This is a genomic window from Chitinimonas lacunae (genome assembly GCF_042650885.1).
Classification (GTDB): domain Bacteria; phylum Pseudomonadota; class Gammaproteobacteria; order Burkholderiales; family Chitinimonadaceae; genus Chitinimonas_A; species Chitinimonas_A lacunae.
In genome coordinates this window covers 57,672-115,342 of record NZ_JBHSBU010000002.1, presented here as the reverse complement: position 1 = coordinate 115,342, position 57,671 = coordinate 57,672, and the positions used below count along the sequence as shown (strand labels likewise).

The 57,671-nt window shown below is 63.4% G+C and carries 42 protein-coding genes (2 of these 42 cut by a window edge); 25 read left to right on the top strand and 17 right to left on the bottom strand.

Features of this window, described 5'->3' with window-relative positions:
* A protein-coding gene (locus ACFOW7_RS20905) for a GNAT family N-acetyltransferase (protein WP_378168332.1) crosses the window boundary here: on the top strand, window positions 1-14 show its final stretch. It extends 958 nt beyond the left edge of the window; only the last 14 of its 972 coding nucleotides appear in the window; its start codon lies beyond the left edge, outside the window; its stop codon occupies window positions 12-14.
* A gap of 309 nt (window positions 15-323) precedes the next feature.
* Here ACFOW7_RS20905 and ACFOW7_RS20900 read toward each other — a convergent pair whose 3' ends face one another.
* The 13 genes from ACFOW7_RS20900 to ACFOW7_RS20840 form a co-directional block, all read right to left on the bottom strand.
* The gene (locus ACFOW7_RS20900) at window positions 324-911 is read right to left on the bottom strand and encodes an HAD family hydrolase (RefSeq protein WP_378168330.1); all 588 of its coding nucleotides are present in this window, start codon (window positions 909-911) and stop codon (window positions 324-326) included.
* 8 nt (window positions 912-919) lie between these two features.
* Window positions 920-1,666 carry an SDR family oxidoreductase gene (locus tag ACFOW7_RS20895; protein ID WP_378168326.1) on the bottom strand — a complete coding sequence of 249 codons (747 nt, stop codon included), beginning with the start codon at window positions 1,664-1,666 and terminating at the stop codon, window positions 920-922.
* 256 nt (window positions 1,667-1,922) lie between these two features.
* Window positions 1,923-3,218 (bottom strand): FAD-binding oxidoreductase, encoded by a 1,296-nt coding sequence (locus tag ACFOW7_RS20890; RefSeq protein ID WP_378168324.1) that lies wholly within the window; start codon window positions 3,216-3,218, stop codon window positions 1,923-1,925.
* Window positions 3,215-4,168 (bottom strand): lysylphosphatidylglycerol synthase transmembrane domain-containing protein, encoded by a 954-nt coding sequence (locus tag ACFOW7_RS20885; protein ID WP_378168322.1) that lies wholly within the window; start codon window positions 4,166-4,168, stop codon window positions 3,215-3,217. Before ACFOW7_RS20885 ends, ACFOW7_RS20890 begins: the two co-directional genes overlap by 4 nt.
* Before the next feature lie 34 nt (window positions 4,169-4,202).
* Window positions 4,203-5,072: a decaprenyl-phosphate phosphoribosyltransferase gene (locus ACFOW7_RS20880; protein WP_378168320.1), complete on the bottom strand. Its 870-nt coding sequence runs from the start codon at window positions 5,070-5,072 to the stop codon at window positions 4,203-4,205.
* Complete coding sequence (locus ACFOW7_RS20875; protein ID WP_378168318.1) at window positions 5,069-5,515, bottom strand: GtrA family protein; 447 nt, start codon at window positions 5,513-5,515, stop codon at window positions 5,069-5,071. Before ACFOW7_RS20875 ends, ACFOW7_RS20880 begins: the two co-directional genes overlap by 4 nt.
* Window positions 5,502-6,800, bottom strand: a complete 1,299-nt coding sequence (locus ACFOW7_RS20870; protein WP_378168316.1) for an NAD(P)/FAD-dependent oxidoreductase — start codon at window positions 6,798-6,800, stop codon at window positions 5,502-5,504. The genes ACFOW7_RS20875 and ACFOW7_RS20870 overlap by 14 nt, the downstream gene beginning before the upstream one ends.
* Before the next feature lie 415 nt (window positions 6,801-7,215).
* Window positions 7,216-8,169: an NAD-dependent epimerase/dehydratase family protein gene (locus ACFOW7_RS20865; protein ID WP_378168314.1), complete on the bottom strand. Its 954-nt coding sequence runs from the start codon at window positions 8,167-8,169 to the stop codon at window positions 7,216-7,218.
* 54 nt (window positions 8,170-8,223) lie between these two features.
* On the bottom strand, window positions 8,224-10,494 hold the full coding sequence (locus ACFOW7_RS20860; RefSeq protein ID WP_378168312.1) for an O-linked N-acetylglucosamine transferase family protein: 2,271 nt from the start codon (window positions 10,492-10,494) through the stop codon (window positions 8,224-8,226).
* Window positions 10,491-13,826 carry a glycosyltransferase gene (locus ACFOW7_RS20855; protein ID WP_378168309.1) on the bottom strand — a complete coding sequence of 1,112 codons (3,336 nt, stop codon included), beginning with the start codon at window positions 13,824-13,826 and terminating at the stop codon, window positions 10,491-10,493. The genes ACFOW7_RS20860 and ACFOW7_RS20855 overlap by 4 nt, the downstream gene beginning before the upstream one ends.
* Before the next feature lie 79 nt (window positions 13,827-13,905).
* Complete coding sequence (locus ACFOW7_RS20850; protein ID WP_378168307.1) at window positions 13,906-15,420, bottom strand: methyltransferase domain-containing protein; 1,515 nt, start codon at window positions 15,418-15,420, stop codon at window positions 13,906-13,908.
* 31 nt (window positions 15,421-15,451) lie between these two features.
* On the bottom strand, window positions 15,452-18,016 hold the full coding sequence (locus ACFOW7_RS20845) for a tetratricopeptide repeat protein (protein WP_378168305.1): 2,565 nt from the start codon (window positions 18,014-18,016) through the stop codon (window positions 15,452-15,454).
* Window positions 18,017-18,154: 138 nt separating this feature from the next.
* Window positions 18,155-19,864, bottom strand: a complete 1,710-nt coding sequence (locus ACFOW7_RS20840; RefSeq protein WP_378168303.1) for a tetratricopeptide repeat protein — start codon at window positions 19,862-19,864, stop codon at window positions 18,155-18,157.
* Between the two features lie 552 nt (window positions 19,865-20,416).
* On the opposite strand from ACFOW7_RS20840, the gene ACFOW7_RS20835 reads away from it, so the two are divergent.
* Together ACFOW7_RS20835 and ACFOW7_RS20830 are read left to right on the top strand one after the other, a co-directional pair.
* Complete coding sequence (locus ACFOW7_RS20835) at window positions 20,417-22,930, top strand: hypothetical protein (protein ID WP_378168301.1); 2,514 nt, start codon at window positions 20,417-20,419, stop codon at window positions 22,928-22,930.
* A 199-nt stretch (window positions 22,931-23,129) separates the two neighbouring features.
* A complete protein-coding gene (locus tag ACFOW7_RS20830; protein WP_378168299.1) occupies window positions 23,130-23,807 on the top strand; it encodes a glycosyltransferase in 678 nt (225 codons plus the stop codon).
* Between the two features lie 149 nt (window positions 23,808-23,956).
* Here ACFOW7_RS20830 and ACFOW7_RS20825 read toward each other — a convergent pair whose 3' ends face one another.
* Window positions 23,957-25,435 (bottom strand): reprolysin-like metallopeptidase, encoded by a 1,479-nt coding sequence (locus tag ACFOW7_RS20825; protein WP_378168297.1) that lies wholly within the window; start codon window positions 25,433-25,435, stop codon window positions 23,957-23,959.
* Between the two features lie 158 nt (window positions 25,436-25,593).
* On the opposite strand from ACFOW7_RS20825, the gene ACFOW7_RS20820 reads away from it, so the two are divergent.
* Window positions 25,594-26,304, top strand: coding sequence for a LuxR C-terminal-related transcriptional regulator (locus ACFOW7_RS20820; protein ID WP_378168295.1), 711 nt, complete (start codon window positions 25,594-25,596; stop codon window positions 26,302-26,304).
* A 93-nt stretch (window positions 26,305-26,397) separates the two neighbouring features.
* On the opposite strand, the gene ACFOW7_RS20815 is transcribed toward ACFOW7_RS20820, so the two are convergent.
* Window positions 26,398-26,562 (bottom strand): hypothetical protein, encoded by a 165-nt coding sequence (locus ACFOW7_RS20815; protein WP_378168293.1) that lies wholly within the window; start codon window positions 26,560-26,562, stop codon window positions 26,398-26,400.
* 339 nt (window positions 26,563-26,901) lie between these two features.
* On the opposite strand from ACFOW7_RS20815, the gene ACFOW7_RS20810 reads away from it, so the two are divergent.
* The 21 genes from ACFOW7_RS20810 (at window position 26,902) to ACFOW7_RS20710 (ending at window position 55,581) form a co-directional block, all read left to right on the top strand.
* Complete coding sequence (locus tag ACFOW7_RS20810) at window positions 26,902-28,857, top strand: glycosyltransferase (protein WP_378168291.1); 1,956 nt, start codon at window positions 26,902-26,904, stop codon at window positions 28,855-28,857.
* Between the two features lie 5 nt (window positions 28,858-28,862).
* Complete coding sequence (locus ACFOW7_RS20805) at window positions 28,863-29,237, top strand: DUF2304 domain-containing protein (RefSeq protein ID WP_378168289.1); 375 nt, start codon at window positions 28,863-28,865, stop codon at window positions 29,235-29,237.
* 151 nt (window positions 29,238-29,388) lie between these two features.
* The gene (locus ACFOW7_RS20800) at window positions 29,389-30,399 is read left to right on the top strand and encodes a glycosyltransferase family 2 protein (RefSeq protein WP_378168287.1); all 1,011 of its coding nucleotides are present in this window, start codon (window positions 29,389-29,391) and stop codon (window positions 30,397-30,399) included.
* Between the two features lie 21 nt (window positions 30,400-30,420).
* Window positions 30,421-32,157, top strand: a complete 1,737-nt coding sequence (locus ACFOW7_RS20795) for a hypothetical protein (RefSeq protein ID WP_378168285.1) — start codon at window positions 30,421-30,423, stop codon at window positions 32,155-32,157.
* A 69-nt stretch (window positions 32,158-32,226) separates the two neighbouring features.
* Window positions 32,227-34,011, top strand: coding sequence for a carbamoyltransferase C-terminal domain-containing protein (locus tag ACFOW7_RS20790; RefSeq protein WP_378168283.1), 1,785 nt, complete (start codon window positions 32,227-32,229; stop codon window positions 34,009-34,011).
* Between the two features lie 18 nt (window positions 34,012-34,029).
* Complete coding sequence (locus ACFOW7_RS20785) at window positions 34,030-35,085, top strand: glycosyltransferase family 2 protein (protein ID WP_378168281.1); 1,056 nt, start codon at window positions 34,030-34,032, stop codon at window positions 35,083-35,085.
* On the top strand, window positions 35,082-35,834 hold the full coding sequence (locus ACFOW7_RS20780) for a GNAT family N-acetyltransferase (protein ID WP_378168279.1): 753 nt from the start codon (window positions 35,082-35,084) through the stop codon (window positions 35,832-35,834). Before ACFOW7_RS20785 ends, ACFOW7_RS20780 begins: the two co-directional genes overlap by 4 nt.
* Complete coding sequence (gene rffA / locus ACFOW7_RS20775) at window positions 35,812-36,942, top strand: dTDP-4-amino-4,6-dideoxygalactose transaminase (RefSeq protein ID WP_378168277.1); 1,131 nt, start codon at window positions 35,812-35,814, stop codon at window positions 36,940-36,942. The genes ACFOW7_RS20780 and rffA overlap by 23 nt, the downstream gene beginning before the upstream one ends.
* 5 nt (window positions 36,943-36,947) lie before the next feature.
* A complete protein-coding gene (locus ACFOW7_RS20770) occupies window positions 36,948-38,102 on the top strand; it encodes a UDP-N-acetylglucosamine 2-epimerase (RefSeq protein ID WP_378168275.1) in 1,155 nt (384 codons plus the stop codon).
* Window positions 38,102-39,388 (top strand): oligosaccharide flippase family protein, encoded by a 1,287-nt coding sequence (locus ACFOW7_RS20765; RefSeq protein WP_378168273.1) that lies wholly within the window; start codon window positions 38,102-38,104, stop codon window positions 39,386-39,388. The genes ACFOW7_RS20770 and ACFOW7_RS20765 overlap by 1 nt, the downstream gene beginning before the upstream one ends.
* Window positions 39,389-39,398: 10 nt before the next feature.
* Window positions 39,399-40,175, top strand: a complete 777-nt coding sequence (locus ACFOW7_RS20760) for a hypothetical protein (RefSeq protein WP_378168270.1) — start codon at window positions 39,399-39,401, stop codon at window positions 40,173-40,175.
* Window positions 40,176-40,263: 88 nt separating this feature from the next.
* Entirely contained in the window at window positions 40,264-41,346 is a 1,083-nt protein-coding gene (gene gmd, locus ACFOW7_RS20755) for a GDP-mannose 4,6-dehydratase (RefSeq protein WP_378168268.1), read from the top strand.
* A 10-nt stretch (window positions 41,347-41,356) separates the two neighbouring features.
* Window positions 41,357-42,289 carry a GDP-L-fucose synthase family protein gene (locus ACFOW7_RS20750; protein WP_378168266.1) on the top strand — a complete coding sequence of 311 codons (933 nt, stop codon included), beginning with the start codon at window positions 41,357-41,359 and terminating at the stop codon, window positions 42,287-42,289.
* Between the two features lie 258 nt (window positions 42,290-42,547).
* Entirely contained in the window at window positions 42,548-43,732 is a 1,185-nt protein-coding gene (locus tag ACFOW7_RS20745) for a DegT/DnrJ/EryC1/StrS family aminotransferase (RefSeq protein ID WP_378168264.1), read from the top strand.
* A 2-nt stretch (window positions 43,733-43,734) separates the two neighbouring features.
* On the top strand, window positions 43,735-45,357 hold the full coding sequence (locus tag ACFOW7_RS20740) for a DUF2079 domain-containing protein (RefSeq protein ID WP_378168262.1): 1,623 nt from the start codon (window positions 43,735-43,737) through the stop codon (window positions 45,355-45,357).
* Entirely contained in the window at window positions 45,354-48,644 is a 3,291-nt protein-coding gene (locus ACFOW7_RS20735; RefSeq protein ID WP_378168260.1) for a hypothetical protein, read from the top strand. The genes ACFOW7_RS20740 and ACFOW7_RS20735 overlap by 4 nt, the downstream gene beginning before the upstream one ends.
* On the top strand, window positions 48,645-49,820 hold the full coding sequence (locus tag ACFOW7_RS20730) for an oligosaccharide flippase family protein (RefSeq protein WP_378168258.1): 1,176 nt from the start codon (window positions 48,645-48,647) through the stop codon (window positions 49,818-49,820).
* Entirely contained in the window at window positions 49,811-50,920 is a 1,110-nt protein-coding gene (locus ACFOW7_RS20725) for a glycosyltransferase (RefSeq protein ID WP_378168256.1), read from the top strand. Before ACFOW7_RS20730 ends, ACFOW7_RS20725 begins: the two co-directional genes overlap by 10 nt.
* Window positions 50,921-50,934: 14 nt before the next feature.
* Window positions 50,935-52,374, top strand: a complete 1,440-nt coding sequence (locus ACFOW7_RS20720) for a mannose-1-phosphate guanylyltransferase/mannose-6-phosphate isomerase (protein ID WP_378168254.1) — start codon at window positions 50,935-50,937, stop codon at window positions 52,372-52,374.
* A 6-nt stretch (window positions 52,375-52,380) separates the two neighbouring features.
* Window positions 52,381-53,745, top strand: coding sequence for a phosphomannomutase CpsG (locus tag ACFOW7_RS20715; protein ID WP_378168252.1), 1,365 nt, complete (start codon window positions 52,381-52,383; stop codon window positions 53,743-53,745).
* A 168-nt stretch (window positions 53,746-53,913) separates the two neighbouring features.
* Window positions 53,914-55,581, top strand: a complete 1,668-nt coding sequence (locus tag ACFOW7_RS20710) for a hypothetical protein (RefSeq protein WP_378168250.1) — start codon at window positions 53,914-53,916, stop codon at window positions 55,579-55,581.
* Window positions 55,582-55,799: 218 nt separating this feature from the next.
* Here the strand turns inward: ACFOW7_RS20710 and ACFOW7_RS20705 are convergent, their stop codons facing one another.
* Together ACFOW7_RS20705 and ACFOW7_RS20700 are read right to left on the bottom strand one after the other, a co-directional pair.
* Entirely contained in the window at window positions 55,800-56,816 is a 1,017-nt protein-coding gene (locus tag ACFOW7_RS20705) for a tetratricopeptide repeat protein (RefSeq protein WP_378168248.1), read from the bottom strand.
* Window positions 56,817-56,926: 110 nt separating this feature from the next.
* On the bottom strand, window positions 56,927-57,671 hold the 3' portion of the coding sequence (locus ACFOW7_RS20700; RefSeq protein ID WP_378168246.1) for an ExeA family protein. Its footprint extends 110 nt past the window's final position; 745 of the gene's 855 nt are visible here — the last part of the coding sequence; its start codon lies beyond the right edge, outside the window; the stop codon is at window positions 56,927-56,929.

The window sequence follows — 57,671 nt, the reverse complement described above, 5'->3', positions numbered from 1 at the left end:
CGGATATTTTCTGACTGGCTGAAGCAGAGAAATTCCACCATAAACGTTTACTACAAGGCTATGGAAACAGAAATCTTCCCATAGCCGTCTACTTCAACCGATCTGTAGCAACTTGCTACACCATGCGCGTCTACCTGTAATGGCTCCCATTGACGTCTACTTGAAGCGGGTCGATCGCAGCGGTTTTACCAAAAACGTCTACAAAAGCGACCTGTCAGCGAGCGGGAAAGCGATTTGCGTCTCCATTCAAGACTTTATCTCTTGTTCCCGCTCTCACTCTTGCAGTCATTTTTCCGAAAAATTTCCTCAGAAGTCACCCACTGCTAACGTGGCCGGTAATGCGCATGCTGGGCCATGGCGAGCATTTCACGGTCGCCGCTGCTGTCGCCATAGGCGTGGATAAGCCCAGGCTGCCGGCCAGAAAGCCAGGACTCGATCCGTCGCACCTTCTCCGGGCCATGGCAGTTGGCGCCGAGCAGCCGGCCGCTATAGCGTTCGTCCTGCTTCTCCAGCCGGGTACAGAGCAGCGCCGCAAAGCCGAGGTCACGGGCGACATGGTTGAGATAAAGCTCAGGCGAGGCGCTGACGAGTAGACAGATATGGCCGGCTTTTTGGTGTTCGCGCAGTTTCGCGAGGACGCCAGGCCGCAACCAGCGCGGCACGGCCTCGCTGGCAAAACGGGCGGCCACGGCTTCAATTTCACTGGCCGGTCGCGGAGCGAGGAAATGCTGCAGCAGCCTTTCCTTGGCGATATGGTTGGGAATCAGGCCGCCGGCATAGCCCAGCAGCGCAGGCGACATCCTGGCCATCCCCAGCCAGTAATCGCGCCGTCCGGCCAGTTGCCGCAGAAAGGGCAGCAGGGTGTCGCGGTCGGTCAAGGTGCCGTCGAAGTCGAAAAGCGCCAGTTCCATGGCTGGCCTCACAGCGACAGTCGCTTGAAGATCCGCTCGGGAATCGTGCGGATGATCAACATGATGTAGCGCCAGAACCAAGGCAGATAAACCACTTCACGGCCCGAGTCGATGGCGGCCACGATGCCGGCGGCGACCGTGGCGGGCTGTGCCCATAACAGCCCTTTCTTGTCGAACGCGGCAGTCATCGGGGTATCCACGAAGCCCGGCTTGATCGTCACCACCGCAACACCCTGGCGAGCCAGCCGATTGCGCAGACCCTGCAAGAACAGATCGACCATCCCTTTGGCCGAGCCGTAGACGTAATTGCTCTGCCGCCCGCGGTCACCCGCCACCGAGCCGATCACGGCCAGCGTGCCACTGCCTTGGGCAGCAAAACGGTTGGCGACCAGGCTGGAGAGCGAAATCACCGACAGGGCATTGGTATGGATTTCCGCCAGCGTGCGCTCGACCGAGGCTTCGCAGGCACGCTGGTCGGGCAGAGTGCCGTGGGCGATCAGCACCGTATCGATGGTGCCCAAGGCCGCCACGGCGGCTTCGATCAGGGTCGGGTGGTCAGCCAGCTGGTCGAGATCGGCCGCCTGGGCATGGATATGGGCGGGATCACTCGCCCGGGTACGCAGATCGGCGGCGATGGCCGCGAGCTTGGCGGGGTTGCGGCCAACCAGAAACAGCCGGCAGCCACGTGCGACCAACTGACGGGCCGTTTCTTCGGCGATTCGTGACGTCGCGCCGAAAATCAGGACATTGCGCATCAAGGATTTCCTTCGCAGCTTGGGTCGGTAAGGATCGATATAAACGTTCGCCGGTCGTCACGGACCCTAGGTAGACGAATATGGTGGAAAGCGACGATTACCCCCTCGTTTGCCGTGGTTCAGGTCGCAGGCCGGGATAGGGCAGCTAGCGGGCCTCGGCAGGAGTGATCAAGTCAATTTACGTCTTCAAAAGTTTATTTATGCAAATAGACAAGACTAGGTCTTGCAGACAATTTTCATGAAAATTTATTTTTGCTCAGCGATTGACCCGCCGCCAAAACCCCGACGAAAACGCCGGGTCGATAAACTCGCTGAACCGCTCCCAGGCCGGATAGCCATGGCGGAACAGTTCGCCATCCATACAGGCATCCTTGGCCGGATAGAGCGCACCACCCGCCTCGCGCACCACGGCATCGAGTTCACGAAACAGCGCGCGCGTCGATTCGCCGCGTTGGGGAAAGTCGAGCGCCAGCGTATAGCCCGGCCGTGGAAACGATAGCCAGCCAGGCGAGGGCCGCTCGCCAAAGCTCTTCAGTACGGCGAGAAACGACCCCTGGCCGCTGCGGGCGATCCGTTCGAGCAGCAGATCGAGGGTGAGCCGGGCATCCTGGGGGGGCACGACACACTGATATTGATAGAAGCCGCGGGGGCCGTAGATGCGGTTCCAGTGCAGCAGCCCGTCGAGCGGATAGAAATACGGCTCGTAATGCACCAGCGCCTGACCTTTCGGTAGCGGCTTACGGTAGTAGAGCGTATTGAAGGCGTAGAGGCTGGGGCCGTTGATCAGCGAAATCGGCGGGGTAAACGGCACGCTGCGCTCGCGTGAGCGGTACGGCGGCAGCTGGTCGAGCAGCGGCGCATGGTCGCCGCCATAGTAGACGCCCCGGCCGCGCGCCTTGCCGCTGGCGAGGCAGTCGAGCCAGGCCACGGTATATTCGTGACGACGCTGGGCCTGGGCGTCGAGTGCAAAGAATGCTTCGAGATTGGCAAAGCGGCGCGCTTCGACCCACAGATAGGGGTTGTTGATCGGCCGCAGCTGCAAGGCCACCCAGGTCACCAGTCCGGTCAGGCCGAGCCCGCCGATGGTGGCGCCGAACCAGTCGGGATGCTCGCTGGGACTGCACCATAGCCGTCTACCGTCGGAGCGCAGCAACTCGAAACCGTGCACATGGCAGCCGAAGCTGCCGGCACTGTGATGGTTCTTGCCATGGACATCGTTGGCGATCGCGCCGCCGATGCTGGCAAAACGGGTGCCCGGGGTGACGGGCAGGAACCAGCCGCACGGCACGGCCAGTGCCAGCACCTGTGCCAGTGTCACGCCGCTTTCGCAGCACAGGACACCGCTTGTGCGATCGAAGCTGATCAGGCGGTCTAGCCTGGCGGTATCGATCACGCCACCTTCGGCATTGAGTCCGACATCGCCATAGCTGCGGCCATGGCCGACCGGCAGCCAGTCGCGCCTGGGCGGCGGCAGCTCGCTGGCGCGATGATCAGGAATATGGACCTGATCTGCCGGCGCGCAGAGTCGGCCCCAGGATCGGTAGACTTTCATGGTCGGGTCCGGCCCAGATAAAGCCCCAGCGAGGCGGCGCCGACTGCCACGGCGTACCACAGCGTCAGCAGCCGGATCAGCAGGGTGGCCGCCACCGCAGCCGGTAGCGGTACGCCGGCCAGATGGAGCAACATGGCCATCGCCGCTTCGGTGCCACCGACGCCGCCTGGCAGCATGCTCAGAACCCCCACCAGCTTGGCCACCATATAGATCGACAGCGCCAGCGGCCAGTCGTTGAGCAGGCCCATGGTCTGAAGCAGGCTGTGAAAGGCCCAGCCTTCGAGGGTCCAGGCAAGCGTCCCCAGCAGCAGCCCCACCACAAGCTGAACGGGTTGCTGGCAGCGACGGGTTTCCAGCAGCATCGCCGCCAGCCGGCCCAGCCAGCGGCGCCAGGACTGGGCGGCGCCTGCTCCCATATCCGTCAACCTTTGCAACGGGGCTGGCCGCAGCAAGGTCAGCAGCATCAGGCCGACCAGAAAGAAGCCAAGCCACAGTGCCGGTTGCGCGATGGCAAACCGGCTGCCGCCCAGTGCCACGAGCGCCAGCACGATCGCCAGATCGAGCAGCCGTTCGCTGACAAAGATCGCCAGCGACTGGCCAAGCGGGACGCCGTGGCGCAGCGACAGCAGGCCACGCAAGGTTTCGCCCAGTTTCATCGGCGTGGTGGTCAGGGAAAAACCGGCCAGATAGATCAAGCAGCCTTCGCCCCAGGGCAGCCGATGACCCAGCCCCGCCAGATAGCAGCGCCAGCGCAGATAGCGCAGCGCGAAATTGAGCGTGGTCAGCGCGATGCCAAACAGCAGACCGATACCGGCCAGCTGCACCGCCGCCAGCACCTCGCGCCAGCCTGCCCACAGCGACAGGGCCAGATAGCCCAGCGCAGCCAGGGCCACCGAGGCCAGCACGGTGCGCAAGGTACGCGGAGAAAGCGGAGCGGCAGTGCTTAGCACGGTCGGCTCGGGTAGACGAATATGGTGCGTTTACTCAATAGATCAGCCATACCGACAGTCCGAGCCAGCAGCCCACGGTCATGATCAGATGGCGATCCTGCAACAGGTCGCTTGCCGTATCGTTGCCACGGCCATGGCCATGGAGCAGATAGAGGTAACGGAAGATGCCGTAGATGATGAACGGCACCGTATAGATCAGCTTGTCGGTGCCGTGGATGCGCACCGTATCGGCACTCATGGTGAACAGGCTGTAGCTGACGATGGTGCCGGCGGCGCAGACGCTGATGCAATGGTCGAGCAAGGGCGCGCTGTAGTCTTCGAGCACGCGCCGCACCGCATTGCGGTCGTGGCGCTGGCCATCGAGCAGCAGCAGCTCGGCCCGCCGTTTGGCAAAGCCGAGGAACAGGGTGACCATCATCCCGCACAGCAGCAGCCAGTTCGACACGCCAAGCCCGAGCCCCAGGGTGCCGGCCAGAATGCGCAACATAAAGCCGCTGGCGATCATGAACACGTCGAGGATGGCGACATGCTTATAGCGCAGCGAATAGGCGATATTGATCAGCCAGTAGCACACCACCAGCGCCAGCACCCACGGCCCGGCCACCAGTGCCAACAAGGCTGCGGTGGCGGCAAGCAGCAATGTCAGCGCCCAGGCGCGGGCCGGCTGAATCAGGCCGGCGGCAATCGGTCGTTTGCATTTGGTCGGATGCTGCCGGTCAGCCTCTACATCGAGCAGGTCGTTGAATACATAGACACAGCTCGCGCTGGCGCAGAAGGCCAGAAACGCCAGAAAGGCCGATTGCAAGGTCAGGGCGTCGAGCCGGTGGGCAAACAGCGGACCGATCAGCACGAAACCGTTCTTGATCCACTGGTGTGGTCTTATCAGTTTGAGATAGGGCTTCATGGTTGTCGGCTAGAAAGCGGGCGCCGCTCCGCTTGGCGGAACGACAGATACTTATGGCCAAGAAAGCTAGTAAAGACCGGCACCAGCACCCCGACCAGATGAGCCAGGATCTCGGCATGCCGGATCACCCCGAGCGCCGGCAGCAGCCAGCGCGCCAATAACAGGCTGATCAACAGGGTCTGCGCCACACCGGCCAGATTGACCAGCACAAACCACAGCAACTGGCGCGACAGCGGCTGTTCGCCCGGCGCGAACACAAAGCGCCGGTTGAGCATAAAGGCGGTGGCCATTCCGGTCAGATAGGCCAGCGTGATGGCCACCGGGTAGGGCAGCCACAGACTGTAGCCGACCCGCGAGCCGATATTGACGCCGGCGGCGATACCGCCGGCGAACAGGAAACGGACAAAGGTCGGCGACAGATATTCGCGTTTAAGCCGCCGCATGCACCGCCTCGGCGAGCTGGCGGCCGATCTTGACGCTTTCGCAGATCGAGCGGTCTTCGGGGTAGTAATAGGCGGTATCGGCCATCCACAGCCCGTCGAGCGGGGTGCGCATCGGCGGCAGCATATCGAAGAAGCCGGGCGGGCAGACGGTCTGGGCGAATTCATAGCGCGAACAGTGACGCGCCAATACCCAGTCGGGGCGGAAGTCGGGGTTGAGCTTGCCCAGATAGCCCATCACCTCGTCGATCAGCACGGCATCGTCCTGCCGGTACTTGGGGTGGGTCTGCGGCATATAGAACGGCGCATACAGCACGCTGCAACCGAGCGGGTTGAGGTTGCTGTACTCGATCACGCCGGGGATCTCGATCGAGCGGTCGTTGATATTGACCCAGAAGTTGCCGGTGATCGGCTGCTTCAGTTTCAGGACCACACAGGCCACGGCGATATTCTTGATCGCGTCGATCCGGGCACGGAAGTCGGCCGGCAGATCGGGCACCAGGCGCGGGATATATTGAATCGGCACGGTAGACACCACCTGGTCGTACTCATGCCGCTCACCGTTGACCATCACGCCGCTGGTGCGACCGTTGTCGGCCAGTACCTGCTGCACCGGCGCCCGCAGAAAGATCTGACCGCCGCGCGCGCGGATTTCCTTCTCCATCGCCTCGAGCAACACCGCCGAGCCGCCTTGCAGATAGCCAAGCTGTTCCTGGAACAGGCTGCGGCGCGACAGGCCGATCCGCTTGATCCGGGTGCCGAGCCAGGCGGCCGAGATCTGGTTGGTGTATTCGTGGAATTTAAGCTCGAACAGACTCTTCCACAGCACCTGATAAGCCTTCTCGCCCATGCCCTGCTTGAGCCAGTCGATCACATTGACCTGATCGAGCGCACGCCAGTCGTCGATATTCTTGGTCTTCATCACCAGCGCGGCATAGCGCAGCTTGCTGATCAGGTCGAGCCCGGGAAAGCGCAGCAAGGCTTGCGGCGTGCCCCAGGGATGGAGCTTGCCGTCGAAGTAGTAGCCCATCCGGGTATCGACCCACTTGAGCCGGTCGCCGAGCCCCAGTTCGCGCAGCAGCTCGAACAGCGGGTAGTCGGTCTTGCAGATGAAGTGGTAGTAGCGCTCAAGCGGCAGGCCGTCGAAATCGAACGAGGCCGACATGCCGCCGATCCGGTCGTCGTGCTCGAAGATATCGGCCTGGTGGCCACGGCGGACCAGCTCCAGAGCGACCATCAGGCCCATCGGGCCGGCGCCGATCACGGCGATGCGTTGTGACTGACTCATACGGGACGGATTTCAGCTGGGCGCGAGGCCGGGCGGAGAATTAATTAAACCGCGCATGGTAGCAGTCCCGTGTGCCATCGGCATAGCTTGTTTCCCCCAATCGACGGGTCCGTCCAATTGACGGGATGGTGACAGTGACTTTGATATAAAGATCAGGACAATACGCGGCAAGGTAGATGGCTGGTGTTATTTAATAAATAAATTTTTATGAAATACATTTATTGAATGTCCAAGATAAACCAGCCAAGGAAGCCGGATTAATGCTGGGTAATGAAGGAGTTCTCAGGCAGAAAAAAGACCGGAGGAAGTGTCCGGTCTCGGTTAAATGGGTGGTGGCAGATAAATATTGTTTTTGTTTTCATGTATTAAGTTGTCTTGCAGTCAATTTGCGCAAAATTTTATTTTTGGCTGGAAATCAGCGCTCCAGCGCAATGTGGGCGTAGCGCGAGTCGGTAAAGGTCTCGCGGATGGCCTCGCTGAACGGTGTGGGCCGGATACCGAATTCCCGCTCGATATCGACCCCGCTGAAATCGTCGCCAGCGGTCAGTGCCTTGAGCTGGTCGGCGGTGAAGGGCGGCGTCTTGCTGAACATCGCGTAGAGCTTCAGCAGGTAGTAGAACACCGTGTAGGGCAGGTGGACGATGGGGGTCTTGAGACCCTTGGCGCGCTTGATGCTGTGAATAATATCAACGTAGTCGACCCGCTCGTGGCCGACGATATCGTAGGTGGCGCCCTTGGGCTGATGCTCGACGCAGTGCAGGATCACCCGGCAGAAGTCGCGGTTATACAGCGGCTGGCGCATATAGCGGCCATGGCCTGGAATCGGGAAGGCCGGCACCCGCTCCATGAAGCGCGACAGCCAGCCCAGATGCTTGGGGTCGAACCAGCCGAACATCAGGGTCGGCCGCAGCACGCAGTGGGGGATGCCGCTGTCGCGCACCAGTTGTTCCTGGGCTTTCTTGGTATTGGTGTAGTCGTCGTCAGCGACCGAATTGACCACGGAGGAGCTGATGTGCACCAGAAAAGGCACTTGATGGCGCTTGATGACATCGAGCACCAGGCAGGTGGCATCGATGTTGTTGCGGCGGAATGGTTCGTTGCCAAGACCGGTGATCTGGGCATGCAGTTGCAGAACCATGGCGGCGCCGGCGAATTCCTGCTCCCAGGCGCCGGCCTGGGCCAGATCGGCCTCCACGACCCGCACGCCGGGATTGAGCCGGCGCAGCACTTCGAGATTGGCGCCGTGCTTGTCGAGCGCGACCAGGCCGGTATAGCCGGCTTCTCGCATCAATAGAATCAGATTCTGACCGACCAGGCCGGCTGCGCCGGTAATGACGATCTTGCTGTGCTTGGGAACGGTGGGGTTCATGGCGACTACCGGATCAAAGACGGAAACCAAGGCGCGCCGGGCGCCGGGGCGCGATTATACGTCGGCAAAAGCGCCGGGCGCAGTGAAACCCAGCCGGCGCCAGCCATCGAGCAGGGTGGCTTCGAGTGCGGCGCTGAAGCGGGCCGCCTGACAGAGCGGCGAGGCGGCAAGCCGTGGCCGCAGTGTCTGGCGCCAGTGTCGGCGTCCGGCTGTGTCGGCGGCCAGCGACTCGGCAATGGCCAGATAAGTGTCCGTATCGTCAGCCACCCACTCAGTCAATCCAGCCGTGCCGAGCAGCGCTGCGCCTTGTCGCGACGCGATGCGATCGCCGGCCAGGCTCACCACCGGCACGCCCATCCATAACGCTTCCAGGGTGGTGATGCCGCCCGTAAAAGGAAAAGGGTCGAGCGCAATATCGATGTCGGCGTACTGGGCCAGCGCATCGGCATGGAGGCTGTAGCCGCGCAGCGCCAGACGGTGCGGATCGCCGCCTGCTGCCAGCCAGCGTCGATGGCAGTGTTCGGCTACGGTCGGATCGTCGTATTCGCGGCTTTTGAGCAGCAAGCGCGCGCCGGGCTGACGGCGTAGCAGTTCGGCCCATAGCGTGAACACCGGCGTATCGAGCTTGGCGTAGTTGTTGAAGCAGCCGAACACCACACCGTCGGCGCGCTCGGAGCGGGCGGGCAGCGGAGCATAGTCAGGCGGGCTGTAGCAAAAGCGGCAATCGGGCAGGTAGAGCGGCGTCTCGCTCAGGCCCTGCGCCAGATCGGGCGGCGAGGAGCGGCGGTCGGTCAGCAGATAGTCGACGCTGCGAAGTCCAGTCGTGTTCACATAACCCAGCCAGCTGACCTGCATCGGAGCGGGCCGCAGCGCAAGAACCCCCAGGCGCTGACCGGCGGTGTGGCCCGCCAGATCGATCAGGATATCGACTCCATCGGCACGCAATTGCTCGGCAACCTGGGCGTCCGACCAGCCGGTGATCGTGGTCCAGCCTTCGAACTGGCCGTGCAGCGCAAGACTGAGCGGGTCGGGCCGGGCCAGATCGGCATAGGCGTGCAGCCGAAAACGGCTGCGGTCGTGGCCAGGCAGCACACCGGCGAGCAGAAAACCGACCGGATGGCGCCGTAGATCGGGCGACAGATAGCCGATCCGTAAGCGGCCATCGCTGCGCGGCGCGGGAACGGGGCGCTGGGCCGATTCGCCGTGGCGCTGTGCCCATTGCCGATGGGCATGGCCGAGTTCGGCGGCATCGGGGCCGGCCAGATAATGGCGGCCGAACAGGAGATTGCTATGGGCCTGGTCGTGCCGTGGATCGACGGCCATCGCACGGCTCCAGGCGTCGAGCGCCTCCTCGACCCGGCCCTGGCCGATGCGCAGCCGACCCAGATGATTCCAGGCTTCGGCGTGAGCCGGGGCGCAAGTGAGCAGCCGCGTCAGCAACGCTTCGGCCTCGATGTGGCGCTGCTCGGCAATTGCACGCATGGCAGCATTGGCGAGGGCGCCGGGATGGTTCGGGGAAAGTCTCAGTACCCGTGCCAATGCCTCGTCAGCCGCCTGGTCCTCTCCGCGCTCGATCAGCAGAGCCGCCCAGTTATTCCAGCCATCGGCGTCGTCGGGCCAGTGCTGGAACAGTGTGCGGTAATACGGCTCGGCCTGGTCGGGTCGGCCAAGCTGGGCCTGGGCCAGCGCGGCGCCTTTGAGCAGTGCGGCATTCCAGCCGGCTTTGGCGCCTTCCTGGTAAGCGGCAAGCGCTGCGGCCGGGCGATGCTGGTCGAGCAGCAGATCACCCAGTTGCTGAGCCAGGGTCGGGTTGGCTGGATAAAGCTGCAATCCTTCCTGGCAGACGGTGATGGCTTCTTCGTCGTGGCCGAGCCGGCGCAGGACCGTGAGCAGATTGACCCGGCCATGCAGATGGCGGGGCTCGTCGGCAAGCAAGGTCCGGAGCGCTTGCGCCGCTGCCTGGGCATCGCCTTCATCGAGCCGCGCCAGCCCCAGCGCATTTCGCGCGGCCGCATGACGCGGAGTCAGCCGCAGGGCGTGTTCGGCTGCGCCGACGGCAGCCTGGGCACTGCCTGCCTGGCGATGGGCTTCGGCCAGATTGGCGTAGTAGTCAGCGGTGTCGGGCTGGTGATGCAGTGCCCGCTCGATCAGCGTCACGGCGCCTGCCGCGTCGCCTTGCTGTAGGCGTGTCACCCCAAGCAGATGCCAGGCGTCGGCGTAGCCCGGCACCTGTTCGAGCAACTGGCGGTAGACCGCTTCGGCTTCAGCGAGCCGCCCGCTCTGGTGGTGCCCCAGCCCCAGGCGCAGGGCCTGTTGCGGGGTCATGCAGCCGGGTGGCGCGGCGGCCAGGCCAGGCCGAAATCTTCGCGCACAAAGGTCAGATTGGGGTTGTAGGCCGGGTCGCTGAGCAGCGTTTCGCCCCAGCGAGCCTGCATCTGGGCGATTTCGGCGTCAAAGCGGGCGCGCTTTTCTGGGTTGTCCTCATAGCCACGGCTGAGCGACTCGTGGTGGTACAGCTCGGCGTGGGGGGTCCACAGATTGCGATAGCCGGCGCGGTCGAGCTTGAGACAGAAATCGACATCGTTGAAGGCAACGGCGAGGCCTTCGTCAAGGCCGCCCACCTCTTCATAGCGATCACGCCGCACCACCAGACAGGCCGCCGTCACGGCTGAGAAGCGCTGCAACGCCAATGCCCGGCCGCCATGACCGGCATGGCCGCGCGGCAGATGACGATGGGCATGGCCCGCGACGCCGCCCACCAGGATCACCCCGGCATGTTCGAGGGTGTCGTTATCGAACCATAGGCGGGCACCGACAGCACCCACCCCGGGCCGCAGCGCCTGACTCACCATTTCGGCCAGCCAGTCGGGCGAGATCGCCTCGATATCGTTATTGAGCAGACACAGCACTTCACCGCGCGCCGCCCGGGCTGCCTGGTTGTTGAGGGCCGAGAAATTGAACGGCGACTCGTCACGCAGCACCCGGAAATTGGGTCGCCGCGCCAGTTGTGCCAGATAGTCGAGGCAGGCCGGATCATCGCTGCCGTTATCGATCACCAGCACTTCGTAATACGGATAGCGCGTGATACGCAGACTGTCGATGCAGCTGCGCAGCAGTTCGAGCCGGTTGCGCGTCGGAATCAGAATGCTGACCAAGGGCGGCCGCTGCGGCAGCGGATAGCGTACCCGCACGGCACCGGGTGCCTCGGCGATCGCTTCGGCGACAGCCCCGGCGCCTTCGCGCACCAGATGGTCCGTGACCGCCGCAAGCGGTGCTACCGTTTCATGCGCGCTTGCATGGTAGAGCAGTTGCGGCAGATGGTGGATACGGCCAGTGGGCAGGGTCTCGACATGGCGCAGGCACAGGTCGAACCAGTCGGCCGCGCCACCGAGCGTGCGGGCCGCCGCAAGCGGCAGCGCCGCCAGCCGGGGCGGCAGCCGGTTGCCGACGAACAGGTCGAGATCCCACTCGGGCTTGCAATACGGCTCGCTGCGCTGGCCGTCGCGGTCGAGCCGGTCCTGGTCGGTATAGATAAAGGCCGTCTCGGGCCGGGTCTGTAGCGCCTGGGCCAATTGAAACAGTGCATCGGGCGCCAGCGCATCGCCGTTGTCGAGCTGGCTGAACCAGTCGGCGTCGGTCTGGGCCAGGGCGGCGTCTAGCTGGTCCCATGGCAGCCAGCGCAGCCGGCTGTCACCGGGGGCCGGGCCAGTCTCGAGGGCCGGATCGTGCGCCAGCAGCAAGGTCCAGTCGCGGTAGGACTGGCGTTGCAGGCTATCGATGCTGCGCGCAAGTGCCGTGGCCGACTCGTCGCGGACCAGCAAGGCCAGCAGAAAGCGTGGCCGGCGGCTCCAGCCCGCCGCCGTTACGGTCTGGGCGGCCAGCGTGGTGGCGGAATGGTCCTGGTGACAGGCCAGCCATAAGCCATAGCCGTCACGGCTTGGTTCAGTCAGACCACGGTGATACAGATGGCGCAGCCAGCCCGACAGCCGTGCCAGCGATTCGGCGCTGTCGAGCCGCGGTTTGACCAGAAAGTCGTTGGGCGTCACCCCTTCGCGGCGGGCGCTGAGTTCGGCGGCATATTTGGCGCGGAAACGCTCGGCATAACGCTGCCAGTCTTCGGTGTAACGGCCGGCCGAATGGTGGATCAGCGGCAGATCGGCCGCCACCGCCACCCGGCAACCAGCGAGGCGCGCAGCAAAGCTGAAGTCGACGTCGTAGCCATGAAAACCGTCGAAGGTGACTGGGTCGAAATCGACCCGGTCGAACACATGGCGCCGGGCCGCCAGAAACACCCCGTCGAGCGCTTCGGCGGCGGTGGCGACGTCGCTGACGCCATAGAGGCAGGTCACGATGCCGTCCTCGTCCGGCAGACGATGACCGACCAGACCATGGAGATAGGGAAAGCCGCTGGCCCGCCAGCTGGCATCGATCAGGCGGCTGCTGCCGGCGACCCCGACCAGATCGTGCCGCTCCAGATGGGCCAGCAGACGGTCGGCAAAGCCCGGGCCGATCAGCTCGATATCGTCATGGCTGAAGATCACGATGTCGCCGTGACTGCGCCGCCAGCCTCGCTGGTAGCCTTCGGCCAGCGAAGTGGCATCGTCGATGGCGATCAGTTCGTAATCGAGATGGGAAAAATGCTCGGCAAATTGCTGGCTGACGGCGGCAAGCTTGCTTGGGGTGATGCTACAGATCACGACCGAGATCGACGGCGCCCGGCCACTGGCGCGGCCATGGTCGGCCGGCGGCGGTTCGAGCTCGGCGGCGAGACTTGCGCACCATTGACCGGCGGTCTGGTGGAGCTGCGCCAGCCCTGGTGCCTCGCGCAGCAGTTCGCGCAACTGGCGCAGCGCTTCTTCACGCTCGCCCAGACCAAAGCGCGCCTTGGCCCAGCATAGCCGCATGATGGGGGAAGTCCGCTGCGCGGGCGTAAGACTGGCCTGCCACGATAGCTGCTCGCCATGGCGGCCAAGCCCTGCCAGCGCCTGGGCCCGGCCTTCATCCAGCACCGAGGGCGGCTCGACCTGACCGACGAGTTCGCCGTAGGCCGCGAGCGCTGCTGCATAGTCTTCGGCCGCGAGCAGCGAATGGGCCAGATTGAGCCGCAACATCAAGTGGTCGGGCGCCTGCTGCAAGGCGGCACGGTAGTGGCGCACCGCGTCGCGGTAATGGCCGCTTTGCTGCAAGGCCGCCGCCAGATTGGCGCGGGCGTTCAGATGGTCCGGCCGCAATTCGAGCGCCTGGGCGCTTGCTTCGATCGACTCGCGGTGACGGCCCAGCGCGAGCAGGGCAATGCCCAGATTGCACCAGGCCCCGACATGCTCGGGCTGATGATGGAGCGCCGAGCGGTAGGCATCGAGTGCCGCTTCGGCATCGCCGCTGCTGCGCAGCGCTTCGCCCAGATTGACGTAGTAATCAGGGGTATCGGGTGCAATCGCCAGCGCCTGGCGGATCAGCTCGACCGCCGCACGCGGCTGGCCGGCCTGGTAGGCGATCACGCCCAGCAGATGGCGGGCATCGGCGTGCTGCGGTGCGGCTTGCAGAATCTGGCGGTAGAGATGTTCGGCCTCATTGAGCTGGCCGGCCTGATGGTGCTTCAGGGCGATGGCAAAAGCCTGTTGCAGCGAAACCGTGGCGGGCGTACTCGGGTGGCTCATGGGCGGGGTCTGGTCGATTTTTAAAATAAACAGTAAATAAACTGCAAGGTAATGGGCGGTTTATTTCGGTTTATGAAAATTATTGGTTTGCCGGTTTATAGCCAACCACGCGCATGTCGCGTGGCTCGCGCAATTTGAACTGGGCGGGCTGCTGGCTGATATTGCTCAGCCCCGCTTCCTGCATCAAGGCGGCGAGACTGGCCGGGGTATAGGCCCAGCGGTGCACCATATACGGGTCTTGCCAGTTGGGGTCGCCGTAGAACACCCACATGGTCTCCTGCCCGCGCCGGTCGGTGGCAGAGCGCTCGACCGGATCCTCGAGCAGACGCTGGCAGGCGGCGATCAGATTGGGGCATTCGAGAATCAACGGTGCGCCCGGTTTGAGCACCCGTACCCATTCCTTGAGGATATCGAGCACTTCCCAGCGCCAGAAATGCTCGACCACATGGACCGACAGGATCTCGTCCACACTGTCGTCGTCAAACGGATGCAGGCTGTGCAGATCGCACAGCAGGTCGGGCCGCTGTCCGGCGCGACTGGCCACCACATCGACATTGACATAGCCTGGCAGAATCTTGTCGCCGCAGCCCAGATTGAGCCGCAGCGGCCTCGTTTGGGCCGGCGCCAGCAGCGAGAGCCAGTCGCGGCCGATCCGATAGGGCGAATAATGGCGGGCGATATGACGCTGCCCGGCCAGAATGCGCGACTCGACCTGCTCGCGCGCCGCCAGCGCTTGTTCGATACCGGCTGACAGCGTGGGGGCGATAAAGACGAATTCGGCGAATTCCTGATGGGCGGGCTGCGGCTGGGTGACGACGGCCCGGCCGGCCCAGAGCGCCTCGATCAGCCGGTTCGGGCTCTTGACCGCCTTGGCCGGGTCGTCGAGCGTGGGCAGCACGACCAGATCGGCGGCGGCCAGATGCTCGGCCATCGATTCGGTACTCCAGGGCAGCAGACGGCAGCGGAAATTGCCGGGCTGGCTGTTGAGCTGGCCGATCGCCTTCGACAGCTCGCCGGTGGGGCTGGTGACGATGGTCAGCCGCAGCGGCAGCCGCTGTGCCAGTTGCCGTAGGTCGTTGAGGCTGGCGTCGAGCGAGTCGAGATTGGTCGGGTGACCGAACCACAGCAGCTCCAGTTGTGGAAAGCTCGGGCGAAAGCACGGCTCGGCCCGGTCGCCTTCGACCGGGTCGCTGATCACCACCGCTTCGCGCCGGCAATGCTGGCGTACCGCCTGTGCCATGGCCGTGGTCGGCACCACGATGGCATCGGCCATTTCCGCCAGCGCCTGGTAGTGCGGGCCCAGTTGAGGATGGACGAAATGGTTGTCGCTGACATCGAACACCACTCGCACGCCACGGGCCTTGAGCGCGGCCACCCCCGACTCGTTGCGGCCATCGAAGCTCTTCGAGATCACCGCCACATCGATGCCGTCCTGTTCAGGCTGGACCGGCTGTTTCCTGAGCTTGACCGAATGGCCCTGGCGCATCAGTTGCAGGGCGGGCTGGATAACCCGATAGCGGGCCGAGGCGACGTCGGAAGTCAGTCGGCCGTCGACGGCCTCGATATCGGCAAAGCTGAAAAAGGCGATATTCATGCGCGCAACGCTTTGAAGGTGGAAAGGTGGTTCAGCGCAAAAAGGCCGCGGTCAGGTCGCTACGCAGCCGCTCGAGTGCCGTCTGCCACGGATCGGCATCGGGACGGTCTTCCTCGGGTGGCTGTTCACGGTAGACCGAGAAGCCCGGGAACCAGGGCGAACTGTCGCCCTCGGCCATCCAGCGGTAATCGGCTGGATTGGGGACCAGCACCCGAGCGGTCTTACCGATGCCCAGGGCCAGATGCATATTGGTATTGGAGACGCCGACATAGTCATCAAGCCGGGCCAGCAGCGCCAGCATCTGTTCCAGATCGGCATTGAGCGCGCTCAGATCGAATACCGGCCGGCCCAGCTCGGCCTCGAAGCTGGCCAATTCCGCGGCGCTCGGATTGCGCTGCAAGATGGCGATATCGACCGGCAGATCGCGCAGCAGCGCGGCAATCCGGCCGGCATCGATCTGTTTGCTCAGGGCACCATTGCGCTTGACTTCGCTGCCGCCGCGCCAGGTGACGCCCAGCAGCGGCCTCTGGCCAAGGCCCAGTTCGCTGAATCGGGCAGCCACGGCTTCGGCCGCGGCGGGCTTGATCTGTAAGGGCAGCGAGGGCGGGATGTCCTCGACCTGATCGGCTTCGAGCAGCATCGGCAGGTCGGCGATGGCAAACACGTAGTCGACCCGGTCCACATCTTCCCCGTCACGACAGAAGCGCTCGATCAGGGGCAGATGCTCGATCAGCGGCTGTACCCGCTCGTCCGGCACATACATAAGATAAGCGCCGCGCGCCCGGGCTACCTGGGCAAAGCGCAGGAAGAACAGCTCGTCGCCCAGACCCTGGTCCTTGAGCAGGACCACCCGGCGGTCGCGCCAGTCGATCGGCATCAGTTCGGACGGCAGACGGACCTCAGGCCGGGCCGGGCAGGGCGGCATCGGATAGTCGCGCCGCTCGCGGCCACGGAAACGCCACTCGAAATTGCGCCAGCCAGCTTCGAAATGGCCCAGCGACAGTTGCACCAGGGCGGCGTTGACATGGGTCTCGGCCAGCAGGGGGCTGGCTGCTACGCCCGATTCGAAGGCTTCGAGCGCCTCATGGTGGCGGCCGAGCTTGCTGTAGAGATTGCCCAGATTGGACCAGCAGCCGGCAAAGTCGGGCGACAGTTCGAGCGCCTGGCGATAGGTCGCCAGCGCCTCACGATAACGGCCCTGGTCCTTCAGCGAGTTGGCCAGGTTGTTGAGTCCTTCGGGCCAGGCGGGATTGAGTTCGAGCCCGCGCCGATAGGAGGCCTCGGCTTCGCTCTGGCGGTCGATGCGCCGGTAGAGATTGCCCAGATTGGAATAGGCGGCACCGTCGCTCGGTTCGATTTCGATGGCGCGCTGACACAGCGTGATCGCTTCGTCGATCTGGTCGGTTTCGCCAAGCGCCACGGCCAGCAGATTGAGGGCTTCGACTTGTTCGGGCAGCTCTGTCAGCAGGGCACGCAGTACCGCGATGCTTTCCTGGTAGCGGTGAGCTTCGTTGAGCAGCTTGGCCAGCGAAATCCGGATATTGACGCCGCTTGGCTCAAGCTCGTGCAGACGGCGGCAGTAGTCGGCCGCTTCGTTCCAGGCGCGCCGCTCGGTCAGAAGGTCGATGGCGGCACGCAGGGCGCCCGTGTCGTCGGGCTTGGCGCCGAAATAACGTTGCAGTTGCAGCAGCGCCTCTTCCTTGCGGCCCAGATTGAGCAGGGCCTGGGTGCGCGGCAGTGCTGCCTCGATCAGATTGGGGGCAAGCGCCAGGGCACGGTCAAAGGCAGCGACGGCCGCTTCGGCCTGGCCGCTGGCCAGACGGCTGTTGCCAAGCTGGAGCCAGCCGTCGATCAGGCTCGGGTCCTCGGCGACCAGGGTTTCCAGTTCGGCAATTCCCTGGCTGGTTTCGCCGCACAGGGTGCGGACATAGGCGTACTGCAATCTGGCCGGACCAAATTTGGGGAAGCGCTCGATCAGCCGGGCGAAATGATCGCGCGCGGCAGTCGGGCCGTTTTCCACCAACAGGCTGAGTCCCAGCTCGACCTGGGCTTGCGGGTATTCGGCGGCGGTGGGCGGAATGGTCTTGGCATGGGCACGCACATCGCCATGACGGCCAAGCATCCGGTTGGACTGGCACAGCAGCAGGCGCAGTTGCAGGCGGTTCGGTTGCAGCGCCAGCGCCTGGCGCAGCGATTCCACCGCTTCACGGTGCTGGCCGAGCTGCTGTTGGCACAGACCGGTATTGAAGGCAGCTTCGGCGTAGTCGGGCTTGAGCGTGCGGGCCTGCTGGAAGTATTCCAGCGCCTCGACCAGCCGGCCGCTGTCGCGCAGCACGCTGCCCAGATTGTTCAATGCCTCGGGCCAGGTCGGATGGAGCGCCAGCGCTCGCCGGATAAACTGTTCGGCCAGCGGATAGTTGCGCTCGGCCTGATAGATCAATAGCCCGAGCAGATGCAGGGCATTGACGTTATTGGGGTCGGCGTCCAATACGCGCTGGTAGAGATTGGCGGCTTCCTGCCAGCGACCCTGCTGATGCGATTGCAGGGCGATCTGTAGGGCCTGGGCGACGGTCATCTGAGCGGCGGAATGGGACATAGCGATCCATGAAACGGTGAGACGGATCTGGGCGCGGGCCTTGGCCGGCCTTGGCCAGAACGGGTGCGGGGCAATCCGGCAGGGCCGGCAGCGCGAGGCGGCGCCATCATAACACCTTCGCTGCCGGCCAAGTCCGGGCTAGCGCGGCAGATGCGGCGTCAGGGCAGTCAGCCCCTGGCGCGCCGGCTGGTAGTCAGGGTCAAGCGCCAGGGCGCGCCGATAATGTTCGGCCGCTGCCTGATGCTGGCCGCGGGCGGCTTCGAGCGCCGCCAGACTGCTGAGACCCTGTACATGACGCGGATTGAGATAAAGCAGTGCCTGCCAGTCCTGGATGGCGGCATCCAGCTCGCCCAGCCGGGTCTTGATGATGGCGCGGTTACCGAGCATATCGACCCTGAGCGCCAGCGGAAAATCAGGCTGTGACGAGGCCAGCGACTGGTCGAGCACACTCAGCGCCTGACCGAGCTCGCCCAGCATGATAAAGATACGGGCCAGCTGGTTGGCGGTATCGAGCGATAGGGTGACTGCGCCGCCCTGTTCGACCTTGAGGGCGTTGTTCAGTAGCCGCAGTGCTTTTTCGGTGTCGCCGCGCTTGATGTATTCCTCACTGAGCGCCAGCCACACCCGGCCGGCCTGCGGTGCCAGCTCGGCGTTCTTCTGATAGAAGCTGAACGGGTCGCGCCACTGGGCGTTGCGCACGAAAGTCATACCACCTAGCACCAGCGCCGGCACCAGCAGCAGCCAGGTCTGGCCGCGTGGCGACAGGTGGCGGGCAAGGAAGCGCCAGCCCAGCAGTGCCACCGCCAGCGCCAGTCCCCAATTAGGCAAATAGCTGCGATGTTCGAAAACCAGATCGCGGATCGGAAATATGCTCGATTCCACCGCATGGCTCAGGTAGTAGAACAGCAGGGCAAAGCTCAGCAATGGCACGATTTTGCGCAGCACAATCGCCAGAACGATCGCCGCAATATGGGCAAGCAAACAGAAAATTACTATGGCATTGAAGCTCGTGATTGGCTGTATGCCGTATTCCAATCTCAGTCCAGTTGGGAAAAAGAACTTGCCGATATATATGAACAGTGCCAGTGCCTGACTGCGGAAATAGTCAAGCCGGGAGATATCGCGGGTTTCGCGCAGCCGCTCGGCAATTTCGGGGCTGTAGAGTGCAAAGACGGTGGCCAGCGCTGCCAGCAGCAGCAGGCCGGCCGCGACCTTGCGGTTGTAGCGGCCGGCCGGCAGCACGGTCAGCTCGAGCAGCAGCAGGGCAAGCGGCAAGGTGGCGGCGTTCTGCTTCGACAGCAGCGCCGCTGCCGTCGCGGTGGCGCAGACCAGCAGCCACCAGGGCTGCCGGCGCTGCCGCGCCTGTAGGTAGGCCAGCATCGCCAGCAGATAGAACAGACCGGCAAGCAGGGCTGCCCGTTGCACGATATAGGTGACGGCCTGGGTCTGTAGCGGATGCAGGGCAAACAGCAGTGCCGTGGTGAGGGCGATCCAGTGCGCGGCCTGTTCGTCGTCCTGGCCGGCCGTAAGCCGCAGCGTCAGGAAATAGACCAGGACCGAGCTAATAATATGAATTAAAAGGTTAAATAGATGGTAGCCGCCCGGGTCCAAACCATTGAGCGAATAATTCAATGCCAGCGAGGCGTAGGGGATAATTCGTTCTGGTGAAAATTCCCAAAGGGCTTGCCAATTCAATCCCTGTTGAACGGCCGGATTGCCGATGATGGAGCCATAGTCATCGAAATAAAACGGTACGCCAAATGAATTGGAATAGGCCAGGCCGACCAATAATACCAGCAGGCCGAGAGCGAATAATCGCTGCCGGCTTGAAGAAGGAATGGCTTGCATGATGATCCTCTAGGCTGATCCGGCTGGATGCGAACAGGCAAGCCGGCTGCGGGGCTGAACCATAGCGCAAGCCTGCTGCGCTGGCAAAGCGCGCAGCATGGTTGTTCTTTGCAAAAACACCCCTCTGCTTTCAGTGAAGAATTTGCTAAGTGACGTTTCCGGGTCTATTTAGTACAGGTGTGCGCGAGGGCCTGCCCGGGCTTTATGTCATTTAACTATTTGATAGTTGGCAGGATTGGTTTGCAGTGTGATACCAGATCCTGTGGGCAAATAATCACTTTGCACTAGGCTGGTTTGACGTCATCTGGCGGGGGATGTTAGATTCCGGGATGCGGCGGGAAAGTCATCTCGCGCTGGCGGTGCACTATGATAGTAATTCGTGCATGACGCGGTAGGCATCCGTACCGCGGCAACACTGCCTTATCGGCCCGACGTCACGGCAGACGCGTACGGGACGACGGATGCGTGGTGACCGAGCAATCCGCTTCCAACACTTCAAATCGCAGGGTGTGGGAGCGCAGCTTTAACCAACCCTCAAGTGGAGAAAACCTAATGAGTCAACAATTCAAGCACAAAGCGATCGCTACGAGCGTCGTGTCCGCGCTGTCGCTGATTGGCGGCGCCGTCGCGATGGCGAATGGCTTCGCTGCGTCTACCAATGCTCTCGGAACCGGTCAATCGGCTGCCACTGTTAGTGCTGACAGCTCCGGTTTCGTTCCGGCCTCCTTCTATCTGAAGGAACAGGCTAACACCCTGGGCGGCTCGAACCTGTCGACCGCTGGCTACATCACCATCAAGCTGAACAACGCCCGCATCGAAGGCGGCGCTGCTGGCTACAGTGAAGGTGGTGCTACCTTCTCCGGCGCCAACTCCATCGGCAAGCTGGGCGATGTCGGTGCTACCACCTATGCTCCGCTGCTCCGCAGCGGTTCGGACGTGTTCGTGTCCGACACCACCAACGGCGCCAAGGTGTTCAGCCTGGGTGCTACCACCCTGAACACCGCCTTCGTTGACACGCTGGTTCAGTCGTCCGCCGGTACCATCGGCCGTCTGTACTACGACGCCACCAACAAGACCCGTTCGATCCTGCTGGCCGTTGCTCCGTCTTCCAACCTGGAAGAAACCCTGAGCATCCACTTCGCCAGCCTGGCTCCGCTGAGCAGCACCTCGGCCGGCGACGTGTCCGTGACGCTGGTTGACGGCTTCAGCGGCAGCAACACCACCGGTATCACCGGCGGCTCGCTGACCCTGGCCAAGCTGACCACCGACAAGACCGCCGTCAAGGGCGCCACCACCGTTCCGTCCGTGACCGCCAAGTCCAGCAGCGCCCAAGCGCAAGCTGGCGTGGAAGTGACTGGCGTGACCGGTGCTGCTTACACGGGTCTGTCCACCGGTACCCTCGAGCTCGAACTCGACAGCGGTGCTAAGTGGTTCCCGGGCCTGAGCACCACGCTGAGCGGCACTACCCAAGGTAGCGCTGGCTGGCTGTCCGTATCCGGCGTCTCGATCACCAAGATCGAAGGCGTTGGCACCGGCAAGATCGTGCTGACCCTGGGCGACACCTCGACCAGCGCAGCCTTCCATTCGGCTTCGCGTATCGAAGTGGTATCGAACTACGCCGCTCTGGATACCTCCGCCGTTGCTGGTTCTAGCACCATCAAGCTGTCGGTCAAGAGTACCGGTTCGCTGGCCTCGATCAACAGCCAAGTTTCGCTGGCCACTACCATCGAAGCTGGTGTGACCGCCAAGCTGGTCGACAAGGACAACAAGGACGTCACCACGCCGCAAGCGATCTTCGCTGGCCGCACCGGTGTCACCCTGGACAACTTCGTTCAGCTGAACGAGAAGTCCCCGCAATCGATCAAGCCCGGCATCCTGTTCACCGTCAGCCTCGACAAGGGTGCCCTGTTCAAGGCCTCCTCGACCCTGGCTTTCGGTAGCGACAGCGAAGGCAACGTCCCGACCCCGGCTTCGATCTCCGTGTCGTCGGCCACCGCTTCGGTGAACGCCAGCACCCAGACCTCCGACACCAAGACCCTGAGCCTCGGCTACTTCACGGTTGGCAACACCTCCAACAAGGTGACGCTGGACCTGAGCAATGCCACCGCCGGTGATCTGATGATGACCGTCAGCGGCAACGAACTGCCGAGCAACACCGTCAAGGTTGCTGAGATCAAGGCTGCTACCACCTCGTCGGTGACTGGCACTGCCGTGAACGTGATCATCAACGGCCCGGCTGTCGCCATGCCGGAAATCGTGATCGCCGAAACCGCCAAGGGTGCTCTGGATACCAGCGGTACCGTTGACAACCTGGCCATCCAACTGCCGACCGGCGTGGTGTTCGACAAGACCACCGCCCCGACCGTCAAGGTGTACAACAGCGCTGGTACCGAAGTCACCACCTCCAGCCTGATCACCGCTCCGGCCACCACCCACTTCGGCAACAGCGATCGCGACTACCGCATCGAACTGGGCGCCGGCTGGTCCACCGCTGCCGCCAACGGCCCGCTGACCATCAAGGTCTCTGGCCTGCGCGTCAAGGCTACCAGCTCCGCCGTCCATGGCGATGCCAACATCATCATCGGTGGCACCGATGAAGCCCTGACCAGCACTGCTGATTCCAAGCCGGCTTCCTCCACGGGCGCCAAGGCTTACAAGCAGACGCTGAAGTTTGGTTCGATCCTCAACGACACCACTCCGATCTTCGAAGTGACGCCGGTTGCTGATCAGACCAAGGCTACGCTGATCGGTAAGGTGGTTGCCTCGGGCATGCATCAAGGCAAGCCGGGCGCCGTGTACGCTGCTGTGATCTTCAACGGTTCGGTGTTCTTCCTGAACAGCTCCGGTTCGCTGGAACTGTACAACCCGTCCGTTGCTGCTCCGGCCTACTACACCGGCAACCTGAGCGAGCACACCGTGAACTTCATCACGACCCCGCTCGACCTGACTCCGTTCAAGGGCGCTCAGCTCCTGTTCGGCTACGGTCTGGGCCTGGCCCCGCTGGGCGATCCGTTCAAGCACATGATCGACAACGCCAACTACAAAGTGGTGTACACGGTCCAGTAAGCGGATTGCATCGCCACCTCGGGCAACCGGGGTGTGCGCTCAGCAATGCCATGAAAAGCCATCGGGCAACCGGTGGCTTTTTTCTATATGGCCTCAGGCCATTGATGTGACTTCGATCAAGCCTTGTTTCGGCCCGCTTTGTTAAGATAAGGGTCGATTCGCAACGATCTCCAGGCAACTTCTCCAAAAGGCTTATTCTATGATCCGAGTCTTTATCGGCTACGATGCGCGCGAGGCGGTCTCGTTCAGCGTGCTGTCGCACAGCATCCACCGTCACGCCTCCCAGCCGGTCAGCATCACGCCCCTGATGCTGTCTCAGTTGCAGGATGTCTTCACTCGTCCGCGCGATCCCCTGCAATCGACCGATTTCTCCTTCAGCCGCTTTCTCACCCCCTATCTATGCGACTATCAGGGCTGGGCGATCTTTACCGACTGCGACATGATCGTACTCGACGATATCGCCAAACTATGGGCACTGCGCGACGATCGCTATGCGGTGATGTGTGTCAAACACGAGCATAACGCGCGCGAAACCACCAAATTCCTCAATCAGCCGCAAAGCAAATATCAGAAGAAGAACTGGTCAAGCGTGATGCTGTTCAACTGCGCCCGTTGCCAGACACTGACGCCCGAATACGTGAACAGCGCCAGCGGACTGGAGCTGCACCAGTTTAAATGGCTCGAAGACGAAGGCTTGATCGGCGAGCTGCCGCAGCGCTGGAATCATCTGGTCGGCTACCACGAGCCGATGCCCGATGCGGCGCTGGTGCATTACACCCTTGGTGGACCTTATTTCAGGGACTACCACGGCTGCGAATACACCAGTGAATGGGAACACGAGCTGGCCCAGACGCTCAGGGTGGACCAGCGCGGTTGAGAACGGGGGGAATTCACTAGCAAAGGCAGAAAATATATAATTTTCTGTTTGAATGCGTCTGCACCTAGCGAAGGTTTTTCTTAAAATTTTATTAGATGACAGAAAACGACGCGATAACCTGACGGTATCGCGTCGTGATCGCACAAAGGTCAATAGCCGGCGTTGATCGCCTGGGTCAGGTAATGGCTAAGGTCGCCCATATCGGATAGCTGACCGGTATTGCCGTCGAGGAAATAGACTCGGTTGTTCTGGGTGCCCAGATAGGTGTTGCTGCCGCTGTAGTGGCGGTAATAGTAGCCGGCGCCCGTGAGGGAGTTGCTGTTGGCTGGGTAGAGCACACTGGAATAGGTCGCCTGGGCCCAATTGAACACCCGGTCGGAGTCGTTTGGTACGGCGACTTCCGCCATATAGGCCGCGACTGCGGCCTTGGTGTTATTGAGCGACAAGGCATTGTTGGCGCTGTTGCTGGCGTTTTCGTCCACGCCGCAAGGCGAGCTGCCGGGGCAGGTGACGTGAGGGTTGGAGAAATAGCCCACGACCGGCGAGATATAGCTCATCACGGTGCCAAACTGACCGGCGATGCCATGACCATAGGAATAGGGATAGGCCCCTTGAGTGCTGCTGTTGGCACGGTCGTGGCTCGATCCCATGTTATGGCCCAGCTCATGGGCATAGGTGTACTGCGAGCAGAAGAAATTACTGCCACCGGTATCGCGGCCATAGCCGACCACCGAATAACCGTAATCTCGCGATTGTGAAATCGGGTGGCCACCGCCACCACCTACCCAGGCAATCCCGCAGTTGCCCATGGCAGTGCGATTGAAGGGCTGGACATAGGTCACCAGATCGGCGCCGTACTGCTGGCGCAAGGACTTCAGATCACTGAAGGCCGGGTCGGTGCCGTAGGTCATTTCTTCAAGCGTGGTGGAGCTCGCCACCTGCTTGGTATACGACACCTGCAAGGTCTTGACCACCCGCAAGGTGATGCCGACCTGACTGTCTATATAAGCCTGGTTGGCTGCCAGGGTAAGCCCGTTGATGACGGTCTCGGGGTTGCCATAACGGCTGGCCAGCTCGGCCGGGTAGAGTACCAGCACATCGATCTGGGCCTGGGCGGTGCTGAAGCTGGAAGCGGGAGGTGTTTCGGGAACCGGGCTGTCGCTGCGCGGGTGGATCAGGCCATCATCGCCGCCGTGTTGCAGCGTCAGGCCACGACTGCGCACATCGATCAAGTTGGCGCTGTCAGCGGCAAATTGGTTGCCCGGAGACGGTTCGATCAGATATTCGCCGCGAGGAGTCAGGATGCGGCCACTCAGGCCATGGCTGCCCTGGGTCAGCAATACGCGGTAATAGGTTGGCTGGTCGACGAGATGACCGACCCAACTGCGGTCTCCGTTGGGATGGTGGACGATGCGGTCCAGTGCGGCGCGATGGCGACTGCCGTCGGGTAACTGGAAATCCAGCCGGTCGCCCGATTTGGCGCTGAACGCTGCTTGGCCATCCAAACGCAACAGGGCTTCCCCACGACTGGCGAAGCCCTGCTGTGACAGGGTAAACAGCTGTGCTGCATGGGCTGGCAGCGCCAAACCCAAGCCTAACAAAAGGGAAGCAAAACGCGGCGTCGACATGGTGACTCCTTGCGTAGTGGGTTGGCGGAAAATCGATACCAGTTATCGATACTATACCGCGCCAGAAGCCGATTCGCCGCCACGGCAAGCGGTCGTGACGATGGGACTGCGATATAATTCGCTGTTGATTATTCAGGAAATAACGATCGGATCGTCGAATGAGCCCGCTGGATCATATCTTCTCGAACGTTCTACAGGTGCAGACCGAGGACGATTTGAGGAAGGAAATGGTGGCCTTCGCCAAACGGATAGGTTTCGATTACGTCACCATTTTATGCGCGGTTGGCCAGGTCAATGGCGAGCACAAGCAATTTGCGCTGAATAACTATCCCGAGACCTGGGACGCTAACAATCCCGAAAATCTGAAACGGGATCCGATTGTCGCCAAACTCAAGTCTCTGAGGGCCAGGCCTACCCCGGTGCTTTGGGGGCCCGAACTCTATCAGGCCACCGATACCATGGATCTGTGGGAATCCGCCAGTGCCCATGGTTTTCATTCGGGCATCGCCACGCCGATTCTGACCACGCCCCATAAGCGAGTATTGGTTGGTCTGTCGCGCGATAAGGCGCTTGATAACGATCTGAGGGTGGTCCAGCATCAGGTGGGCGAGTTGTGCCTGTTTACCTCGTTTGCCCAATTGGTGGTCGATCGGATTTTCGACCTGGACCGTCTTATCCCTTCCCTGACCCGGCGTGAGCTTGAATGCCTGCAATGGACCGTGGAAGGCAAGACCGCTGGCGAAGTGGCGATTATCCTGAGCATGAGCGAGCGCACCGCCAACTTTCATCTACAGAACGCGATGAAGAAGCTGGGTGCGGCCAACAAATATCAGGCCGCGATGCGGGCTGCGCAATATGGACTGCTATAGGCTGGAATAATAAAAAAACGCACTCGTCGGTAAAGACTGGAGTGCGCTGTTTGATCAATCCCATGTTCGCCCCAATTTAAATGGGGTCGGATTTTAGAACCCTTGAGTTGGTATCGGCGGGGCGTCGGACTTTTCCTCGATAAACTTTGAGGCGGTGTTCTCCATAAACAGAGGTCCGCCGCCACCGACTTGTTCGAGCAGCTCTACGTCAAGTTCAACGCAGTCCGTTTCGTTGTGGGGGTTCTTGATGCTGGGCATTTCCTCTTCCTTTCCGGAGATTTACAACTTTGGCGAGCCGGAAGTACGGCCGCTATTCCAACTAATTTCGCCTGTTGGTACAACTGTCAGGCCTAACAGGTGCCTGAATTTACAGGCGGAAAGACAATCTTGTCGCAGTGCCTGGCCGGATGCAAAGCAAATATAGTACGACAGATCTGATTGTTGCATTTTGACCGGTATCGCTAATTTTTAAAATTAGCGGCCTGATCTTTATGGGCGAGCAAGTTGACTGGGTCAAGCTGCCTCGTGGCAACAGTTGCCCTGTTCTTTTCCTGGTAATTGCCCATACTGGCGCTGTTTCTCCCTTTTCTCCCTACCATGCCCCCTGCGATTTGCCCCGATCCGGTCCGTACCGAAGCCTTATCCATCACGCCTGCCGGGCAGGTACAGCCGATCGAGCCTGCCGGTTTGTCCTATCCCAAGGTGCTGCATATCGGCAAATACTACCCGCCGTTCTGTGGGGGCATGGAGCAGTTCCTGGCCGATCTGGTGGCGGCAGCGCCAGAAGGCTCCCAGTCGGTGCTGGTACATAATCATCAGAATCAAGCGTTGCCGGACCCGGTCTGGCTCTACCGCGCCCCGGTCTGGCGCCGCCTGCTGTTTACGCCGATCAGCTTTCACTTTCCCCGTTATCTCTTGCGGGCATTGCGTGAGCAGCAACCTGAAGTGTTGCATTTGCATCTGCCCAATCCAGCGGCCTTCTGGGTGCTGCTGCTGCCGGCTGCCCGCCGTCTGCCCTGGGTGGTCCATTGGCACTCCGATGTGGTGGCATCGCAGATCGCCCCGGGGCTGCGCTGGGCTTATCTGCTGTACCGGCCATTCGAGCGCTGGCTGCTGGCGCGCGCTGACCGCATCGTCGCCACATCGGCCGCTTATCTCGAAGCGAGTGAGCCGCTTGCACGCGAACGAGACAAGTGCCGGGTGGTGCCGCTGGGGTTCGATCGGGCCCGTTTACCCGCTCCCGGGCCTGACGAGGCCGATTGGGCCGCCAGTTGCTGGCCGACCACGGGATTGCGGCTGCTGACGGTGGGCCGGCTGACCTATTACAAGGGCCATGCGGCGCTGATCCGGGTATTGGCCGCGGTGGAAGACGCCCAGCTGCTGGTGGTCGGCGACGGCGAAGAAAGGGAAGCGCTCCAGGCGCTGATCGAGGAGCTGGGGCTTGGCAAGCGGGTACGGCTGATGGGCGGGTTGGATGATGCCCGACGTAATGCCCTGCTGGCCGACTGTGATGTGTTCTGTCTGCCCTCGATCGAACGCACAGAAGCGTTTGGGGTGGTGTTGATGGAGGCGATGCAGTATCGCCGGCCGCTGTTGGTCAGTGCGATTCCCGGCTCCGGCACGGCCTGGGTGGCCGGTGCAGCGGCGCTGGCGCTGCCGCCCGACCAGCCGGCGGCCTGGGCCGCAGCGCTTCGGCTGTTGCGCGACCCGCGGTTGCGGGCTGAGCTGGCGGCGGCAGCTGCTGCCCGTGTGGCCGGGCTGTTCGATATCGGCCAGGTGGTGCGTGGTCTGGAACAGGTCTACGCCGAGCTGTTCAAGTCGCCGCGGCAGTTGCCAAGCCGACCGATGATCGTGATTCCGGCGCGTGATGAGGCAGCGACGGTTGGAACGGTGGTAAGCCGGCTGCGTCAGCAGGGATGGCGCGACATCGTGGTGGTCAATGACCAGAGCCGTGATGACACTGCTGCCATTGCGGCAGCAGCTGGCGCTGCGGTGATTTCGCCGGTATTGCCGCAAGGCGCCTGGGGTGCCATGCAGACCGGCATCCGTTATGCACTTGGCCGTGGTTTTGATGCCGTGGTGACGATGGATGCCGATGGCCAGCACGACAGCCGCTTCTTACCGCTATTGCTGGACGGGCTGGCGCGGGCCGATATCGTGATCGGTTCGCACCCGGACCGGGTCAGTCCGGCGCGGCGCTTTGCCTGGAAACTCTTCCGCACCATCAGCGGTTTGGCGCTGCAAGACCTGACTTCGGGTTATCGCGCCTACAACCTGGCGGCGATGAAGGTAGTAGCCGGGGAGGAAGCGACCTTGCTCGACCATCAGGATATCGGCGTCCTGATCCTGGCCCGCAAGGCCGGGCTTGAAGCTTATGAGGTGCCGGTGACGATGTGCGCCCGCAGCGCCGGAGGGTCGCGGATCTTCCACTCCTGGTGGGCAATTTTCCTTTATATGATCGAGACGGTGTTATTATGCTGCGCGCGCTGGGGGGTCAAACCGCCACGCTGTCGATTGCGGCAGGTAAAGATCGATAAGCAAATCACCAGATGACTGGCGTGAACTCCTTGATTTTGACATCGACCGCGATAGGCGTGACACTTTGCGCCGTGATCGTATTCCTGGTCCGGCGCGATCATTTGCAGATCCGTCGAGCCTTGTTCTGGCTGTTGATCGCGGCAGGAGCGCTGCTGTTCGGTCTATTTCCACAATTATCTGACTGGTTGGCACAACGCACCGGTGTGGCCTATCCGCCTATGCTGGTGGCGGTGGCGGCGCTGGCTATCTTTGCGGTCAAGCTGCTGCTGGTCGATATGTCCAATACCCGGATGGAACATGACCTGCGGCGCCTGAACCAGCGACTGGCGCTCTACGAGGCCATGCTGGAATCGACCGGCCGCTCTGTGACCGACAGTGCGGTAGAACGTTCCTAAAACGTAGCAAAACGTTCCGCAGTTCGGGCGTTAGTGGTGATCTAAGCTGCAACGGCACTGGCCTGGAGCCTCTGTCGATATCGATTCAGGAATCGCTTGTTTTGCAGGCCCGGCATGCCGGCCCAATCCGAATCCACTGCAAGTCGAGAGCATGATCCAAACCATCGCCATCGTCGTTCCGGTGTTCCGGGAAGAAAAGAATCTGCGCAACCTGTATCAGCGGCTGGAACAGGCCACCGTACAGGTCCATGACGTGGCCTGGGAGTATATCTTCGTCAACGATGGCAGCCCCGATGATTCACTGACGGTGCTGCGTGAACTCGCTGCGCGCGACCAGCGGGTCAAGGTCATCGACTTCTCGCGCAATTTCGGCAAGGAAGTGGCCCTGACGGCCGGTGTCCATGCCGCCGACGCCGATGCCGTGATCTGTATGGATGCCGATTTGCAGCATCCGCCCGAACTGATTCCCACCCTGATCGATACCTGGCGCCGCAGTGGCGCCGAGATTGTCGCCACGGTCCGCACCGGTATCGACAAGCAGCCGCTGCTGCGCCGGATCGGCTCGCATGGCTACTACTGGCTGATGTCGCGTATCTCGGGACTCGACATGATGTCGCAGACCACCGATTTCCGCCTGTTCGATCGCAAGGTAGTCGATGCCTTCCGTGGCGTGACCGAACGCCAGCCGATGTTCCGCGGCATCATGGACTGGATGGGTTTTCGCAAGGTCTATGTCGAATTCCATGCTGGTGCCCGCGAAGCCGGGGTGGCCGGTTATTCCTATCGGCAACTGCTGCGGCTGGCCGTATCGAGCATTACCTCGTTTTCCCTGTTTCCACTGCGGCTGATCGGCTATCTGGGGGTGTTGATCACCCTGTTGAGTGGCGGTCTGCTGACCTGGATGCTGTGTTCCTATTTCCTGCTTGGCCAGCATATGTATACCCCGCTGGCCATTGTGGTGGTGGCCAATACCTTCTTTATCGGCGTCGTGCTGATGGCCATGGGCCTGATCTCGCTCTATATCGGCACCATCCATACCGAGGTGATCAACCGTCCCCTCTATATCATCCGCGAGCGGCTGAATTTCGGCAGCGAGGCGGCGCCGCCACGGCGGGCAGCCAATAGCGGGGCGCGACTGGCGCCGGTCGATCCGCTGTCCTGAGCGTCCACGGAAAAACGCCGTATGACCGTCGAAGCCGGTGTGGCCTGGAAGCGCCACGCATTTGCCCTGACCCTGTTTGTGGTTCTCACGCTTGCCCTGTTCAGCCATCGCTGGCTGACGGTGGACCCGTTCTCGGTCTATTCGATGCCCGATGTCGATACCGACGGTACCCTGTGGTTCATCTGGCTCAAGACCCACTCGAACCATCTGTTCGACGGCATCGGCCTGACCGGGACGATGAGCTATCCGTTTGGCTTCGATCTGTCGCCGTTCCCGTTTGACAATCTGATCGACGACCTGCGTGCAGCGGTGGTCAAGCTCGCCGGCGGCGACTGGCGCACCCTGGTGTTCGTGATCAATGCCTCGGCGCTGCTGGCCTATCCGCTGACGGCCTACACCATGTATCTGCTGTGCTGGCATCTGACTCGTGACCAGCTGGCTTCCGTGCTGGGCGCCATCGTCTTCGGCTTTGCCGGCTACTTCCTGATGCTGTCGCGCGGCTCGATGGCCAACAACCATTTCTGGTTGGTGCCGCTCGTCTATCTGTTCTTCCTGCGTTATCTCGAAAGTGGCCGGATAAGCCAGTTAGTGCTGTCCTGTCTGCTGACCGGCCTGCAATTCCGGATCAATCCCTACTGGTCGTTTTATGGCTGGCTGTTTACCCCGGTGCTGATGCTGGCCCAGCCCTGGCCATGGCGGCAGTTGCTGCGGCGGTTCAGTCTGTATGCACTGCTGAGCGGGGTGTGCCTGTTCCTGCTCAATATCCAGTTCATTCAGCAGCAGTGGTATCTGATCACCAACCCGGTGATGGCCGGGCTGGTGCGCCCGGCGGGTGATCTGCTCGGTGCGATCTTTCCGCAAGGGGCGCTGTTGATGCCCGGAATCCGCTCTAAGCTCTATCCGTTCTCGGCCCCGATGGATGTCGGCGCCTTCCTCGGCTATTCGCTGCTGACGCTGATCACTCTGGGCTGCCTTGGCCGTCGCTACTGGCGCTCGTCCTACTGGACGCCCTTCATGGTGTGCTTTGTGCTGGCCGTGGCGCTGTCGTCCTATGTGCCGGCGCTATTGCCGCTCAATCAGATCTATTTCTTCTTCTTCGATATGTTCCGGGGCGTATCGCGGGTGGTGCAGCTGGCAGCCTTCTTCGGTGGCCTGCTGATCGCCCTGATGGTGGCCGCCCGGCCCGAGCGTGGCCGCTGGGCCTATGTGGCGGCGGCCGCTTTTGTGGCGCTCTATCTGCTCGAAGTCTATCCGGGCTCGCCCACCTTGAAGCAGAAGACCGATCTGGGCCAGGTCGCACGGATCTACGAGAGCCTGGCACGCGATAAGCAGGTCAGCGCCATCGCCAGCTACCCGATGACTTATTACAACCTGAGCTGGGGCACGGCGCCGCTCTATGAAGTGGTGGGACAGGTGATCCATCGCAAGCCGATCGCCGGTGCCAAGGATCTGCGGCTGTTCCAGCGCGACGGCATGGCACGGCCGCTGCTGGGCGAGATCGACAATCCGCTGACCATCGACAATCTGGCTCGCCATGGCATCAACCGGATCGTGATCTACAACCGGGTGCTTGAGCAGGCGCCGCGTATCAATGCGCAATTGTCGGCCGATCCGCGACTTGCCTTTCTGGGCCGCCACAGCCTGCCCGAGCGCGAGTGCGGGGTGTCGCTGTTGTGCCGTTCGCTGGATATCAGCGTGTACGAGATCAAGACGGCCGTCAGGCTGCCGCCTGGTCTGCTCGACCCGGCCGGCCGCTAGCGGGAGATTTTGTTTCGGCGGCGCTGTTCCGGCATCGGGGCGCGGCCTTATCTGTAGTGCGAGAGAAAGATGATGAGCGACGATCAACTGATTTTGGGCATTGCCCCGCAGCACACCTCTTCGGTCTGCGTGCTGGACCGTCAGCGCCGGCTGCTGTTCGCGGCTTCTGAAGAGCGCTTCAATCGGATCAAGTGCTACAGCTCGGTGCCGCTGCGCGCACTGGAGTATGTGGCCCGTCATTTCGATGTCAGTCGGATCAAGACGGTGGCGATCGCCGGTGGCCACCAGTTCCGTAAGATCGACTTTATGAGCCCGGACGAGCAGGAGAAATGCCTGCGCAACCCGTTCAATGTGCGCCGCTTCCTGTCGAACCAGGACGGTATCGCCGAGTGGCAGGCCCTGCTGGGTCGGCTGGGGATCAAGGCCAGCTTGCACTGGTATGACCATCACCAGTGCCACGCGGCCAGTGCCTACTATGCCTCGGGGATGGAGCGGGCGCTGGTGGTGACGCTCGATGGCGGCGGCGATGGTCTGTCGGCCACCGTGGCCCATGCCGAGAATGGCGAGATCAAGCGGGTGGCGGCTTTTGACGAGAAGGTGTCGGCGGGCTTTTTCTATGGCGCCGTGACATCCGGCCTCGGTTTCCGGATTTTCCGTCATGAAGGCAAACTGACCGGGCTTGCCGCCTATGGCGACCGCAACAAGCTCTATCAGCGGCTGCACGATCTGTTTGCGGTCGATATCCGCAATAACCAGCTCAGTATCCGCGCCAAGCTGGTCGAGAATATGTTCACTCCCACCTGGCCGGCCGATCAGCTGTTCCAGGCCAGCACCTACTTCAAGTTCCTGCGTGGCGGCCTGACCATGCAGCAGATGAAGGACCAGCTCAACAACTACAAGCCGCGCCAGGCCTTCGAGAAATACTTCAAGGGCGAGACCTATACCCGCGAGGATATGGCCGCCGCCGCCCAGGCAGTGCTCGAAGACAATGCCATTGCCCTGGTGCGTCACTACCTCGATCAGACCGACTACGACTGTCTGGCGCTGGCCGGCGGCGTGGTGGCCAATGTGAAGATGAACCAGTACCTGTTCAATATCGAACGGGTCAAGAAGATCTTCGTGGCCCCCTATATGGGCGACGAGGGGCTGTGCGTCGGGGCGGCCTATCTCAATCTGAAGGAGCTTGACCCCTCGTTCCGTGGCCGCCAGATCGAGACCATGTATCTGGGCCCGTCCTACGATGCCGGCCAGGTCGAGCAGGCGCTACAGCGCCACGGTGTGCAGCGCTTTGAACGGATCGACGATATCGACGCCCGCGCCCGCCGGATTGCCGAACTGCTGGCCGAAGACAAGGTGGTGGGCCTGTTTAGCGGCGGGATGGAATTCGGCCCGCGGGCCCTGGGTGCGCGCAGTGTGCTGGCTCAGGCCAAGCAGTACGGTATCAACGACAGCCTCAACAAGCGGATGAACCGCTCCGAATTCATGCCGTTTGCCCCGGTCATGCAGCACGAGAAGGCCCATGAGGTGCTCGAAGGCAAGATCAGCGGCTCGGAATTCGCCGCCGAATTCATGACCATCACCTATCGGGTCAAGGACAAATACCGCGAGATGGCACCCGCCGTGGTCCATGTTGATGGTACGGCCCGGCCGCAGCTGGTGCGCGAGCAGAAGCATCCGCTCTACTACCATATCCTTGGCCATTACGAGCGGCTGACCGGCATTCCGATCCTGGTCAACACCAGCTTCAATATGCACGAAGAACCCATCGTCCATACCCCCGAAGACGCGATCAAATCGTTCCAGATCAATTGCGTCGACGTGCTGGCGATCGAAAACTTCGTGATTACCCGCTAGCACCGGAGACTGGCCGCCATGGACTATCCATTGATCAGCGTGGTGATTGCCACCTACAACTCGACCAAGCTTCTGCCGGTAGTGGTCGGGGCGTTGCGCCGCCAGCGCTATCCGCAGGACCGGATCGAAATCCTGGCAGTTGATGGCGGCTCGACCGACCATACCCGGGCCATGGCGGCCGAAATGGGCTGTACGGTGCTCGACAACCCGCTGACCGAACCGGTCAACGCCAAATATGTGGGGTTTCAGGCCGCGCGCGGCAAATACCTGATCTATCTCGACCACGACGAGGAAATCGTCAATCCCGATGCGTTCGCTGAGGTGGTGGAGACCTTCCGTCGCCATCCTGGCGTGCGCACCGTCGATAGTTCGGGTTATCTCAATCCTGAGGGCTACCCGATCGTCAACGAGTACATCAACGAGTTTGGCGAGCCGTTCTCGTTCTTTATGTACCGGCAGTCGCGCGGCATGGGCTTTCATCTGCCGGCGGTGGCGCGGCGCGCGCCGGTGGCGGCCGACGATGAGCTGGCCACGGTGTTTGCGGCCTCGCCCGCCAACAATGTCCTGTTTATCGAGAATCTGGCGGCGGCCGTCACCACCGATCTGGAATTCGTGCGCGAGCAGATCCCGATCCGTCAGGCACAGGACCTGTGCCATCTGTTCTTTCTGCTCAACGCCGCCGGCGCGGGCTTTGCGGTGGCCAAGCGCCATCCGCTGCGCCACTACTCGGGCGATAACTGGGGCAAATTCCTGGCCAAGATCCGCTGGCGGATCAAGAACAATGTGCACCATCTCGACCAGGTGGGCGCCGCCGGCTTTCATGGCCGTCAGTCGTTCCAGCCGCGCGGACTGCGCTACAAGAAATTCCTGTTCCTGCCCTATGCCTTCTCGCTGGTGTTGCCGCTGCTCGATGCCCTGTGGCTTGCGGCGACCCGGCGTCAGGCACTGTATCTGAGCCATCCGGCGCTGACCCTCTACACCGCCTGCCAGATCGTCTACCACGTCGGCCTCAAGGCGCTTGGGCGGCGGCCGGATATGAAAAGCTACGACGAAAAGACCCTGATCAAGCGATGACGGCCGAACTGTTCTCCCCGCTCGATAGCGCCCGTTTCGGTCTGCGGGTCGGCAAGGCGTATCCGCTGTGCGCCGCCACCTTGCCGACCGTGCTCGAACAGTGTCGCCAGGAAGGCTTGCAGCTGCTGCTGGCGCGTTGTCCGACCGAGGACGGGGAGAGCGTGCGGGCACTCGAAGCGGCCGGGTTCCGGCTGATGGACACCCTGGTGTATCTGCGCCGCCCCTTGAGCGAGTCCGATCTACAGACGGTCGCCACCGTGCGGCCGGCCCGTCCGGACGATGTGCCGCTGCTGGCCGATGTGGTGCGGCGCACCTTTACCAGCTATGTCGGCCACTACCACGCCGATGGCCGGCTCGATCGCGCGCAGGTCGAGCAGATCTATCCCGACTGGGCCTGCCGGGCCGTGACCGTCGAAGGGGTAGCCGATCAGGTATTGATAGCCGAGCACGCGGGCCAGTTGGCCGGTTTTGCGGTGCTCAAAAGACTCGATGCGGAGCGCTGTGATGGCCTGCTCTATGGAGTTGATCCGCGCTGGCGTCGTCTGGGTCTGTATCGCCAGTTGCTGGCCGCATCGTTTGCCTGGGGGCGCCGGATCGGTTGCACGGCGATGGAATACTCGACCCAACTGAGCAATCTGCCGGCGCTGCGCACCGTGATCAGACAGGGCTTTGTGCCCGAGCGCTCCTTGCATACCTTCCACCGCTGGTTCGACGGAGACGGACGAGATGACCGCGATACCCTTCAATAAACCGTTTATGACCGGCCGCGAACTCGACTACATCCGCGAGGCGGTCGAGTCGGGCAAGATCTCGGGCAATGGCCTGTTTACCCGACGCTGTCATGAGCTGATGCGGCGCCGCTTCGACTTCCATGCGACTCTGCTGACCTCGTCTTGCACCGACGCGCTGGAGATGGCGGCGATACTGGCCGGCATTGGTCCGGGCGACGAAGTCATCATGCCGTCCTATACCTTTGTCTCCACTGCCAACGCCTTTGTGCTGCGCGGCGCGCGCATCGTATTTGCCGACAGCGAACCGGGAACGCCCAATATGGACTGCCGGCAGGTCGAGGCGCTGATCACCGCGCGCACCCGGGCCATCGTGCCGGTCCACTATGCCGGCGTTGCCTGCGATATGGACCCGCTGCTCGAACTCGCCCGGCAGCACGATCTGCTGCTGATCGAAGACGCGGCCCAGGCGATCGACGCCTACTACAAGGGCCGGCCGCTTGGCGGCATCGGCGCGCTGGGTGCCTTTTCCTTCCATGAAACCAAAAACATCATCTCGGGCGAGGGCGGCATGCTGACCGTCAACGAGCCGTCACTGAGCGCCCGGGCCGAGATCGTATGGGAGAAGGGCACCAATCGCTCGGCCTTCTGGCGCGGCGAAGTCGATAAATACGGCTGGGTCGATATCGGCTCGTCCTTCCTGCCCTCCGATATCACCGCCGCCTTCCTCTATGCCCAGCTCGAACAGCTGGACGCGATCCAGCAGCAGCGCCGCCTGCTGTGGGAGCGCTACCGGGCAGCGCTGGCGCCGCTGGGCGAGCAGGAGCGGGTGCGGCTGCCCCATGTGCCTGACTACGCCAGCAATAACGCCCATATGTTCTATCTGGTCTGCCGCAATCTCGACGAGCGCACGGGCCTGATCGACCATCTGAAGTCGCAGGGCATTCATGCGGTCTTCCATTATCTGAGCCTGCACCGCAGCCCTTATTACGCTCCCCATCACGACGGCCGCGAACTGCCCTGGTGCGACCACTACGCCGACACCCTGGTGCGGCTGCCGCTGTTCCATGAATTGAGCCTGGAGCAGGTGGACCGTATCGCTGCCGCCATCCACGATTTCTACGGCTGAGCCAGATGGCCTATTCGACGATTTATTTCTTCATCGGCACCACGGCCGAGCTGATCAAGATGATGCCGGTGATGCGGGCCTGTGCCCGGCGCGGCATCGAGTTCCAGTTGCTGGCCTCGGGCCAGAACGATATCGAGCGCAGTGAGTTATTAAAATATTGTGAAAAACAGGCGCCTGATTTGGTCCTGTTTAGAGGCCAAATTAAAAAGAGTGCGCTAGGACTGCTCTGGTGGTTCGTGCGCACCTTCTGCTCGGCGTTCTGGCAACTGCGGCCACTGTTTCGCCGCCATCGTCGTGGCGAGGCGGTGCTGGTGGTCCATGGCGACACCGTATCGACGGTGATGGGGGCGCTGCTGGGGCGGCTTCATGGTCTTGATGTGGCCCATGTCGAAGCGGGATTGCGCTCGTTTGACTACTTCCATCCGTTTCCCGAGGAAATCGACCGGGTGATCACTTCGCGGCTGGCGACCCTGCATTTCTGCCCCAATGGCTGGGCGGTGGGCAATCTGCAAAAGCGGCGCGGCGACAAGATCGATACCGGCCATAACACCCTGCTCGACGCGCTGGCCCTGGCGCAGGCCGAGGCCGAGCCGTCGCCGCGGCTGGCGCCACTGCGCGACGAACCTTATTTCGTATTTGTGCTGCATCGGCAGGAAAACCTGTTCGACGACCAGCTGGTGCGCGATCTGGTCGGCCGGGCGATTGCCCAGTCGCGTTGGATGCGCTGCGTTTTCATCCTGCACCATCTGACCGAAGTGCATCTGCGCCGGCTTAACCTGCTGGAAGTGCTGCGCGAGCAGCCCAATATCACCCTGTTCGAGCGGCTGCCCTATATCGAATTCATGCAGTTGCTGGCAGGCGCCGACCATGTGGTCACCGACGGTGGCTCCAACCAGGAGGAGTGCTACTACCTCGGCAAGCCCTGTCTGGTGTTGCGAAATGTGACCGAACGGACCGAAGGGCTCGAGCACAATGTGGTGCTAAGCCGGCTCGACCCGGCGGTGATCGACGCCTTCCTGGCCGAACCCGGCCGCTATGCCCGGCCACCGATCAGGGTCGATGAGCGGCCCAGCGATATCATCGCCGCCCGGCTGGGCGGCGAGGTGGCGCACCGGGCCGGTGCGCCCGGTCGCGAGCAGCTTGCGGTGGGACAGTCCTGATGAGCGAACCTACGGCGCAGGAGCAGGCGGCGCAGACCCGCAAGCTGGTCGGTTCCTCGGCCTATCTGTTTCTTACCTCGATTGTCGGCGGGGTGCTGGGCTACGCCTACTCGGTGGCGATGGGCCGGATGCTCAGGCCCGAGGAATACGGACTGCTCGGGGCGCTGCTGGCGCTGGTGCCCATCCTCAGCGTACCGATGACTACGGTCAATATCGCCGTGACCCGGCGGTTTTCGCAGCATCTGGCGCTGGGCGAGAAGGCGGCGATCGGCGCGCTGTTCTGGCGCGTGCAGACCCGGCTATTGCTGTTTGGCGCGGTGGGGCTTGCACTGTTTGCGCTGGCCTCGGTGCCGCTCCAGCATATGCTGCGCTCGCCTGAGCTGTTGCCGGTGCTGTTCATCGGTCTGAATCTGTTCTTCGTCCTGCTGCTGCCGATCGCCAACGGCCTGGCCCAGGCCCGCCATCGCTTCGGTTTCATCGCCATGCTCAATGTGCTGGGACCGCTTGCCAAGCTGCTGGGCAGCGCACTGTTCGTGGCACTGGGCTGGGGAGTCGGTGGGGCGGCGCTCGGGCTTGCGCTGGCGACCGGGGTGCTGGCCGCAGTCGGGATAGGCTATTGCTGGCGCCGGCTCGACACGCCGTGGCAGCGCCCGCAACAGGTGCCGGGGCTGCCCTGGCGTTCGCTGCTGCCGGTGTTTCTGGCCACGCTTGCCTTCAATCTGATGTTCCAGATCGACGTGCTGCTGGCCAAGTCCTTCCTCGATCCGCGCCATGCCGGTTTCTACGCCGCCGCCGCGACCCTCGGCAAGGCGGTGATGTATCTGCCCTCGTCGATTGTGGTACCGCTGTTTCCGATGGCGGCGGCCGGCGACACGCTGCGCCACGACACGGCCCATCTGCTCAAGAAGGCGATCTTGCTGACGCTCGGGCTGACGCTGGCCGGGGCGGTGTTCTATCTGCTGCTGGCCGAGCCGGTGACGGTGCTGCTGTTTGGCGAACCTTACCGCGAAGCGGCGCGCATTCTGCGTTTCTACGGTTTTGCCATGGTGCCGATGGCGCTGGTGATGGTGCTTGAACACTATCTGCTGGCCCAGGGCCGTTTACTGTTCGCCTATCTGGTCTTTGGCGCCACCCCGATCCTGATCGGTGGCGGCTGGCTGTGGCGTGACGACCCGATCAATCTGGTCTGGCTGATGCTGGCCGTAGGACTGGCCATCGTCGCCATCGCCGCCTGGCTGATGCGCCGCCGGCCGGCTTCGTCGGCGGCGGCCTTCCCCCAACCCTAGCGCTGAGACGATGAACGATTTCGCCATCCTGATCCTGTCCTGCGACAAGTACGCCGACCTGTGGCGGCCGTTTCTCGAGCAGTGGCGCCGCCGTTTTCCCGACAACCCGTATCCGGTCTACTTCGGCAGCAATCAAGTGCCGTGTGAGGAGCCCGGTGTGCTGCCGCTGCTGTCGGGGCCGGACCGCGACTGGTCGAGCAGCTTCCGCGCCATCCTGCGCCAGGTGCCGGCGCGCAAGGTGTTCGTGCTGCTCGAAGATCTGCTGGTCGCCACCCCGATCAAGCAAGACGAGTTTGCCCATTGCGTGCGCTTTATGCTCGAGCGCGATGCCCATCATCTCAAATACTGGAACCAGATCAAGGCCGACCGGCCGACCGACGACCCGCTGTTTGCCGAATTCGCCCGGGGCGCGCCATATCGGGCGACCGTCGCGGCGTTCTGGGATCGCGACTATCTGCTGCAACTGCTGCTCGATGGCGAGAATCCATGGAATTTCGAGATCATGGGTTCGTACCGCACCGCCTATAGCGACGGTTTCTACGGCATGACCAGACCGCTGTTCGAATTCGTCAATCTGGTCGAGAAGGGCAGCTGGATTCCCGCCTCGCTCGACTGGGCCAAGCGCGAGGGTGTGGCGCTCGAACTCGAGCGCCGGCCGGTGCTGGCCGGGCGCCGGGGCCTGCTGGCCCAGCTTCAGGTGTTCTATTTCGAGCGCATGATACGGCTGCCGTGGCAGACCCGCCTGCGTTGGATGAACCGGATTCGCCGTGCCCTGATTTCCTATTGAGTTGAGCTGGGCAAGCATCTGGCAGGATAGATTTGATTCTTTCTATAGTCCTTACTGGATAAGGCACGGAAAACGGAGATTACTCACCATGAAGACCGCACTGATTACCGGCATCACCGGCCAGGATGGCGCCTACCTGGCCGAGCTGCTGCTGGCCAAGGGTTATGTGGTCCACGGTATCAAGCGCCGTACCTCCTTGATCAATACCGGCCGGATCGACCATCTGTTCCAGGACCCGCATACGCCCGACCCGCGTCTGATCCTGCACTACGGCGATATGACCGATTCACTGTCGCTGGTACGGACCATCCAGAAGATCCAGCCCGACGAAATCTACAATCTGGCGGCGCAAAGCCATGTGGCGGTGTCGTTCGAAGAGCCCGAGTACACGGCCAACTCCGATGCGCTGGGTCCGCTGCGGGTGCTCGAAGCGATCCGCATCCTCGGGCTGGAGAAGAAGACCCGCTTCTACCAGGCGTCCACTTCCGAGCTGTATGGCCTGGTGCAGGAAGTGCCGCAGCGCGAAACCACGCCGTTCTACCCGCGTTCGCCCTATGCCGCGGCCAAGCTGTACGCCTACTGGATCACCGTCAATTACCGCGAGGCCTACGGCATCTATGCCTGCAACGGCATTCTGTTCAACCACGAGTCGCCGATCCGGGGCGAGACCTTCGTCACGCGCAAGATCACCCGGGCGCTGGCGCGGATCAAGCTCGGCATGCAGGACAAGCTCTATCTGGGCAATCTGGACGCCCGGCGCGACTGGGGTCATGCGCGTGACTATGTGGAAGCGCAGTGGCTGATGTTGCAGCAGGACAAGCCGCAGGACTTCGTGATCGCCACCGGTATCCAGTACAGCGTGCGCCAGTTTGTCGAGGCGGCGGCGCTGGAACTGGGCATGAAGCTGCGCTGGGAAGGCGAGGGCGTCAACGAGCGCGGCTACGACGAGTCGGGCCGGGCGGTCGTGCTGGTCGATCCGCGCTATTTCCGCCCGACCGAGGTCGAAACGCTGCTGGGCGATGCCAGCCGCGCCCGGCAGGAACTGGGCTGGACGCCGCGCACCCCGTTTGCCGAACTGGTGCGCGAGATGGCCCAGGCCGATCTCGCGCTGGCCCAGCGCGACCGACTGTGCGAAGCCGAGGGTTTCCAGCCCGTCGGCGGCCGTGAGTGAGGCCGGCACGATGCGCATTCTTCTGACCGGCGCGGGCGGCATGGTCGGCCGCAATCTGCTCGATCATCACGCCATCGCCGATTTCGAGCTGCTGACGCCTCGGCGCAGCGACCTCGATCTGACCGATTACGCGGCCACGCTGCGTTATCTCGAGGCGCGGCAGCCCGATCTGGTGATCCATGCTGCCGGCACCGTGGGCGGGATCCAGGCCAATATTCGCGAGCCGGTGCGTTTTCTGGTCGAGAACCTCGATATGGGCCGCAATATCGTGCTGGCGGCCCGGGCTGCGGGCGTGCCGCGTCTGCTCAATCTGGGCAGTTCGTGCATGTTTCCGCGCAATGCCCCCAACCCGCTGGTCGAGGAAGCCGTATTGCAGGGCGAGCTCGAACCGACCAACGAAGGCTATGCCCTGGCCAAGGTCACGGTGGCCCGGCTGTGCGATTACGTCGGCCGCGAGAACCCGGCCCTGTCCTACAAGACCCTGATCCCGTGCAATCTGTACGGCCGGCACGACAAGTTCTCGCCCGGGGTGTCGCATCTGGTGCCGGCGATCATCCACAAGGTCCATGAGGCCAAGCTCGCCGGCGACGATTCGGTCGAGATCTGGGGCGATGGCACGGCGCGGCGCGAATTTCTCTACGCCGGCGACCTGGCCGACTGCCTGGTCGAGGCGATCGGGCGCTTTGACAGCCTGCCTGCCCTGATGAATGTCGGGCTCGGACACGACTACAGCATCAACGACTACTACCGGATGATTGCCGAGGTGATCGGCTACCGGGGCGGCTTCCATCACGATCTGAGCCGGCCGGTCGGCATGGCGCAGAAGCTGGTGGACACGCGCCGAGCCGAAGCCTGGGGCTGGCGCGCCCGCACTTCGCTCGCCGACGGTGCGGCACGGACCTACGACTACTATCTGCGCCAGCGGGCCGAGCAGGGCTGGTAGTCGCTGCGGGGCGAGCTACGGCGTCCGCGTCCGAGCTGACCTGAGGCTGGGCGGGCCGCGAGAGATCAGTCCGACGCCTGTTCGATGGCTCCGCGTGCCATCAGATAGGCGGACAGCGCATGCAGTCTTGACAAGACAGCCGATTAATTAACTTTGTGACAAAGAAGCGCCATTGCTCACGGGATATACAAACAATTTTGCCAATATCCTGCAAGAAAAAGATTTGTGAGCGGCGTCCAGATAACTAGGGGATTTGCGATGCACAGCGACAAGCGCTATCAACTGGCCAGTACCACCTGGGACGAGGCCGAATATGCGGCCATGCAGTCGGTGATCGAATCGGGCATGTTCACCATGGGTGAGCGGGTGGCTCGCTTCGAGCGTGAATTCGCCGCCTATGCCGGCTCGCGCTATGCGGTGATGGCCAGTTCCGGCTCGGCGGCCAATCTGTTGATGGTGGCGGCGCTGTGCTACCGCAAGGAAGGCCGGCTTGAGCGCGGCGACGAGGTGATCGTGCCGGCCGTGTCGTGGAGCACCACCTACTACCCACTCTATCAATACGGCCTGAAGCTCAAATTCGTCGATATCGACCGCGACACCCTCAACTACGACCTCGACCGGCTTGCCGAAGCGCTGACGGACCGCACCCGGCTGATCATGGCGGTCAATCTGCTGGGCAACGCCAATGACTTTGGCCGGATCAGGGAGATCGTCGGCAGCCGCCCCATCACCCTGATCGAAGACAACTGCGAATCGATGGGGGCGCTCTATCAGGGGCGCCAGACCGGCACCTTTGGCGTGATGGGCAGCTACAGCTCCTTCTTCAGCCACCATATCTCGACCATGGAAGGCGGGCTGGTGGTGACCGACGATGAGGAGCTCTATCACCTGCTGCTCTGTCTGCGGGCCCATGGCTGGACCCGCAATCTGCCCAAATTCAACCATGTCTGCGGCGAGAAGTCCGATGACCCGTTCCGCGAATCGTTCCGTTTCGTGCTGCCGGGCTATAACGTGCGGCCGCTTGAACTGAGCGGAGCGCTGGGCAGCGAGCAGCTGAAAAAGCTGCCCGGCATGATCGAGGTGCGGCGCGCCAACGCCGAGCGCTTTCTGGCGCTGCTGCGCGACTACCCGTACCTGCGGCCGCAGCGTGAAGTGGGGCAGAGCAGCTGGTTCGGCTTCAGCATGGTGATCGCCCCCGAGGCGCCGTTCGATCGCGACGCGTTGGTGGCGGCGCTGACGGCCCATGGCATCGAATGCCGTCCGATCGTGGCGGGCAATTTCGCCAAGAACGAGGTGGTGTCCTGGTTCGATCATGAAATCCAGGGCGAGCTGCAAAACGCCGACTGGATCGACCGTCACGGCCTGTTTATCGGCAATCACCACTATCCGCTCGACGCCGAGTTCGACCTGCTGCGCCGCGCGCTCGACACGCTGCCGCGCTGACGATGGCGCTGACCTTGTCGCAGCCCGTCCCGGCACGGGAGGGCCTGGTGCGGACTGCGCCGGCGAGCCGCTGGCAGCTTGGCCTGCTGCTGCTTCTGGCGCTGCTGCCGGCCTTGATGGCAGTGCTCAAATATCAGGCACTGGCCAGCAACTGGTTCGATCTGGGCCTGTTTGAGACCGACTTCCACAATCTGCTGCAACCGGGTGGTCATGGCCATGCCTTCTATGGCCATGCCCAGCCGCTGATGCCGCTCTATGCCTGGCTGTACCAGGCGTCCGGTGCACCGGGGATACTGGCTCTCCAGGGCCTGAGCCTGACGCTGCCGGCCCTGTGGCTATGGCGGCACTATGGCTTTCTGCCGGCGCTGGCCTGTCTGCTCTACTACCCGCTCTGGGTCAACGCACTGTTCGATTTCCATTTCGACCATCTGGCGGTGCCGTTGCTGTGCGGCTTCTATCTGGCCTATGAACGCGGCCGGATCGGCTGGGCGGTGGTCTGGGCACTGGCGCTTTGTCTGGTCAAGGAGCCGTTTGCCTTGCAGACGGCAGCCTGCGGTCTGTTTCTGTACTGGCGGGCCTGGCTCGGCCGGCGTGAAGCGGGAGTCGGGCGGCTGCTGGCGGCCGGGACGCTGCTGGTCCTTGCGGGCTTTGGCTGGTTCTATATCGCCACGCACTGGCTGATTCCCTATTTCACCGGCTCGCACGGCGGACTCGATGCCGGCGCCTTTGCCTGGCTCGGCAACGGCCTGGGCGCCATGCTGAAGACCTTGGCGACCCAGCCCTGGCTATTGCTGCTCGAACCCTTGCAGACCCCGGGCAAGCTGGTCTATCTGGCGGTGATCTTCGGTCTGCTGGCGGGGTTGCCGCTGTTGCGTCCAGGCTGGCTGATTCCGGCACTGCCGCCCTTGGCGATTGCCATGCTGGCGCGCAGCGAGAACTACTACAGCTATGGCAACCACTATACGGCCGGCCTGATCGTGCCGCTGATGGTGGCGTTCGCCCATGGGCTGGCCTGGCTGGAGCGCAGGTGGCGCGGGCGGGGCCGGTCGCTGCGGGCGCTGTACCTGCCGCTTGTGCTGTTGTTGCTGGCCGGGCACGCGCTGTTCACTTCTTCGCCGATCGGGCGTCTGTTCTGGAGCGATAAGGTCTGGAGCTATCGCAAGGAGGCTTATCTGAGCGATGCACGCAGCGAGCGGATCAAGTCGGCCTTGCTGCGCCATGTTCCGGCCGATCCGACTCGCACGGTGGCGGTGCAAAATCCGCTCAACTGGGGCCATCTGCCCAGGCGTCATGGCTATTTCGCCTTTCCCGATGCGGTATTGGCGCCCAAGCCGCTGCCCGACTGGTCGCAGCACGATCTGGCCGGGCTTTATCGTTTCGTCACCGACGGCACCGCGGCGCCATCGCCGCTGGGCGAGCCTCGCTGGGCCGACTATGTGGTGCTCGATATGCGGCGGCCCTGGTTCGTGCTCGACCGGGGCTGCGACTGGCGCTACGACCGCTGCCACGACCAGACCGTCGCCGCCCGCTATCTCGACGCGGTGGCCCAGACCCGCCGTCGTTATGCCGTGGTCCATGAGGACGACGGCTTCCTTATCCTGCAACGGAACGCCGTCACCCCATGACCCGTCGACCCTGCCTGTCCTTTTTCCGTCTGCTGTTTGTCCTGCTGCTGTGGCTGAGCGGTCTGTCGAGCCACGCCGACACCGTGGCGGCTTTCGGTCAGCCGCTGGTGCCGGGCTACTGGGGGCGGGTGGAACAGCCGATCGAGCCTGGCAACCCGCTCTATGCCGACCGCTACCAGCTACGGGCCAAGCTGCTGCCAAGGCTGGCCTCGGCGACGGTGGTCGAGCGTGGTGTCGATCTCGGTCTCACTGCCGCCGGTGAGCGGCGTCAGCCGCTGGCGGTGCCGGCTGGTGTCTCGCTGGCCGACTTCGACGAGCTGTGGATAGATCACGGCGCGCCCGGACGTTGCGATATCCGGCTCGAACTGAGCGCCGGGGCGGTGCAGCTGCGCGGCGAATCGCTGCTCGACCGCGATGGCGTGCTGCTTAATTTGCAGCCTTCCCAGGCCGTCTGGATGGAAAAGGATTTCCTCTATCTATTGCGACGCCAGCTGGGGCTGGCTGACGACGGTCACTGGCGCTATGCCCGCGATGGCGACTTCACCGTGATGCAAAAGCGCTTCCATGTGCCCCTGAGCTATGCCGAGACGCTGGAATTTGAATTCCCGAGCGGCACGGTGCTGAGCGGGATCAATCTGTTCATCAGCGAGGGCGAACACCAGCGGCCAAGCCGGCTGCTGTCAGGCGGCGACTTCACCAGCGATACCCACGACGATGGGGTACGCACCCGGGTGCGCCTTCATCTTGGTCAGACCATGACCGACTACCGCAATCGGAACCAGTCGGTCTATCTTGCCGAGGCCCTGGTCTTTTACCAGGGCACGCCTGAACAGGTGGTGCGCGACAAGCCGCTGCGCCGCATGACCCTGATCGGCGCCCAGGCGCCGCAGCAGGCCGTGGTGACCGGGTCGGCCGTGCCACTTGCCTTGCAGACCCGCCAATTGACGGCGACGGGCTGGCGCACGGTGGCCGATCTGCGGACCCGGGCGCGCGAGCACGATAACGGCATGCCGCTGCGCTCGGCCGTGCTGACGGCCGAAGGCGATGCGCTGTGCCGGCCGAGTTTCGAGCGGGTACGGCTGGTCAAACTCGCCGAAGTGGGGCTGCCGCGCTACCAGGTCGACACGGCCCGTCTCCTGGAAACCCTGGGCGGCCCGTTTCTGCTGCGGCCGGGCGACCCGGACCGGCTCGAATGGCTGGCGTTCGCCGCCCAGTTGCCGCTGGCGCAGGCCAAGCCCTTGCCACAGCGGCGCGAGGAAGGTGAATTCGAGCTGGCGGGCTGGGGGGCGACGCTTCGGCTGGACGGTCCACGCGCAGTCCCGACGGTTGGCGCAGACGGTCTGACCTTCAAGGACAGCGGGACCGTGACGCTCGATTGGGCCGTCGATATTGCCGTGGCGCCCGAATTGCGGCTGACCGTGCAATTGACCCATGGTGCGGCCCAGTTTCCTTCGCTGCCGCTCGATGTCGAACTGGCCGACGGTCGGCGGGTGGAGCTGCGGCTGCAACCCAATCGGCCGCTATGGCTGGGCCATTATCTGCCGCCGACCAGTCGGATACGGTCGCTGCGGCTGCGTTTCGTGCCCGGTGAAACGGCCGGACCGTGGACCTTGGGCGACCTGAGCGTATTTCGCCCCTATCTGGTGCCGGCGACTGCCGCCTTTGCCTCGCCCCGGCCGGGCTGGGGCAAGTTCTCCCCGACCATCGAAGCAGCGAGGGCGGCGCCGACCGACCAGCTGGGCACCGAGGCCGGCCGGCTGGTGGCGACCTTGCAACCGGACGGCAGCGTCGAGCGGCTGCTTCAGTGGCGCACCCCACTCGGGCTGCCGGCGCGCGATCTGTTGCAGCTGAGGCTCGATTACCGGCTCGATACGGCGCTGGCCCAGGGCTGCTGGCTGGAATTGGCGATGACGGGCAGTCAGGGCGGCCGCTACCAACGGCAATGGTGTCCGCACGATGGCAGTATCGAAGAGGGGCTGGCGCCTGCCATGGCTGCGCATTTCGCCCCCGATGAAACGGTGGAGGCCATTGAATGGCGTGCTCGACTCCAGGTCGAGCAGCCTGCCCAGACCGGCTTTGCCGTCTCTGTGGGACTGTCGTCGCGGCCGTCGGCCCGTGCTGTCCTCGAGCGCGGCGTCGCGCTGCAACTTGGCGCCGAACGGCGTTTGCCGCAGCCGCTGTCGGCAACAGTGCAGGCGGCTTTCGAGGGCGGCGGTGTGCCGGTCTGGCTCGACTATGGCCAATGGGCGGTAGGGACCGGGCAGCGGATGCCCCTATTGCGGCTTGCCGAGAACGAACTGTTCGAATTGAAGCGGCTGACGCTGCTTGGCAGTGCGCTGCTGTCGCCGGCGGTGGAGAACTGGCGCGTGTCGCTGCGCCCACCCGCGCCTCCGCCCGGCCCCGGCAAGCTCAGTAAACTTGCCGGTGGTCTGGTGGCGGGCGTATTGCTCTGGTTGGGCTGGCGCTATGGTGTCTTGCAGTCGCTATGGCGCACGGTCGTGGCACTGCTGCGCTGGCTGGTCTGGGCACTGAGCCACACACTGGGCCTGGCCGGGCGCATGCTGAGTCGTCTGGCCAGCCGGTCACGCTGGCTGAATTACGGTGCGGTGCTGTTGGCCTTGGCGCTGCTATGGCTGGCTGGTGCCGGCGCGCGCGGGGCGGTCTGGCTCGGTGGTGGCGGGATATTCCTGCTGCTGGCCTCGGGCTGGCATCTCGGGCGCTGGAGCGGGCTTGCGCCCTTGCATCAGGCGCTGGGACGGCGCTGGCTGATGCTCGCCTGGCTGGGTTGGGCCGCCTGGATGGTCGGGGCTTATGGTCTGCCGCGCGATGGGCTGGTGCTCGCTGCGCTGCTCGGTCCGCTCTGGTGCTATAGCGTGATGCTGCGCGGCGGCGTCGCGCGGGCGCTGCGCTCGGTGCGGCTGGCGCCGGTTCTGCTGTTGCTGGCGGCGCTTGCCTGCTATCTGCTTGGCTTGTCACGCAAGGCCGAAGCCGGGGAGAGCGCCTGGTTCACTGCCGGTGCGCTGCTGCTGATCGGGTTGTGGTGGAAGCTCAGTCGCATGGCGCAACCGTGGGTGACGCGACGCTGGCCCATTCTGGCCGGTCGGCTCTACAGCGCCCCGGGTGGCCCGCTGTTTCTGGGCGGCCTGCTGGCGCTGGCGGCTTCCGCCGTGCTGTTGTGGCTTGGCATGAGCCAGCTTGCTGCCCATGTGGCGACCTTGTTCTTCTACCAGCTATGCCTCGGTGCGGCCTTTGACGTGGTAGCGCACTGGCGGCAGCGGACGGTCTAGGTGCTGGCGCGGGCCTGGGCCAGCCAGACGCTGGCCACGCTGTGGGTGGCGCTGGTGTCGATGCTGCTGGTGTTCGTGCTGGGCCGCTGGCTGGGTCCGGCCGGTTTTGGCCAGTACAACTATGTGCTGACGGTGGCGACGCTGGTGGCCATCTTGCAGGATGGCGGCTTCAAGACTCTGTTGCAGCGCGAGTCGGCCTCGTCGGGTCTGGGCATCGATGGCGAGCGCTTACTGGGCTTTGCTCTGGGCCATCTGCTGTGGGTGACGCTTGCAGCGCTCCTGCTGGTCACCGTGCTGGGCCGGCCCGACAGCGTGGCGATTGCCTGGGCAATCCTCGCCCTGGGGCTGCTGGCCGTGGCCAACTATCTGTCGGCCTGCTGGCGCGGCCAGGGCCATTTCGGTCGCGATGCACTATGGCAGGTCGGCCTGCGCAGTCTGACGGCGCTCACGCTACTGCTGGCGCTGTGGCTGTGGCAAGCGGGCACCGAAGCGGCCTTTGCCGGTTGGGCGCTCGGGGTGGCGCTGGCCTTGCTGCTGGTCGGTTTCCGGGCACGGCCGCAATGGCGGCCGCCGGCGGCGGTGTATCGGGCGGCCGGGGCGTTCTTGCTGATCGATCTGGCGACGGCGGTGTATTTCCGTATCGATATCGTGCTGCTGCGCCACTGCGGCATTCCCGATGCCGATATTGGCCGCTATGCCGCCGCCTACCGATTGTTTGAAGGTGGTGTCTTGCTGCTGGCGCCTGCTGCCACCGTATTCTTCCGTGAACTGCGGCTGCGCTGGCAGGACCCGTTGGCGCTGCGGCCCGTATTGCGCCGAGCGCTGGTGGGCGTCACGCTGGTGGCGCTGCTGGGCGCGATGCTCGGATTCTGGTTGGCGCCCTGGGTGCTGCGGCTTGCCTATGGTCCAGGCTATGAGGCGGCGGCACCGCTGCTGGGCTGGCTGCTGCTGGCCTTTTTACTGGTGGCGCCCAACTATGTGCTGACCCAGGCGGCGGTGGCGCTCAACCGGGAGCGGCTGTATGCGCTGGCAGTCTGTGTCGCGGCCGTGGTCAATATCGGGCTCAATCTGTGGCTGTTGCCGCAGGTGGGCGTGGTCGGGGCGGCCTGGGCCAGTATCGGTACGGAATTGTGTTTGTTGCTGTTTCTGGCGTGGGGAGTGCGTTCTTGGCTGTAAAAGGTATCGTTCTATACGATTTTCTGCTGGTGCGTGGCGGGGCCGAGCGCCTGACGCTCGATCTGGTGCGCGGTCTGCCCGGGGTCGATCTGTGTGTGGGCTATCGCGACCCCCAAGCATTCCCGGCCGAGGAGATCGCCGATCTTCACTGCCACGACCTTGCCGCCGCCACCGCCTTGCCGGGCTGGCGCACCCTCAAGGTGATGCGTGCCTTTGCCGGACCCGCCACCCGTTTTCTGGCCGATTACGACTGGGCGCTGTTCAGCGGCTCTAATGCGCCGCTGGCGGTCCGTCACCGGCTGGGCGGGCGCAATCTCTACTACTGCCATACCCTGCCGCGTTTCGTGTATGACCTGCGTGACTATTACCTCAAGCGTTTCCCGCTGCCGCTGCGCCCGGCGCTGCTGGCACTGATGGCCTATGTAAAGCCGCGTTACGAAGCCTCGATGGCGGCCATGGATACCCTGATCGCCAACTCCGAAAATGTCCGTGGCCGCCTGCGCCGCTATCTGGGGCGCGACGCGACGGTGGTCAATCCTCCGATCGATACCGAACGCTTTCGCTGGCGCCAGCAGGGCGACTATTTCCTGTCGCTGGCGCGGCTTGAGGATTTCAAACGGGTCGATCTGATCATCGAAGCGTTCCGCCGTCTGCCTTCGCAGCAACTGGTGGTGGCCTCGGGCGGCTCGCAGGCCGAGCGGCTGCGCCGGCTCGCCGATGGCCTGCCCAATGTGCGCTTCACTTCCTGGCTCAATGACCAGCAACTGGCCGAGCTGATCGGCGGCGCCCGCGCCACCATTTATATTCCGCGCGACGAGGATTTCGGCATGTCGCCGGTCGAGAGCATGGCAGCCGGCAAGCCGGTGATCGGGGTGGCCGAGGGCGGTCTGCTCGAAACCGTGCTCGATGGCGAGACCGGGCTGATGCTGCCTGCCGACCCGACGGTCGAGCATCTGATCGAGGCCGTGTCTGCGCTCAGCGCCGATCGGGCCTTGGCGATGCGCCATGCGGCCGAAGCCCGGGCCCAACTGTTTTCGCGCGCCCGCTTTATCGAGCGGATGCGTGCCGTGATCGAGGCCGCGCCTGCGGCCGTCCGTTAAATCTGGAGAGCGTCTTGGCCACATCGACCCTGATACCCGTGATTCTGTCCGGCGGCGCCGGCACCCGGCTGTGGCCGGCTTCGCGCGCGGCCTATCCCAAGCCTTTCCTGCCGCTTGCCGATGGCCAGAACCTGTTGCAGAAGACCTGGCTGCGCGCTGCTGCCCTGCCCGGCGTCGAGCGGCTGCTCACCGTCACCAACCGCGACTACTACTTCCTGTCGCAGGACGCGGCCCGCTCGCTTGGCCGCGAGCTTGGCTGTCCGCAGCACTACCTGCTCGAGCCGGTGGGCCGCAATACCGCGCCGGCGCTGGCGCTGGCCGCTTTCTATGCCGCTGAGCGGCATGGCCCGGACAGTGTGCTGCTGGCGCTGGCTGCCGACCATGCGATCGACGCCGACGAGCGCTTCAGCGCCGCCGTGGCGCTGGCTGCCCGGCTGGCAGCTCAGGGCGAGCTGGTGACGTTCGGCATCCGCCCGACCGAGCCGCACACGGGCTATGGCTATATCGAGCTGGGCGAGCCGCTCGATATGGGTGGCCGTCGCGTGGCCCGCTTCGTCGAAAAGCCCGACGCCGTCACTGCCTGCGCTTACCTCGAAGGCGGCCGCCATCTGTGGAATGCTGGCATCTTCTGCTTCAGCGCCACGACCCTGCTCGATGCCCTGGCGCGTCATTGCCCCGACTGGTTCGAGGCCGCTTCAGCGGTCTGGCAGGCAAGCCGCGAGCAAAGCGAGGGTGACTGGCTGCAATTCGATGCCGAGCGCTTTGCCGCGCTGCCCGATATTTCGATCGACTACGCCTTGATGGAGAAAGCCGACAATGTCGCGGTAGTCCCGGCCGAATTCGGCTGGAGCGATGTCGGCTCCTGGACGGCCCTGGCCGAACTGACGCCCGCCGATGCCGAGGGCAACCGGGTGCGCGGCGAGGCGGTGCTGGTCGATACCCACAACACCTTTATCCAGGGTGGCAGCCGGCTGGTGGCCACGGTCGGCATCGACGACGCCGTGATCGTCGACACGCCCGATGCCCTGCTGGTTGCCCATCGCGACCGGGTGCAGGACGTCAAGAAAGTGGTGGAGCGGCTCAAGCGCGACAACCACGAGTCCTATCGTCTCCATCGCACCGTGGCGCGGCCCTGGGGCACCTACACCGTGCTCGAGGAAGCGGAGCGCTTCAAGATCAAGCGCATCGTGGTCAAGCCCGGTGGCTCCCTGTCCTTGCAGATGCACCACCACCGCAGCGAACACTGGATCGTGGTGAGCGGCACGGCCCGGGTGGTCAACGACGAGCGCGAATTCCTGGTGCGTACCAATGAATCGACCTATATCCCGGCCGGCCATCGCCATCGGCTGACCAATCCCGGCGTGATCGATCTGGTGATGATCGAAGTGCAGAGCGGCGATTATCTGGGCGAGGACGATATTGTCCGTTTTGAAGACCTGTACGGCCGGCGTTGAGGGGGAATGATGAATCTGAGCTGTTTCAAGGCCTACGATATCCGTGGCCGGCTGCCTGACGAACTCAATGAGGAAGTGGCGTATCGGATCGGTCGCGCCTTTGCCGACATCGAACAGGCGCGCCGGGTGGTGGTGGGGGGGGATGTCCGTCTCTCGACGCCGGCGCTCAAGGCGGCGCTGGCGCGCGGCCTGCGGGAGGGCGGCGCCGATGTGATCGATATCGGCCTGGCCGGCACCGAGGAAATCTACTTTGCCGCCTGGCACCTCGAGGTGGACGGCGGCATCGTCGTCACCGCCAGCCATAACCCGGCCGACTACAACGGCATGAAGCTGGTGCGGGGCGGCGCGCGGCCGATCAGTGGCGATTCGGGGCTCGACGCGATCCGCCGTCTGGCCGAAAGCGGTCAATTCGCTGCGGCGGAGCGGGTCGGCACGCTGTCGGCCACTTGCCTGCTCGGGCCCTATATCGCGCATCTGCTGAGCTATATCGAACCGACGGCGCTGCGGCCGCTGAAACTGGTGGTCAACGCCGGCAACGGTGCGGCGGGGCATGTGGTGGATGCGCTCGAAGCCGCGCTGGCTGCGGCCGGTGCCCGGATCGACTGGGTAAAGCTCCACCACGAACCCGATGGCACCTTTCCGCACGGTATTCCCAATCCGCTGCTGCCCGAATGCCGGGCCGACACGGCCGAGGCGGTGCGGCGCCATGGCGCCGATCTCGGGATTGCCTGGGATGGCGACTTCGACCGCTGCTTTCTGTTCGACGAGCGCGGTGAATTCATCGAGGGCTATTACATCGTCGGCCTGCTGGCGGAAGCCTTCCTGGCCCGCCACCCGGGCGCGCGCATCATCCACGATCCGCGCCTGACCTGGAATACGGTCGAGCTGGTCGAAGCGGGCGGCGGGGTGCCGGTGCAAAGCAAGACCGGTCACGCTTTCATCAAGGAGCGGATGCGGCTCGAAGACGCCATCTACGGTGGCGAGATGAGTGCGCACCACTATTTCCGCGACTTTGCCTACTGCGACAGCGGCATGATTCCGTGGCTGTTGCTGATCGAACTGATCAGTCGGCGCGGCCAGCCCTTGTCGGCGCTGGTCGGGGAGCGGATGAGCCGCTATCCGGCCTCGGGCGAGATCAACCGGCGACTGGCTGACCCCGTGGCGGCCGTTGAGCGGGTACGCGAGCGTTACCGGGCCGAAGCACTGATCGAAGACAGGACCGATGGCCTGAGCCTCGAATTTGCCGATTGGCGCTTCAATCTGCGCAGTTCCAATACCGAGCCTTTGCTGCGGCTCAATGTCGAGAGCCGGGCTGATCCGGCACTGATGCGGCAGAAGACCGACGAGATTCTGGCGCTGCTGGAAGCCTGATTGCCAGCTATGCGTAACAGTTATATCTATAAGTAGATAATTGCAATAACTGGCGTTGCATCTAGCCATTTATTCATGCGAAAAACGCATAGCTGCTACGCCGCTTGCCGGGCTCGTCCGTGCCCGGCACCGATTCCCTTTTCGCAACCATAGATAGGTCGAGCACCCATGATGCTTGCGCATTCTCCTTCGTCTGCCGGCTGGTCGGCACGCTCGCTGCCGCCGCTGCTTGGGCCGGTGCTGGTCTTTGCCTGTTATCTGGTGATGGTGGCCCGCCATACCCAGAACATTCCCTACTGGGACGACTACGACGCCATCCTGATTGCCCTGCTCGATCTGCATCGTGACGGCAACTGGTTCAACTTCCTGTTTCACCCGCATGTGGACCATCTGATCGTGCCGGTCAAATTGCTCGGTGAAGTGCAATGGCGCCTGTTCGGCCGGGTCGATTTCGCCTGGTATATCTATCTGGGCAATCTGAGCCTGTTCGGGCTCTATCTGTGCTGGCGGGCGACCTTTCCGCATTTGCGCGAGCGGCCGCTGTGGCAGGTGATGGCGGCACTGGCGCTGTTCAATCTGAGTTATTGGGAAGCCAGCATCTGGGCGATGACGGCGCTGTCCAATCTGCCGGTGCTGGTGCTTGCCTGGGCTTCCCTGGTCTGGCTGGCGCGGCCGAGCCGGGGAGCGTTCGGTCTGGGGCTGGGTCTGGCCGTGCTGGCCACCTTTACCCAGGGCAATGGTCTGCTGCTGTTTGCCGCCGGCGTACTGGTGCTCGTGCCGCAGCGGCGCTGGCGGGCGCTGGCGCTGTGGCTGCTCGTCGGGGCGGCGTTGGCGGCGTTCTATATCGGTCTGCGCCAGTATTTCGTGGTCGATACCAAGATTGCCAATGCCTCGACCCTGCTGTTGAGCCGGCCGCACGAAGTGCTGATGTTCTTCCTGGCCTTTATCGGGGCCGGTTTCAGGGCTGCCCATGCGGCGATGGCGGCGGGCGCACTGCTGCTGATCGGGCTGGCGCTGGCGTGGTGGCGCGTGCCGACTTCGCGCTCGCCGGTGCTGCTGGCCTGGTTGGGGTTGCTGCTGCTGAGCGCGCTGGCCGCGACCTGGAGCCGGGCCAGCATCGGGGTCGAGGCGGCCTTGAGTTCGCGCTATTCGCTCTATGGCTGTCTGTTGCTGGCGCTGCTGATCGGGATGGCCGCACCGGCCATCGACCAGATGGGCCGTGGCCGAAAGGTGTTGAGCTGGCTGCTGATGGCGCTGTTGGCCGTGGGCTGGGTGGCCACCTACCGGGTGAACAAGGCCGAGCTGCGTCAGCATTACGACAATAATCTGGCCTTGCAGGCCGAGCCGGGCACCTGTTCGGTCTATGCCTATCCGGGCCAGACCCATGCGGCCAAGGCCCTGGCCGAGGCGCGGGCGACCGGATTGTTTCCGATCGATCGGATCCGCAACTGCGTGGATATCGAATCGTCCTGGCTGTCCGATTGGCCGCCTGCCGTGCGCGCCGATGGTTCGCTTGACCGGATCACGGTCGAAGGTGCTGCCGTGGTGGCGGTAGGCTGGGTCAGGCTGCCCGATACGCTGCCTGAGCGCCGGCTCGAACTGTCTGCGCCTGTGGCGCCCAGCAAGATCGAACTTGCCTCGCTGGACCGGCCCGATGTTGCCGTCGCCCTGTCCGACCCGGGCCTGCGCCGCAGTGGCTTTATCCTGCGGCTTGAATATCCCTCAACCGAGGCAGCCAATGCCGCCTTGTTGAGTCTGTGCCTGGGTTATCGCGGCGCCGACGGCCAGCGGGTGGTTCTGCCGCACCGGGCGGCCGAGTGCCTGCTGGGGCAGTAAAGACCTGTCCAGCGAACCCACTTCCGGGTCCGGTCAGCCTGTATCGGACCCGTCTCTCCCGCCCATTCCCTTAAAGATGGCGTCCAAGCCTGCCAAACCGTAAGCGGCGCCATGCACCATGGTGGTCTCCTGTGCAGAGGATGGCCGGGGACGCGATGGCGGCTTACGAGCTTCGGTTCGGCTGCTTGGTCAAGTGGACGCTGTGTTGCAGATGCCTATCAAGGCATTTTGCTGGGCAGGTCGGCTGTCCCCGTGGCCGTTCGCTCGGACGCTTGAGCGGGCGCCGCTTCGGCCTGTCCGCCTAGGTTCAAGGTCTGGCTGATCGCCGCCCGCAAGCGCTCATCGGCCTGCGGCAGCGCCAGCGCCAGCTGCTGCCGCCCGGCTTCGCGCTCGCCTTGGGCGATCAGCGCAAATCCCAATCCTGCTCTTGCCCGGACCGACCGCGGTGCCAGCGCCAGCGCTGCCCGGTAATGGTCGAGTGCCGTTCCCAGTTGTCCTGCCCGCTGCTCCAGCGTGGCCAGCAAGGTCAGATAGTCCGCCTGGTTTCTTCCTGCCGGCAGATGGCTCCGTAGCGTGGCTAGCGCCGTCGTCTCGGCGCCGCGCCCAAGCTGTAGGGTGGCGAGCCGCTGTGCCACCTCGGCTTCGGAACGCGCGGCCAGCCCTCGCTCCAACACCACTTCGGCCGAACGTGGCCGGTTCTCCATTTCCCAGGCCCGGGCCAGCAGCAGGCGGGCTGCGGCATTGCCCGGATCAAGCCCCAGCGCGGCGACCAGCTCGATCTTGGCAGGGCCCGAGCGGTCCAGATCGAGCTGGCGCCGTGCAGCCCAGAGATGGAGGGCGATGGCCTGTTTCTGGCTGGTCGGGTCGAGGCCGGGGCGCTTGGGCGGCGTCGGAGTCTCTTCCAGCGCAATGGCCGGAGCCGGGGCGGGTGGCGTTTGGGCTCGAGGCGGCGCGGTGACCGCGGCTGCTAGGGGGCTTGGCGGGACCGTAGCGGGAGCGGGAGAGGCCGGCGTCGGGGCGCTGATCGGCTGGCTTGCTACGACAGGCGCGGTAGGTGGGGGCTCCGACCGCGTCAGCCACCAGAAGCCACCTGCGCCGGCCAAGAGTGGCGGAATCAACCACCAGCGCCATAAGACCCGGGGCGGTGGCGGCTCGACGGCGGCCACCCGGGCGGGCAGGGCTTGCAGGCCCTGGCGCTGTGCCAGATCGCGCAGAACGGTATTGAGGACGCTCATGGCGGTTTTTTCGTTTCCTTGCCAAATAATCTAATCAGCGCCATTACTAGACATAACGCTGAGGGGGAGAAGCGAAGCAGGTGCTGCTTTTGTCTGTTCGCTTGGCTCGCTCATGTCCCTAACCAGGCCGGCAGCCTAGCCTCGGCATGGGCCAGCCAGCGCCGTGGTGCGGCCGGCGTATCGAGTGCCGCCTGAGCGACATCGGCAGCCCGAACGCGCCGCTGGCCCCGGCCATAAAGCAGCAGCAGGGTCTTGTGGGCCAGGATATTGATCAGACGCGGCACCCCGCCGCTGTAGCGATACAGCGCGGCCGCCGCCGCCTGACTGAACAGCGGTGCCCCGCGGTAGCCGGCGGTGCCGAGCCGGTGGCCGAGGTAGGCGTCCAGCTCCTCGCGCGCCAGCACGCCCAGCCGGTGGCTGAAGGCGATACGCTGGGCGAACTGGCGCAGCTCGCGCCGCGCCAGCCGCTGATCGAGTTCGGGTTGGCCAAACAGCACGACTTGCAGCAGTTTCTGCTTCTCGGTTTCGAGGTTGCCAAGCAGCCGCAGCGTCTCCAGCCCCTCATCGGACATCGCCTGCGCCTCATCAAGACACAGCACGACCCGCCGCCCGCGTGCCGCCTGCTCGATCAAGGCGCCATGAAGCGCCTGAAGCGGCTCCTCGGCCCGAAAGTCGGCAAGCCCCAATTCACTCGCGATGGCGCTGAGGATGGCCGGGGGCGTCAGGCAGGGATTGGGCAGAAAAGCACTGAGGCAGTCGGCTTCGAGCGCAGCCAGGAAAGTGCGGCACAGCAGCGTCTTGCCTGTGCCGACTTCCCCGGTGATCTTGATAAAGCCTTCGCCGGCGCTGCTTGCC

Excerpts from the sequence above, each read along its gene's own strand:
- ACFOW7_RS20830 (WP_378168299.1), top strand. The coding sequence starts at position 23,130 with ATGATCCGAGTCTTTATCGGCTACGATGCGCGCGAGGCGGTCTCGTTC.
- ACFOW7_RS20770 (WP_378168275.1), top strand. The coding sequence starts at position 36,948 with ATGGCCTATTCGACGATTTATTTCTTCATCGGCACCACGGCCGAGCTG.
- ACFOW7_RS20850 (WP_378168307.1), bottom strand. The coding sequence starts at position 15,420 with ATGAATATCGCCTTTTTCAGCTTTGCCGATATCGAGGCCGTCGACGGC.
- ACFOW7_RS20745 (WP_378168264.1), top strand. The coding sequence starts at position 42,548 with ATGCACAGCGACAAGCGCTATCAACTGGCCAGTACCACCTGGGACGAG.
- ACFOW7_RS20780 (WP_378168279.1), top strand. The coding sequence starts at position 35,082 with ATGACGGCCGAACTGTTCTCCCCGCTCGATAGCGCCCGTTTCGGTCTG.
- ACFOW7_RS20785 (WP_378168281.1), top strand. The coding sequence starts at position 34,030 with ATGGACTATCCATTGATCAGCGTGGTGATTGCCACCTACAACTCGACC.
- gmd (WP_378168268.1), top strand. The coding sequence starts at position 40,264 with ATGAAGACCGCACTGATTACCGGCATCACCGGCCAGGATGGCGCCTAC.
- ACFOW7_RS20735 (WP_378168260.1), top strand. The coding sequence starts at position 45,354 with ATGACCCGTCGACCCTGCCTGTCCTTTTTCCGTCTGCTGTTTGTCCTG.
- ACFOW7_RS20825 (WP_378168297.1), bottom strand. The coding sequence starts at position 25,435 with ATGTCGACGCCGCGTTTTGCTTCCCTTTTGTTAGGCTTGGGTTTGGCG.
- ACFOW7_RS20810 (WP_378168291.1), top strand. The coding sequence starts at position 26,902 with ATGCCCCCTGCGATTTGCCCCGATCCGGTCCGTACCGAAGCCTTATCC.
- ACFOW7_RS20865 (WP_378168314.1), bottom strand. The coding sequence starts at position 8,169 with ATGAACCCCACCGTTCCCAAGCACAGCAAGATCGTCATTACCGGCGCA.
- ACFOW7_RS20880 (WP_378168320.1), bottom strand. The coding sequence starts at position 5,072 with ATGAAGCCCTATCTCAAACTGATAAGACCACACCAGTGGATCAAGAAC.
- ACFOW7_RS20900 (WP_378168330.1), bottom strand. The coding sequence starts at position 911 with ATGGAACTGGCGCTTTTCGACTTCGACGGCACCTTGACCGACCGCGAC.
- ACFOW7_RS20800 (WP_378168287.1), top strand. The coding sequence starts at position 29,389 with ATGATCCAAACCATCGCCATCGTCGTTCCGGTGTTCCGGGAAGAAAAG.
- ACFOW7_RS20870 (WP_378168316.1), bottom strand. The coding sequence starts at position 6,800 with ATGAGTCAGTCACAACGCATCGCCGTGATCGGCGCCGGCCCGATGGGC.
- ACFOW7_RS20875 (WP_378168318.1), bottom strand. The coding sequence starts at position 5,515 with ATGCGGCGGCTTAAACGCGAATATCTGTCGCCGACCTTTGTCCGTTTC.
- ACFOW7_RS20740 (WP_378168262.1), top strand. The coding sequence starts at position 43,735 with ATGGCGCTGACCTTGTCGCAGCCCGTCCCGGCACGGGAGGGCCTGGTG.
- ACFOW7_RS20790 (WP_378168283.1), top strand. The coding sequence starts at position 32,227 with ATGATGAGCGACGATCAACTGATTTTGGGCATTGCCCCGCAGCACACC.
- ACFOW7_RS20710 (WP_378168250.1), top strand. The coding sequence starts at position 53,914 with ATGATGCTTGCGCATTCTCCTTCGTCTGCCGGCTGGTCGGCACGCTCG.
- ACFOW7_RS20840 (WP_378168303.1), bottom strand. The coding sequence starts at position 19,864 with ATGCAAGCCATTCCTTCTTCAAGCCGGCAGCGATTATTCGCTCTCGGC.
- ACFOW7_RS20750 (WP_378168266.1), top strand. The coding sequence starts at position 41,357 with ATGCGCATTCTTCTGACCGGCGCGGGCGGCATGGTCGGCCGCAATCTG.
- ACFOW7_RS20795 (WP_378168285.1), top strand. The coding sequence starts at position 30,421 with ATGACCGTCGAAGCCGGTGTGGCCTGGAAGCGCCACGCATTTGCCCTG.
- ACFOW7_RS20815 (WP_378168293.1), bottom strand. The coding sequence starts at position 26,562 with ATGCCCAGCATCAAGAACCCCCACAACGAAACGGACTGCGTTGAACTT.
- ACFOW7_RS20760 (WP_378168270.1), top strand. The coding sequence starts at position 39,399 with ATGAACGATTTCGCCATCCTGATCCTGTCCTGCGACAAGTACGCCGAC.
- ACFOW7_RS20835 (WP_378168301.1), top strand. The coding sequence starts at position 20,417 with ATGAGTCAACAATTCAAGCACAAAGCGATCGCTACGAGCGTCGTGTCC.
- ACFOW7_RS20765 (WP_378168273.1), top strand. The coding sequence starts at position 38,102 with ATGAGCGAACCTACGGCGCAGGAGCAGGCGGCGCAGACCCGCAAGCTG.
- ACFOW7_RS20705 (WP_378168248.1), bottom strand. The coding sequence starts at position 56,816 with ATGAGCGTCCTCAATACCGTTCTGCGCGATCTGGCACAGCGCCAGGGC.
- ACFOW7_RS20855 (WP_378168309.1), bottom strand. The coding sequence starts at position 13,826 with ATGAGCCACCCGAGTACGCCCGCCACGGTTTCGCTGCAACAGGCTTTT.
- ACFOW7_RS20820 (WP_378168295.1), top strand. The coding sequence starts at position 25,594 with ATGAGCCCGCTGGATCATATCTTCTCGAACGTTCTACAGGTGCAGACC.
- ACFOW7_RS20890 (WP_378168324.1), bottom strand. The coding sequence starts at position 3,218 with ATGAAAGTCTACCGATCCTGGGGCCGACTCTGCGCGCCGGCAGATCAG.
- ACFOW7_RS20895 (WP_378168326.1), bottom strand. The coding sequence starts at position 1,666 with ATGCGCAATGTCCTGATTTTCGGCGCGACGTCACGAATCGCCGAAGAA.
- rffA (WP_378168277.1), top strand. The coding sequence starts at position 35,812 with ATGACCGCGATACCCTTCAATAAACCGTTTATGACCGGCCGCGAACTC.
- ACFOW7_RS20715 (WP_378168252.1), top strand. The coding sequence starts at position 52,381 with ATGATGAATCTGAGCTGTTTCAAGGCCTACGATATCCGTGGCCGGCTG.
- ACFOW7_RS20845 (WP_378168305.1), bottom strand. The coding sequence starts at position 18,016 with ATGTCCCATTCCGCCGCTCAGATGACCGTCGCCCAGGCCCTACAGATC.
- ACFOW7_RS20860 (WP_378168312.1), bottom strand. The coding sequence starts at position 10,494 with ATGACCCCGCAACAGGCCCTGCGCCTGGGGCTGGGGCACCACCAGAGC.